General features: G+C 60.8%; 55 protein-coding genes and 1 riboswitch (1 of these 56 only partly in view). Of the genes, 22 read left to right on the forward strand and 33 right to left on the reverse strand.

What is annotated here, in order from left to right:
• Positions 1 to 188 precede the first annotated feature (188 nt).
• The 6 genes from E4631_RS20355 to E4631_RS20380 all read right to left on the reverse strand — a co-directional run bounded on the left by E4631_RS20355 (position 189) and on the right by E4631_RS20380 (position 7,618).
• Positions 189 to 611: a hypothetical protein gene (locus E4631_RS20355; RefSeq protein ID WP_133655846.1), complete on the reverse strand. Its 423-nt coding sequence runs from the start codon at positions 609 to 611 to the stop codon at positions 189 to 191.
• Between the two features lie 72 nt (positions 612 to 683).
• Positions 684 to 1,136, reverse strand: a complete 453-nt coding sequence (locus E4631_RS20360) for a 3-oxoacyl-ACP synthase (protein WP_133655845.1) — start codon at positions 1,134 to 1,136, stop codon at positions 684 to 686.
• A gap of 14 nt (positions 1,137 to 1,150) precedes the next feature.
• Positions 1,151 to 2,215: a serine hydrolase gene (locus E4631_RS20365; protein WP_166647941.1), complete on the reverse strand. Its 1,065-nt coding sequence runs from the start codon at positions 2,213 to 2,215 to the stop codon at positions 1,151 to 1,153.
• A gap of 72 nt (positions 2,216 to 2,287) precedes the next feature.
• On the reverse strand, positions 2,288 to 5,194 hold the full coding sequence (polA, locus tag E4631_RS20370; protein WP_133655843.1) for a DNA polymerase I: 2,907 nt from the start codon (positions 5,192 to 5,194) through the stop codon (positions 2,288 to 2,290).
• A gap of 116 nt (positions 5,195 to 5,310) precedes the next feature.
• Positions 5,311 to 6,177 carry a TIGR00730 family Rossman fold protein gene (locus E4631_RS20375; RefSeq protein WP_133655842.1) on the reverse strand — a complete coding sequence of 289 codons (867 nt, stop codon included), beginning with the start codon at positions 6,175 to 6,177 and terminating at the stop codon, positions 5,311 to 5,313.
• Between the two features lie 175 nt (positions 6,178 to 6,352).
• Positions 6,353 to 7,618 carry an ABC transporter permease gene (locus tag E4631_RS20380; RefSeq protein WP_133655841.1) on the reverse strand — a complete coding sequence of 422 codons (1,266 nt, stop codon included), beginning with the start codon at positions 7,616 to 7,618 and terminating at the stop codon, positions 6,353 to 6,355.
• 236 nt (positions 7,619 to 7,854) lie between these two features.
• On the opposite strand from E4631_RS20380, the gene queA reads away from it, so the two are divergent.
• Both queA and E4631_RS20390 read left to right on the forward strand, forming a co-directional pair.
• Entirely contained in the window at positions 7,855 to 8,904 is a 1,050-nt protein-coding gene (gene queA / locus E4631_RS20385) for a tRNA preQ1(34) S-adenosylmethionine ribosyltransferase-isomerase QueA (protein ID WP_133655860.1), read from the forward strand.
• Between the two features lie 108 nt (positions 8,905 to 9,012).
• On the forward strand, positions 9,013 to 9,762 hold the full coding sequence (locus E4631_RS20390; protein ID WP_133655840.1) for a 2-C-methyl-D-erythritol 4-phosphate cytidylyltransferase: 750 nt from the start codon (positions 9,013 to 9,015) through the stop codon (positions 9,760 to 9,762).
• A 157-nt stretch (positions 9,763 to 9,919) separates the two neighbouring features.
• On the opposite strand, the gene E4631_RS20395 is transcribed toward E4631_RS20390, so the two are convergent.
• Complete coding sequence (locus tag E4631_RS20395) at positions 9,920 to 10,771, reverse strand: hypothetical protein (protein WP_133655839.1); 852 nt, start codon at positions 10,769 to 10,771, stop codon at positions 9,920 to 9,922.
• Between the two features lie 223 nt (positions 10,772 to 10,994).
• On the opposite strand from E4631_RS20395, the gene E4631_RS20400 reads away from it, so the two are divergent.
• Positions 10,995 to 11,660 carry a DUF4142 domain-containing protein gene (locus tag E4631_RS20400; RefSeq protein ID WP_133655838.1) on the forward strand — a complete coding sequence of 222 codons (666 nt, stop codon included), beginning with the start codon at positions 10,995 to 10,997 and terminating at the stop codon, positions 11,658 to 11,660.
• A gap of 194 nt (positions 11,661 to 11,854) precedes the next feature.
• Here E4631_RS20400 and ytxJ read toward each other — a convergent pair whose 3' ends face one another.
• The 4 genes from ytxJ to E4631_RS20420 form a co-directional block, all read right to left on the reverse strand.
• Positions 11,855 to 12,208 (reverse strand): bacillithiol system redox-active protein YtxJ, encoded by a 354-nt coding sequence (gene ytxJ / locus E4631_RS20405; RefSeq protein ID WP_133655837.1) that lies wholly within the window; start codon positions 12,206 to 12,208, stop codon positions 11,855 to 11,857.
• Positions 12,209 to 12,289: 81 nt separating this feature from the next.
• Positions 12,290 to 12,592, reverse strand: coding sequence for a hypothetical protein (locus E4631_RS20410; RefSeq protein ID WP_133655836.1), 303 nt, complete (start codon positions 12,590 to 12,592; stop codon positions 12,290 to 12,292).
• 26 nt (positions 12,593 to 12,618) lie between these two features.
• Positions 12,619 to 13,269 carry a hypothetical protein gene (locus E4631_RS20415; RefSeq protein WP_133655835.1) on the reverse strand — a complete coding sequence of 217 codons (651 nt, stop codon included), beginning with the start codon at positions 13,267 to 13,269 and terminating at the stop codon, positions 12,619 to 12,621.
• A gap of 53 nt (positions 13,270 to 13,322) precedes the next feature.
• Positions 13,323 to 15,344, reverse strand: a complete 2,022-nt coding sequence (locus tag E4631_RS20420) for a thiamine pyrophosphate-dependent enzyme (RefSeq protein ID WP_133655834.1) — start codon at positions 15,342 to 15,344, stop codon at positions 13,323 to 13,325.
• Between the two features lie 167 nt (positions 15,345 to 15,511).
• On the opposite strand from E4631_RS20420, the gene E4631_RS20425 reads away from it, so the two are divergent.
• Positions 15,512 to 16,750 (forward strand): pitrilysin family protein, encoded by a 1,239-nt coding sequence (locus E4631_RS20425; RefSeq protein WP_133655833.1) that lies wholly within the window; start codon positions 15,512 to 15,514, stop codon positions 16,748 to 16,750.
• Positions 16,751 to 16,918: 168 nt separating this feature from the next.
• Here the strand turns inward: E4631_RS20425 and E4631_RS20430 are convergent, their stop codons facing one another.
• Positions 16,919 to 17,236, reverse strand: coding sequence for a hypothetical protein (locus tag E4631_RS20430; protein ID WP_133655832.1), 318 nt, complete (start codon positions 17,234 to 17,236; stop codon positions 16,919 to 16,921).
• 143 nt (positions 17,237 to 17,379) lie between these two features.
• A complete protein-coding gene (locus E4631_RS20435; RefSeq protein WP_135318632.1) occupies positions 17,380 to 17,802 on the reverse strand; it encodes a hypothetical protein in 423 nt (140 codons plus the stop codon).
• 205 nt (positions 17,803 to 18,007) lie between these two features.
• Between E4631_RS20435 and pheS the strand changes: the two genes are divergently transcribed.
• The 3 genes from pheS to rimO all read left to right on the forward strand — a co-directional run bounded on the left by pheS (position 18,008) and on the right by rimO (position 21,153).
• Positions 18,008 to 19,045 (forward strand): phenylalanine--tRNA ligase subunit alpha, encoded by a 1,038-nt coding sequence (gene pheS, locus E4631_RS20440; protein ID WP_133655830.1) that lies wholly within the window; start codon positions 18,008 to 18,010, stop codon positions 19,043 to 19,045.
• Positions 19,046 to 19,097: 52 nt separating this feature from the next.
• Positions 19,098 to 19,718, forward strand: coding sequence for a Uma2 family endonuclease (locus E4631_RS20445; protein WP_240735106.1), 621 nt, complete (start codon positions 19,098 to 19,100; stop codon positions 19,716 to 19,718).
• A 118-nt stretch (positions 19,719 to 19,836) separates the two neighbouring features.
• On the forward strand, positions 19,837 to 21,153 hold the full coding sequence (rimO, locus tag E4631_RS20450; RefSeq protein WP_133655829.1) for a 30S ribosomal protein S12 methylthiotransferase RimO: 1,317 nt from the start codon (positions 19,837 to 19,839) through the stop codon (positions 21,151 to 21,153).
• A gap of 165 nt (positions 21,154 to 21,318) precedes the next feature.
• Here rimO and E4631_RS20455 read toward each other — a convergent pair whose 3' ends face one another.
• The gene (locus E4631_RS20455) at positions 21,319 to 24,675 is read right to left on the reverse strand and encodes a S41 family peptidase (protein WP_133655828.1); all 3,357 of its coding nucleotides are present in this window, start codon (positions 24,673 to 24,675) and stop codon (positions 21,319 to 21,321) included.
• Positions 24,676 to 24,936: 261 nt separating this feature from the next.
• On the opposite strand from E4631_RS20455, the gene bshC reads away from it, so the two are divergent.
• From bshC to E4631_RS20475, 4 genes are all read left to right on the forward strand, one after another.
• Positions 24,937 to 26,505 carry a bacillithiol biosynthesis cysteine-adding enzyme BshC gene (gene bshC, locus E4631_RS20460; RefSeq protein ID WP_133655827.1) on the forward strand — a complete coding sequence of 523 codons (1,569 nt, stop codon included), beginning with the start codon at positions 24,937 to 24,939 and terminating at the stop codon, positions 26,503 to 26,505.
• A gap of 198 nt (positions 26,506 to 26,703) precedes the next feature.
• On the forward strand, positions 26,704 to 27,477 hold the full coding sequence (locus tag E4631_RS20465; RefSeq protein ID WP_133655826.1) for a hypothetical protein: 774 nt from the start codon (positions 26,704 to 26,706) through the stop codon (positions 27,475 to 27,477).
• Between the two features lie 3 nt (positions 27,478 to 27,480).
• Positions 27,481 to 28,068: a 5-formyltetrahydrofolate cyclo-ligase gene (locus E4631_RS20470; protein ID WP_133655825.1), complete on the forward strand. Its 588-nt coding sequence runs from the start codon at positions 27,481 to 27,483 to the stop codon at positions 28,066 to 28,068.
• 98 nt (positions 28,069 to 28,166) lie between these two features.
• Positions 28,167 to 28,691 (forward strand): biopolymer transporter ExbD, encoded by a 525-nt coding sequence (locus E4631_RS20475; protein ID WP_133655824.1) that lies wholly within the window; start codon positions 28,167 to 28,169, stop codon positions 28,689 to 28,691.
• Between the two features lie 82 nt (positions 28,692 to 28,773).
• On the opposite strand, the gene E4631_RS20480 is transcribed toward E4631_RS20475, so the two are convergent.
• From E4631_RS20480 to mnmD, 4 genes are read right to left on the reverse strand one after another with little or no spacing between them, the layout of a single operon-like run.
• Entirely contained in the window at positions 28,774 to 29,307 is a 534-nt protein-coding gene (locus E4631_RS20480) for a GDYXXLXY domain-containing protein (RefSeq protein ID WP_133655823.1), read from the reverse strand.
• On the reverse strand, positions 29,307 to 30,596 hold the full coding sequence (locus E4631_RS20485; protein WP_133655822.1) for a DUF2157 domain-containing protein: 1,290 nt from the start codon (positions 30,594 to 30,596) through the stop codon (positions 29,307 to 29,309). Before E4631_RS20485 ends, E4631_RS20480 begins: the two co-directional genes overlap by 1 nt.
• Complete coding sequence (locus E4631_RS20490; protein WP_133655821.1) at positions 30,586 to 30,882, reverse strand: hypothetical protein; 297 nt, start codon at positions 30,880 to 30,882, stop codon at positions 30,586 to 30,588. The genes E4631_RS20485 and E4631_RS20490 overlap by 11 nt, the downstream gene beginning before the upstream one ends.
• Positions 30,883 to 30,907: 25 nt before the next feature.
• On the reverse strand, positions 30,908 to 31,621 hold the full coding sequence (gene mnmD / locus E4631_RS20495) for a tRNA (5-methylaminomethyl-2-thiouridine)(34)-methyltransferase MnmD (RefSeq protein ID WP_133655820.1): 714 nt from the start codon (positions 31,619 to 31,621) through the stop codon (positions 30,908 to 30,910).
• Positions 31,622 to 31,642: 21 nt separating this feature from the next.
• On the opposite strand from mnmD, the gene E4631_RS20500 reads away from it, so the two are divergent.
• Entirely contained in the window at positions 31,643 to 32,065 is a 423-nt protein-coding gene (locus E4631_RS20500) for a thioesterase family protein (protein WP_133655819.1), read from the forward strand.
• A gap of 6 nt (positions 32,066 to 32,071) precedes the next feature.
• A complete protein-coding gene (locus tag E4631_RS20505) occupies positions 32,072 to 32,719 on the forward strand; it encodes a thiamine phosphate synthase (protein ID WP_133655818.1) in 648 nt (215 codons plus the stop codon).
• Here E4631_RS20505 and thiH read toward each other — a convergent pair.
• The 7 genes from thiH to E4631_RS20540 all read right to left on the reverse strand — a co-directional run bounded on the left by thiH (position 32,677) and on the right by E4631_RS20540 (position 39,508).
• Complete coding sequence (gene thiH, locus E4631_RS20510) at positions 32,677 to 33,786, reverse strand: 2-iminoacetate synthase ThiH (protein ID WP_133655817.1); 1,110 nt, start codon at positions 33,784 to 33,786, stop codon at positions 32,677 to 32,679. The two genes, E4631_RS20505 and thiH, sit on opposite strands and share 43 nt — an antisense overlap.
• Positions 33,787 to 33,927: 141 nt before the next feature.
• The gene (locus E4631_RS20515; RefSeq protein WP_133655816.1) at positions 33,928 to 34,707 is read right to left on the reverse strand and encodes a thiazole synthase; all 780 of its coding nucleotides are present in this window, start codon (positions 34,705 to 34,707) and stop codon (positions 33,928 to 33,930) included.
• The gene (locus E4631_RS20520; RefSeq protein ID WP_133655815.1) at positions 34,704 to 35,336 is read right to left on the reverse strand and encodes a thiamine phosphate synthase; all 633 of its coding nucleotides are present in this window, start codon (positions 35,334 to 35,336) and stop codon (positions 34,704 to 34,706) included. The genes E4631_RS20515 and E4631_RS20520 overlap by 4 nt, the downstream gene beginning before the upstream one ends.
• Positions 35,323 to 36,099, reverse strand: coding sequence for a hydroxymethylpyrimidine/phosphomethylpyrimidine kinase (locus tag E4631_RS20525; RefSeq protein ID WP_205704280.1), 777 nt, complete (start codon positions 36,097 to 36,099; stop codon positions 35,323 to 35,325). Before E4631_RS20525 ends, E4631_RS20520 begins: the two co-directional genes overlap by 14 nt.
• A gap of 150 nt (positions 36,100 to 36,249) precedes the next feature.
• A complete protein-coding gene (gene thiC / locus E4631_RS20530) occupies positions 36,250 to 38,127 on the reverse strand; it encodes a phosphomethylpyrimidine synthase ThiC (RefSeq protein WP_133655813.1) in 1,878 nt (625 codons plus the stop codon).
• Between the two features lie 113 nt (positions 38,128 to 38,240).
• Entirely contained in the window at positions 38,241 to 38,423 is a 183-nt protein-coding gene (gene thiS, locus E4631_RS20535) for a sulfur carrier protein ThiS (RefSeq protein ID WP_166647940.1), read from the reverse strand.
• 103 nt (positions 38,424 to 38,526) lie between these two features.
• Positions 38,527 to 38,624, reverse strand: a riboswitch (TPP riboswitch).
• A gap of 266 nt (positions 38,625 to 38,890) precedes the next feature.
• Positions 38,891 to 39,508 (reverse strand): exopolysaccharide biosynthesis polyprenyl glycosylphosphotransferase, encoded by a 618-nt coding sequence (locus E4631_RS20540; RefSeq protein ID WP_166647939.1) that lies wholly within the window; start codon positions 39,506 to 39,508, stop codon positions 38,891 to 38,893.
• A gap of 325 nt (positions 39,509 to 39,833) precedes the next feature.
• On the opposite strand from E4631_RS20540, the gene rlmN reads away from it, so the two are divergent.
• On the forward strand, positions 39,834 to 40,907 hold the full coding sequence (rlmN, locus tag E4631_RS20545) for a 23S rRNA (adenine(2503)-C(2))-methyltransferase RlmN (protein WP_133655810.1): 1,074 nt from the start codon (positions 39,834 to 39,836) through the stop codon (positions 40,905 to 40,907).
• Between the two features lie 157 nt (positions 40,908 to 41,064).
• Here rlmN and E4631_RS20550 read toward each other — a convergent pair whose 3' ends face one another.
• The 4 genes from E4631_RS20550 to E4631_RS20565 form a co-directional block, all read right to left on the reverse strand.
• A complete protein-coding gene (locus E4631_RS20550) occupies positions 41,065 to 41,637 on the reverse strand; it encodes a hypothetical protein (RefSeq protein ID WP_133655809.1) in 573 nt (190 codons plus the stop codon).
• A 20-nt stretch (positions 41,638 to 41,657) separates the two neighbouring features.
• Positions 41,658 to 42,647, reverse strand: a complete 990-nt coding sequence (locus E4631_RS20555; protein ID WP_135318634.1) for a hypothetical protein — start codon at positions 42,645 to 42,647, stop codon at positions 41,658 to 41,660.
• Positions 42,648 to 42,872: 225 nt separating this feature from the next.
• Entirely contained in the window at positions 42,873 to 43,841 is a 969-nt protein-coding gene (locus tag E4631_RS20560) for a YihY/virulence factor BrkB family protein (protein ID WP_133655807.1), read from the reverse strand.
• Positions 43,842 to 43,996: 155 nt separating this feature from the next.
• Positions 43,997 to 44,749, reverse strand: a complete 753-nt coding sequence (locus tag E4631_RS20565) for a DUF3891 family protein (RefSeq protein WP_166647938.1) — start codon at positions 44,747 to 44,749, stop codon at positions 43,997 to 43,999.
• Between the two features lie 135 nt (positions 44,750 to 44,884).
• Here E4631_RS20565 and E4631_RS20570 point away from each other — a divergent pair, with 135 nt between their 5' ends.
• The 3 genes from E4631_RS20570 (at position 44,885) to E4631_RS20580 (ending at position 47,505) form a co-directional block, all read left to right on the forward strand.
• Positions 44,885 to 45,652, forward strand: a complete 768-nt coding sequence (locus E4631_RS20570; RefSeq protein WP_133655805.1) for a DUF475 domain-containing protein — start codon at positions 44,885 to 44,887, stop codon at positions 45,650 to 45,652.
• 184 nt (positions 45,653 to 45,836) lie between these two features.
• The gene (locus E4631_RS20575; RefSeq protein WP_205704281.1) at positions 45,837 to 47,069 is read left to right on the forward strand and encodes an MFS transporter; all 1,233 of its coding nucleotides are present in this window, start codon (positions 45,837 to 45,839) and stop codon (positions 47,067 to 47,069) included.
• A gap of 109 nt (positions 47,070 to 47,178) precedes the next feature.
• Positions 47,179 to 47,505 carry a hypothetical protein gene (locus tag E4631_RS20580; protein ID WP_133655803.1) on the forward strand — a complete coding sequence of 109 codons (327 nt, stop codon included), beginning with the start codon at positions 47,179 to 47,181 and terminating at the stop codon, positions 47,503 to 47,505.
• Positions 47,506 to 47,645: 140 nt separating this feature from the next.
• Here E4631_RS20580 and E4631_RS20585 read toward each other — a convergent pair whose 3' ends face one another.
• Genes E4631_RS20585 through E4631_RS20595 form a run of 3 tightly spaced genes read right to left on the reverse strand, consistent with a single transcriptional unit; the run spans position 47,646 to position 50,522 of the window.
• Positions 47,646 to 48,227 (reverse strand): hypothetical protein, encoded by a 582-nt coding sequence (locus E4631_RS20585; protein ID WP_133655802.1) that lies wholly within the window; start codon positions 48,225 to 48,227, stop codon positions 47,646 to 47,648.
• Positions 48,228 to 48,231: 4 nt separating this feature from the next.
• The gene (locus E4631_RS20590; RefSeq protein WP_133655801.1) at positions 48,232 to 49,503 is read right to left on the reverse strand and encodes an AAA family ATPase; all 1,272 of its coding nucleotides are present in this window, start codon (positions 49,501 to 49,503) and stop codon (positions 48,232 to 48,234) included.
• 26 nt (positions 49,504 to 49,529) lie between these two features.
• Positions 49,530 to 50,522 (reverse strand): NAD-dependent epimerase/dehydratase family protein, encoded by a 993-nt coding sequence (locus E4631_RS20595; protein ID WP_133655800.1) that lies wholly within the window; start codon positions 50,520 to 50,522, stop codon positions 49,530 to 49,532.
• Positions 50,523 to 50,643: 121 nt separating this feature from the next.
• Between E4631_RS20595 and E4631_RS20600 the strand changes: the two genes are divergently transcribed.
• From E4631_RS20600 to E4631_RS20615, 4 genes are all read left to right on the forward strand, one after another.
• Positions 50,644 to 51,726 carry a patatin-like phospholipase family protein gene (locus tag E4631_RS20600; protein ID WP_133655799.1) on the forward strand — a complete coding sequence of 361 codons (1,083 nt, stop codon included), beginning with the start codon at positions 50,644 to 50,646 and terminating at the stop codon, positions 51,724 to 51,726.
• 48 nt (positions 51,727 to 51,774) lie between these two features.
• On the forward strand, positions 51,775 to 52,338 hold the full coding sequence (locus tag E4631_RS20605) for a hypothetical protein (RefSeq protein WP_167797041.1): 564 nt from the start codon (positions 51,775 to 51,777) through the stop codon (positions 52,336 to 52,338).
• Positions 52,339 to 52,359: 21 nt separating this feature from the next.
• Positions 52,360 to 53,556, forward strand: coding sequence for a glycine C-acetyltransferase (gene kbl / locus E4631_RS20610; RefSeq protein ID WP_133655797.1), 1,197 nt, complete (start codon positions 52,360 to 52,362; stop codon positions 53,554 to 53,556).
• A 153-nt stretch (positions 53,557 to 53,709) separates the two neighbouring features.
• Complete coding sequence (locus E4631_RS20615; RefSeq protein ID WP_133655796.1) at positions 53,710 to 54,354, forward strand: response regulator transcription factor; 645 nt, start codon at positions 53,710 to 53,712, stop codon at positions 54,352 to 54,354.
• A 99-nt stretch (positions 54,355 to 54,453) separates the two neighbouring features.
• Here E4631_RS20615 and E4631_RS20620 read toward each other — a convergent pair whose 3' ends face one another.
• Positions 54,454 to 54,753 (reverse strand): KGG domain-containing protein, encoded by a 300-nt coding sequence (locus E4631_RS20620; protein ID WP_133655795.1) that lies wholly within the window; start codon positions 54,751 to 54,753, stop codon positions 54,454 to 54,456.
• Between the two features lie 324 nt (positions 54,754 to 55,077).
• On the opposite strand from E4631_RS20620, the gene E4631_RS20625 reads away from it, so the two are divergent.
• A protein-coding gene (locus tag E4631_RS20625) for a hypothetical protein (RefSeq protein ID WP_133655794.1) crosses the window boundary here: on the forward strand, positions 55,078 to 55,380 show its 5' portion. The gene runs 117 nt beyond the window's last position; the window shows 303 of its 420 coding nt (coding positions 1-303); its start codon is at positions 55,078 to 55,080; its stop codon lies beyond the right edge, outside the window.

Below are 55,380 nucleotides of genomic sequence, written 5' to 3' on the forward strand. Positions count from 1 at the left end.
GAAAGCGGCGCGTGATGATGACTATCTCCGACAACTGCTCTGCCAATTAGCTCCTCAGTCCCCAGACGCTAACTAACCTTTTGGTGCTTTTGCCCTGTATAGGTAAGAAAGCAGAGTAGGGACATTGTGGTGAATTCGCGAAGCATACTGCGCTTCTCGCTTTTCCCTGCAAATTCACGGCAATCAGGCTATTTGCCTTTTCGCAGTGCCTTCCAAGCTCCTGTGGACCAAAGCGCTACCCCTATTAATACGGGTTGAAAGAAGAGCCGTGCTAAGCGCTTGGTATCCGTATCGAGGCCAAAGGCTGAACGGTGGTGGCTGTATTGCGACCAGTTGCCGGGAAAAATCAGCGTGTAGAATACGGCAAGCCCTACCCCCATGCGTACTCTGTTCTTTCCTTTCGACATCAGAAGAGCTAGGCCCAGCCCAATCTCCACCACGCCGGAGAGTAATACGACGGTGTCTTTATCCATCGGTACCCAATCGGGCACTTGGGCTTGAAAATCTTTTCGCACGAACGTAAGGTGGCCTGTGCCAGCGCTTACCATGAAAGTACCCAGCAGCCCACGGGCCGCATTCTGCAATGTGGTGGTCTTGATTTTATGTAGCATGGCTTGAAAGCAACGTTTGAGGTTGAGCCTACGCATACGGCCAGCCAGGGGGTAGGGTGCACCTACTAGGCTCTAGCTTACTTCCGCTAGCTTGATTTTCTTGCCGTTGAAAACCACTTCTTCCCCAGCCTTTTTGCCGCTCAATGCTTCTGCCAGGGGCGCGGCGGGCGATACGGCCATAAACTCGTAGCCCTCGGCAGTTGTCAGCTTGCCCGCACCAATACTGATATAAAATAATCCGAGGCTGGTGGTGGCTAAGGCTCCTGGACGCACCACCTTACTGGCCAGCTCGGGGTTTATTTTTTGCAGCATAGTAAGTAGCTGCTGCGCTTCGTGGAGCTGGGCGGCATGGCGGTCGCGCTCTTGCTGAGCCATGGCGCGGCCGGTTTCGTACTTATCGCCGGCGCTGCTCTTGGTTTCGGAATTAGACGACTCCTGGGCGGCGGCCATGCCGGCGCGGGCCGCGTCGAGGCGTAGTTGCACGTAGGCCAGGCAGGCGGCGTGGAGGGCGGGTTTGGGGGACATTACTAATAAATCAACTATTGTTCGGCTAACCATTGGGTAGCCCAGTATTGGCCGGGACCAAAAAACAGCCGCAGCACCTCGTCTACTACTTGCTGACCGTTGGCGCTATTAGTAAACAACAGCAGGCTTTCTTGTTTGCCGGGTAGGACCATGAAGAAGCCCTTGAAATTGCCGTTGTCGCCCCATTGCCATTGGGCGAGGCCTTGGCTGGTAGTAGCCAGACCTACGCCATAGGCCCAGGCAATGTAGGGGTCGGCCTTGGAAGCGGGCTGGCCACAGCGGTCAGCAGCCGTAGCAGGCGTTTGCAACAGGTGGGCCGTGGCGACCTTCAGCCCTTTACCGGTACGGAATGCTTGCAAGAAGCGGTTGTAATCGGCTGCCGTTGAATACAAGCTAAACCCCGCGTTGGGCGCTGCGAAGTGGTCGATGGGCGTGGGCTTACCAGCCGCATCGTGGCCAGCGCTGGCAGTAGCGGCAAAAGCTGGCTGCCACCTGAAGCTGCTGTTTTTCAGCCCTAAGGGAATAAAAACTTCTTCTGTGGCCAGCTTCTCCCACGACTTGCCGGTAAGGTGCTCCAGCGTTTTTTGCAGGAATGTATAGCCTTCGCCAGAGTAGTTCCAGCAGCTATCGGGGGCGTACTTGAGCGTCAGGGCTGCTGTTTTCCAAGCTGGCGTGGTTGGGTTTACGGCCCAGTTGGGAAGCCCTGTGGTATGCGCCAGCGCCATGCGCGCCGTGATGCGGGCCGCGCGTGGCTGCCCACGCAGCCGTGGGTAGTTGTAGTACTCCAGTAGAGGCTTATCCAAGTCGAGCAGGCCTCTGTCGTGCAGGCGCAGGGCCACGTAGGCCAGCATTTCCTTACCCAGCGAAGCCGCCTCAAACGTAGTGGCGGCCGTGACGGGCTGGCGGGTGCCGGCCACACGCACACCCAGGTTGTAGGCCGTTACGAGGCTTCCCTTAGTATATACCAGCTGCATGCCGGGCACGTGGTGGCGCTTGAGCAAGGCCGTAAGCTCGGCCGGCCGCTGAGCCAGCGCAGGTTGACCTAGCAGGGCCAGTACCAAGATTAGTAGTCTTTTCATCATGCTAGCGCAAGGGCCGCTTCCAGCTAGAGGAAGCGGCCCAAAGGTTAGGTGAAATGCTGATTTGCTGGCTTAATGCGCCTTCAGCCAATTGTCCCCTACCCCCACTTCTACCTCCAGCGGCACGCCGCGGGGTAGGAGCAGTGCTGTGGTCATCAGCTCGCGGATTTTGGGCGTGATGTAGTCCACTTCCTCGCGCACGGCGTCGAACACGAGTTCGTCGTGCACTTGCAGTATCATCTTGGTACCGAGGCGCTCCTTTTCCAGCCAGTCGTGGATGTTTATCATTGCCATTTTGATGATGTCGGCGGCAGTACCCTGGATGGGGGCGTTGATGGCGTTGCGCTCGGTGTAGCCGCGCAGCGTGGCGTTGCGCGAGTTGATGTCGCGCAGGTAGCGGCGGCGCTTGAGCAGCGTTTCGGCGTACTCGAGCTCGCGGGCGCGGTTGATGCTGTCGTCCATGAACTGCTTCACCGACGGAAATTCCTGGAAATACGTGTCGATAATGTCCGTGGCCTCCTTGCGGCTGATGCCGATGCGTTGGGCCAGGCCGAATGCGGAAATGCCGTAGATGATGCCAAAGTTGACGGTTTTGGCCTTGCGGCGCATCTCGCCATCGACCTCGCTCAGCGGCACGTGGAAGACCTTGCTGGCGGTGCTGGCGTGTACGTCCTGCCCCAGGCGGAAGGCCTCAATCATGGTTTTATCGCCCGAAAAGTCGGCCATGATGCGCAGCTCTACCTGCGAGTAGTCGGCCGCGAGTAGCACGTGGCCGGCATCGCGCGGCACGAAGGCCTTGCGGATTTCGCGGCCCTTCTCGGTGCGAATCGGAATGTTCTGGAGGTTGGGGTTGGTACTGCTGAGGCGGCCGGTGGCCGTCACGGCCTGGTTGAAGCTGGTGTGCACGCGGCCATCGACGGGGCTCACGAGCTGGGGTAGGGCCTCGACGTAGGTGCTACGCAGCTTGCTGAGCTGGCGGTATTCGAGGATGAGGCCGGCGATGGGGTTATCGGCCGCCAGCTGGCTCAGGATTTCCTCGCCGGTGGCGTACTGGCCGGTCTTGGTTTTCTTGATTTTGCCACGGCCGATGTCCATTTTGTCAAATAGCACCTCGCCCAATTGCTTGGGCGAGCCGATATTGAATTCCTGGCCGGCTTCCGTAAAAATCTGCGTTTCCAGCTCCTGCACGTAGCCTTGCAGCTCGGCCGAGTACTCGCCCATCGCCTCGGAGTCGATGCGCACGCCCGCAAATTCTACGTCGGCCAGCACGGGCACCAGGGGGTTTTCCACGTCGTTGAGCAATCCCAGCAGGCCCAGCTCCTTGAGCATGGGCTCGAAGACGTGGCGTAGCTGCAAAGTCACGTCGGCGTCTTCGCAGGCGTAGTCGCTCACGGCGGCCGGGGCGAGGTCGGCCATCGTTTTCTGGTTTTTACCCTTGGGCCCGATGAGGTCCGTGATGGGCACCGGCGTGTAGTGCAGGTAGGTTTCGGCCAGCACGTCCATGTTGTGGCGCATGTCGGGCTCGATGAGGTAGTGCGCCAGCATGGTATCGAAGAACGGCCCCGCAATGCGCACCTGGTAGTTCTTGAGAATCAGCAGGTCGTACTTGATATTCTGGCCGATTTTCAGGATGGTTTCGCTCTCGAAAAACGGGCAGAACTCCTCCACCAGCGCCTGGGCAGTTTCGTCCTGGGGCACGGGCACGTAGTAGGCCTCGCCCGGCAGCCAGCTGAAGCTCAGGCCCACGAGCCGCGCCGTCTGGGTATTGAGGCCCGTAGTTTCGGTATCGAAGCTTACTTCAGCTTGTTGTAACAAGAAGTCAAGTAGCGACTTGCGCAGCTCCGGCGTATCGACCAAGTGGTAATTATGCGGCACATCGGCCAGCGTTTTTCGGGGCCCGGTGTAGTACTCACCCGCGTCGTCGGGGCCGAACTCGCCGTTTTCGGCCGCATTAATTACGGCTTCACTACCCTCCCCAAACAGCGAGCCCTGGCCCGACGTGGGCGCGGCCACTTTGGGTCGGCGCGCACCGCGGGGGGTAGGGGCCGCCGGGCCACGGCCGGCGCTGGGCGCGGGGCCGCTACCCCCTCCCAACACCCGCGCCGCCAGCTGCCGAAACTCCAGCTCGTCGAAAAGCTGCCGCAGCTGACCCTCGTCGGGGGCGTCCAGGGTCAGGCTTTCGGGCTCAAAGTCGATGGGCACGTTCACATGAATGGTGGCCAGTTCCTTACTCAGCAGGCCCTGCTCGGCGAAGTTGCGCACGTTTTCCTGCTGCTTGCCCTTGAGCTCGTCCACGCTGGCAATCAGGTTTTCGACCGAGCCGTATTTCTGAATCAGCGTTTTGGCCGTCTTCTCACCGATGCCGGGGATGCCGGGGATGTTATCGCTTGCATCGCCCTGGAGGCCCAAAATATCAATCACTTGCTCCACGCGCTCAATCTCGAAGCGCTGCAGCACGTGCGCCACGTCGAGTACCTCGGCCGCGTTGCCCATGAAAGCCGGCTTATAGATTTTGATGCGCTCGGTTACGAGCTGGCAGTAGTCCTTGTCGGGCGTCATCATAAACACGTCGAAGCCGTGGGCCTCGGCCCGCTGCGCAATGGTGCCAATGACATCGTCAGCCTCAAACCCCTCCATTAACAAGATGGGAATGTGAAAGGCCTTGATAATCTGCTTAATATACGGGATGGCCGTGCCAATATCCTCTGGCATAGCCTGGCGCTGCGCCTTGTAGGCCGGAAACTGCTCGTGCCGAAACGTCTTGCCCGCATCAAAGCACACCCCGATGTGGGTCGGCTTCTCCTTTTGCAGCACCTCCACCAGCGTATTAGTAAAGCCCAGGATGGCGCCCGTATTCAGACCCTTCGAGTTGATGCGCGGGTTTTTGGAGAACGCGAAGTGCGAACGATAGATGAGGGCAAACGCGTCGAGCAGGAACAGCTTGGGAGTAGGCGCGGGGGTAGGGGCAGTATCAGACATAGGTCGGGCAAAGGTCGGGCTGGGAATAACTACGGAAATAGCCAGCAGTTGGCCAGCCAACAAAAAAGCCGGACGTTTCCGTCCGGCCCTTCCGTGCGCTGAGGGGGGGGTAGGGCCTAGAAGTTAGGCGACAGCGAATACTTGTGGTAGAAGTCGTCGATGATTTTGACGGCCTCGCTGGCGTCGTCCACAATCTGCACGAGGTGCATGTCCTCGGGCGAAATGTTGTGCTCCTCATTGAGCATCACGTTGTTAATCCACTCAAACAAGCCGCCCCAATAGGCCGAGCCCACCAGCACGATGGGGAAGCGGCCAATTTTTTTGGTCTGAATGAGCGTGAGGGCTTCAAACAGCTCGTCGATGGTGCCGAAGCCGCCGGGCATGCCCACGAAGGCCTGCGCGTACTTCACGAACATCACCTTGCGCACGAAAAAGTAGTCGAAGTCGATGCACTTATCCTGGTCGATGTAGATGTTGTGTGTTTGCTCGAAGGGCAGCTCAATGTTGAGGCCCACCGATTTGCCGCCCTCGGCGCGGGCGCCCTTGTTGCCGGCTTCCATGATGCCGGGGCCGCCGCCCGTGATGACGCCGTAGCCGTGGCGCACGAGCTTAGAGGCGATTTCCTCAGCCAGCTGGTAGTATTGGTTGTCGGGCTTGGTGCGGGCCGAGCCGAAGATGCTCACGCAGGGGCCGATTTTGGACATCTTCTCGAAACCTTCCACAAACTCGGCCATCACCTTGAAAATCTGCCAGCTATCGGCGATTTTAATCTCGTTCCAGTCCTTATCAACAAAGGCTTTGCGGATGCGCTGCTCGTCGGGGTCCTGGCCGGTTTTGGCCACGCCGCCGGTTTGCTGGCGCAGCTCCGTGATGCTGGTCAGCTTATTATCGTTCACATTGGGCTGCTCGATGGTCTTGCCGGAACCTGCGTTCAGGCTATCGTCGGAAGACTTGGTCTTGCTGGTTTTTTTGAGTTTGGACATATCTAGCCAGGGTGGGGGGAAAACGAAACCGCCCCGGCTCCGAAAAGCGGGGCGGCCAAAAGTAGGGGGGCGAAGATAGCACGTAGAGCAAACTTTAGCTTGCTAGCGAGCAAGCGGCACCGTGCGGCGCGAATAACGATGCTCGCTGGCGCTCACTCGCAAGCTAAAGCTTACGCTACTTGGCTCTTATCGCAATAACGGGGTCCAGATTGGCGGCCAGCACCGCCGGAATAATGCCGGCCAGAATGCCGATGCCCACCGACACCAGCAGGCCCAGCGAGATGTTGCCCGCGCTTAGCGTCAGGGTTAGCGCCTCTTGCGGAAAAAGGGTGATGAGCCAGACCAGAAAAATGCCCGCCGCGCCGCCCAGCAGACACAAAAACACGGCCTCGAACAGAAATTGGAACAGAATAAAGTAGTTTTTGGCGCCCAGCGACTTCTGAATCCCGATGATGTTGGTGCGCTCGCGCACCGACACAAACATGATGTTGGCGATGCCGAAGCCGCCCACCAGCATGGCAAAGGAGCCGATGATACCGCCGGCTATCCCAATGACACTAAACAACTTGCCAATCATATCGGCTAGCATTTCGGGGCGGTTGAGGGCGAAGTTGTCTTCCTCGCGGGGCTTGAGGCCGCGGATGATGCGCATGTCGCCGCGCATCTCGGCTTCGAGGTTGAGCAGGCCGGGGTCGTCATCGCGGCCCTTCACGCCGAGCTGCGGCGATGGGCCGCCCATGCCGGTGCTGCTCATGGCAAAGATACTGGCAAATGAACCGTAGGGAATCAGGCAGTTAGCGTCGTTGCTGGGCGTGCCGAGCAGGTTTTTGCCTTCTTTCTTCATCACGCCAATGACCGTGAAGTAGCGGCCCTTGGTTTTAAACTGGCGGCCCACTGGCTCACCCTGCGGGTAGAGGTTTTCGGCGATGGTGGCCCCGATGATGGCCACCGGCCTACCCCCGTCCATTTCCTGCACCGTGAAGTAGCGGCCCTGCTCGATGGGCACGCTGGAAATATCGCGGTACTCGTAGCTGACGCCCTGCAAGGCGCAGTCGCTCACCGAGTTGATGCCCGCCTTGAGCGTATTGCCGCCCTTGGGCACGAAGATGGCGATACCCTTTTGGCTATTGGCCGGCAGCATGCGCTGCAGCTGCCGAAACTCGCGCAGCGTGGGCACGGGGCGGTTGAAGTACTTCCACCAGGGGCGGTCGGGGTCGAAGACCCAGGGCCACTTGCCCACGTACACCACCTTGTCGCCCAGGAAGTTCATGCTGCTGCGCACGTTGGTTTCGAGCGAATCGACCACCATAAAAACGGCGATAATCGAAAAGATGCCCACCGTGACGCCCAGCAGCGACAGGATGGTGCGCAGCAGGTTGGCCCGCAATGCCTGCCAGGCAAAGGCAAAGCTTTCGAGTACCAGGCGAATTGTAAGAAACATGATAAGTTAGCTTCAGCTTGCCAAAAAGTGTAGGGTAGGCTTTAGCCTGCCGCCGAAAGAATACAACAAGCAAAAGCCGCCACTGCGCTATTACTACTGCGAAGGTGGTGGAAAATTACCAGTCCTTCATCCGGCAGGCTAAAGCTTACCCTACAAAAAGCTTACCCTCAAAAAAAACTCGTACCTTTGCCCCCCGAATTTTCGGTAACTTCCCCCTAGTACTGCCCATCATGGCGATGAAACTGCATGAGTTCAAGTTCGAACTCCCCGAAGAGCTGATTGCCAGTCACCCTGCCCGCCACCGCGACGAATCGCGCCTAATGGTGGTGAACCGCGCCACCGGCACGTTTGAGCACCGGATGTTCAAGGATATCCTGGATTATTTTGTGGAGGGTGACGTCTTCGTTTTCAACGACACCAAGGTATTTCCGGCCCGTATGTACGGCCAAAAAGAGCGCACCGGCGCCCAGATTGAGGTTTTTCTGCTGCGCGAGCTGAACAAGGAAGGCCGCCTGTGGGACGTACTCGTGGACCCGGCCCGCAAAATCCGGGTGGGCAACAAGCTCTACTTTGGCGAGTCGGATATCGTGGCCGAGGTCATTGATAACACCACTTCGCGCGGCCGCACCATCAAATTTTTGTTTGATGGCACCGATGAAGAATTCCGCAAGGCGCTACACGAGCTGGGCGAAACGCCGGTGCCCAAAGAAGTGCTGAAGCGCGAAACCGAGCCCGCCGACAAAGAGCGCTACCAGACCATTTTTGCCGAGAACATTGGGGCTGTGGCCGCGCCGAGCGCGGGCCTGCACTTCTCGCGTGAGGTGATGAAGCGAATGGAAATCAAGGGGGTAGAGAAAGCCTACATCACGCTGCACGTGGGCCTGGGCACCTACCGCAACGTGGACGTGGAGGACCTTACCAAGCACAAGATGGACTCGGAGCAGTTCTTCGTGAACGCCGAAGCCGTGCAGGTCGTCAACAAGGCCATGGACACCAAAAAGCAGATTTGCGCCATTGGCACCACCACCATGCGGGCGCTCGACGCCTCGGTGTCGGCCAACAGCCGCATTAAGGTGACCTCGGGCTGGAACGACAAGTTTATCTATCCGCCCTACGACTTTAAAATTGCTAACTCGTTGCTAACCAACTTCCACCTGCCCGAAAGTACGCTGGTGATGATGGCCTCGGCCTTCGCCGGCTACAAGCTGCTGATGGAAGCCTACCAGGAAGCCATTAAGGAAAAGTACCGCTTCTTCGCCTTCGGCGACGCGATGCTGATTCTGTAAATGAGTAGTTGAGTAAGTGAGTAAATGGCTCGGCTTCCTTAAGGAGCCGAGCCATTTTTGCGCTTGGTAGGTTTGCTACCTTCGCTTGCCTTTCGCTACTTCCACACCATGCTCACCACCCTCCCACCGCCTAATAACTTACTCACTTACTCACCTACTCATTTACCGCCCCGCTACGCCGTCATCGTGGCCGGGGGTAGCGGGCTGCGCATGGGTGCCGACCGGCCCAAGCAGTTTCTGCTGCTGCGGGGCGAGCCGGTGCTACTGCACACGCTGCGGCGCTTTGCCGAGCCGGCGCTGGGCGTGGCGCAACTGGTAGTAGTGCTGCCGTTTGACCAGCTCGATTATTGGCGACAACTAGCTGCCGAATACAGAGTTAACATTCCTCACCAGCTGGTGGCGGGCGGGGCTACGCGCTGGGCTTCGGTGAAAGCTGGGCTGGCCGCCCTACCCCCCGATGCGCCGGCGGGCGCGCTGGTGGCCGTGCACGATGGCGTGCGGCCACTCATTACGCCGGCCGTGATTGAGGCCGCCTACCAGGCCGCCGCCGCCCACGGCGCGGCGGCGGTGGCGGTGCCGCCCAAAGACTCGGTGCGGCTGCTGGGCGCGGCTGGCTCGTCGCCGCTCGACCGGCGCCGCCTGCGCCTGATGCAGACGCCCCAAACCTTCGACCTGGCGCTGCTGCGCCGCGCCTACCGCCTGCCCGAGCTGCCTACCTTCACCGACGATGCCAGCGTGGTGGACGACCTGCACCCCGTGCAGCTGGTGGAGGGCGACTACCGCAATTTAAAAATCACCACGCCGGAGGATTTGCTACTGGCCGAGGCTCTCCTAAATCACGGATTACACGGATTTTAGCGGATTTCACGGATTTTGTGGACGATTCGCAAATCAGAATTTATTGCACAAGAAAGGCCACCTACTTAGGTGGCCTTTCTGCTTTATCGAACTTACCAGCTTTGTCAGCGCCGTCCACAAAATCCGTGAAATCCGCTAAAATCCGCGTAATCCGTGGTCAGCGGAGCGTGATGGTGCGGGTATGGCCGTTGACGGTGACGGTGGCGATGTTGTCGCAAGCTTGGGTGCCGGTGGGGTCGTAGTCGAGCAGCATTGCCTTTTGTTTGGAATTGGTAATCGCTACCGTGCCGGCCACGAAATGCCGGGCGCAGCCGATAGCAAATTTCTTGATAAGAGGCTGTTGAATAGTGGCTTCGAAGGCAGTATTGCGCCGGTTGGTACCTGTGAGCGAGCCCGTAATGCTGTAGGCATCGTCCAGGATAGTGCGGGTGCCGAAGCCCGCGGTGCGGGTGTAGCGGCGCTGCGACGTCCAAGAGGCGGTGCCCCCGTTATTAGCAAAGATGATGCTGGCGTTTTGCACGCTCAAATCGAACGAGCCGCTGCCGAGGCTGGTGAACACGCGCGTGCCCAGGTGCTGGTTATCATTCACGAAGTAGCTGAGCAGGTTGACGGTCGTGATGGCGCCGGCTTGGCGGTAGGGACCGCTGAACACGGCCACGATTTTGCCCCGGCGGTAGCGGCCGTCGCGGCACAGGCAGTTGGTGGGTCCAAAGTCGAGGGTGAGTGTGCGGGTGGCGGCGTCGTAGGTGCGGGTAGCGCAGCCCGAGAGCAAGGCGGGCAGTTCGGTGGCATCGGCCACGGTAGGGCTGGCCGAGTCGGTAGCATCCTGCGGGGAAGCGGCCTCGACGAGGTCGGCGGTGGTAGCGTTTTCCTCGTTGCCCTGGCCCATATCCTCGGCCGAGGTAACGTCGTCGGCCACTATGTCGGCGCGGCGGCAGCTGGCAGTGAGAAGCAGGCCGCTGGCCAGCGCGGCATAAGCCAAGGAACGGAAGGTAGGGAAGCGGTGCATACGGGGCAGCAGAGTGATGGTGAAATAGGATTTTGTTGTAGCTGAGAGCCGCGCGGCGGGCTGAAGTTTAACGGGCAGCCAAAGGAAATGCCACGCTGCCTGAACCGCGCAACCACGAAGTAGCGCTGGCTATCAAGCAGTTATTAAATCAACAAAAACCTTTGGCTAATTCACTCGTAATCAGACACCTTATCACCCCAATCTTTTCTTTTTCCCTTTTCCCATGAACCGTTTTCTTTTGCCTCTGCTGGGCGCCGCCCTTTTCGCCCTACCCGCCTGTAATTCTGAAAGCGATACCAAAGGCCAGGGTTTCTCCGAAACCACGAAGCCGGGTACCGCTACCGAAACGCCCGCCGCGACGATGCCTGAAGGCGCTGGAAAACCCGCCGACATGCCCGCCGCCACCGGCTCGGCCCCAACCAAAGGCCAGCCTGACCCCTATGGCCCCACGGCCCCGCACGCCACCGACGCCGAGTTTATGCAGTCGGCCGCGCATTCTGACCAGAATGAGATTCAGCTTAGCAAAATGGCCTTGGCCAAGGGCGTGACGGGCGATACCAAAAGTTTCGCCGAGAAAATGCTGGCTGACCACGCCAAGAGCACGGCTGCCCTCAAGCCCATTGCCGCCAAAGCCGGCGTGACACTGCCCACTGACATGGATGCCGACCACCAGAAAATGGCGCCGGTAATGCAAGGCCTGTCGGGCAAAGCTTTTGAGGACCGCTACCTGCAGCAAATGCAGGCCGACCACCAAAAAACGGCCAATACGCTGGCCGCGCATCAGCAAATGACCAAAAACCCGGCCCTGATGGGCTGGATTACCGCAACGCTACCCGTGGTGACCGAGCACCTGGGCATGGCTACCAGCGATGCCCGCATGAAGATGTAGGTAGCTGTGCAACACGAACGGTTCCCCTAAGCTGCTGCTGCGCAAAAGGCTGTGCCCATGCGGCAAACGCACCTAAGCACAGTTGAAAAGCTTCGGAACAGCTTGAACACGAACTAATAACGTTGTCCTCCTACCCCATAAGAAAGCCTCCGCGTTAACGAACGCGGAGGCTTTCTTATGGGGTAGGGCGGGGGCTACTTAGCCGCTACGGCCGCACCGGCTTCGCTGAGGCGAATGCCCATGTGCGAGGCATGGTAGCGCACCTCACCACCCTGAATCATAAGCATTTGCGGCGATTGGTGCTCGACGCCAAACTCGCTGGCAATCTGGCCCGAGATGGGGCGGTAGCGCAGCAAATCGAGGTAGTAAATAGTGGCATCGGCGGGCAGCGAGGCATCGGGCCACTGGCGCTCGACCTTAGACTTGGCCGCCGCGCTGATAGAGCAGGTAGTACTATGCTTGAAAATAAGTACCGGATGCTCGTGCGACTCTTGCACGATGGATTGTAGCTGAGCAGCGTCGGTGAGCGGAAGCCAGGGGGTAGCCATAGAGAGTAGAAGCTAAAATTCAGGTTTATATGTCGCTAGTGGGGGTAGCAGCCCCGCACAGTAGGTCCTTTAACTACGCAGCTAGGGCTTGGGTTCGTTTTTGACCCGGCGCCGCAGACCCAGAAACCCGGCTTCGCTGCCGCGGGGGCGGCCGTGGCGGTCGAAGCGCGGCTCGCCGGCCACGCGGGGGCCGGGCGCGGTGCCGCCGCGCTGCAACTGCTGGCGCGTCACGTCGAGGTGGCTGTCCTGGTAAGGCAGGTCGGTGCTACGGGCTTCGCGCAGGGCACGGCGGTTGTCGGCACGCTGGCGGGCCGGGCTGGTGGGCGCAATCTGCGCCTGGGCGGCAGTAGCCAGCAGCAGGCTACCGAGCAAGAGACGAAGCATGGGCGGCAGGATAGGGGGTAGGAAGGCTATTGGTGGCTACCGTCGGGGGCAGGCTGCGTGGGGTCGGGCTTCGGAAGGGGTGCTTTTTTATCCTTGGCCTTCTTCTCTGGTGCTTTGGGCGCCGGGGCGGGGGTAGGCTCGGCGGGCTGCGTGGGGTCGGGCGCGGGCGCGGCGGGCAAGTCCTTGGTGCGAGCTGGGGCCGGGTCCTTGGCGTCTTTCCCGTGGTTTTGGTGGCCTTTTTTGCGCAGCTTACGGTTTTCGCGGCTAGCCTCGCGCGGGGTCAGGGGGCGGGTATCGTAGTGGTGCAGCTGGCGGCGGTTGTCCTCCAAGCGGTTCAGGGTGCTCTTTTTCACGAGGCCCTGCTTGTCGTATTTGAGCTTGGTACCCTCTGGCAAGTCGCTGTACGACATCGTTTTCTTCTTCTCATCGGCCGCGCCCGCGTCGGCCCCCGCGCCATCGGTAGCCGTGGCTGAGGTCGCCTCCATGGCCTTGAGCGAGGTGCCCTTGTGGCGCGCTTTTTCGGCAGCTTTCGCCTTGGCCTTAGCAGTGGCGCTGAGGGGGGGGGTAGGCAGCCGATGCGGGTGAAAAACCCGGTCGTATACCGCGCAGCTGCCCAGCAGCCCCAGCAGCACGGGCAGCAGCAGCACCCGCAACCACGGCGTTGATAAAGCCTTCACAACGAGTAATAATAGGACGTTAAATAACTAAGATAAGGCCAGTTCGGGCCACGCTAATAGTCGCGCAGCGCCCGCAGCTGCTCGCGCAGCCGCTGCTGCGGCAAAAACCCTGCCTCAAGCTGCGGCGCAAAAGGCACGGCTGTGTCGAGCGAGGCCACGCGGCGCACCGGCGCGTCGAGGTTACTGAAGCAATTTTCGGCTATCCAGGCCGCGATTTCACCGCCCAGGCCGCCAGTCAGCGTGTCTTCGTGCAGGATGAGCACGCGGCCGGTTTTGCGCACCGAGCGGCCCACAGCCTCGGTATCCCAGGGCAGCAGCGTGCGCAGGTCGAGGATATCAGCCTGAATTTCCAGCTCCTTGCACGCCGCCAACGCCCAGTGCACGCCCATCCCGTAAGTAATGATGCTCAATTCCTTACCCTCCTGCGCCAGCGCGGCCTGGCCGATGGGGGTAGTGTAATACGCCTCGGGCACCGGCCCGCTCAGCGAGCGGTAGAGCAGCTTATGCTCGAAGTACATGACCGGGTTGGGGTCTTCGAAGGCAGCGCAGAGCAGGCCCTTGGCGTCGTGCGGGTTGCTGGGATACACCACTTTCAGGCCCGGCACGTGCGTAAACCACGCCTCGTTGCTTTGGCTGTGGAAGGGCCCGGCGGCCGTGCCCGCGCCGGTGGGCATGCGCACCACCACGTCGGCGTTCTGCCCCCAGCGGTAGTAGCTTTTGGCTAAGTTATTGACAATTTGGTTAAAACCGCAGGTCACGAAGTCGGCAAACTGCATCTCCACCATCGCCTTCTTGCCCCGGATGCTCAGGCCCAGCCCCGCGCCCACAATGGCCGACTCGCAGAGCGGCGTGTTGCGCACCCTACCCTTCCCAAACTCGGCCACGAAGCCCTCGGTAATCTTAAACACGCCGCCATACTCGGCAATGTCCTGGCCCATGAGCACCAGCTCGGGAAAGCGCGTCATGCTCTGCCGCAGCCCCTGCTGAATGGCGTCGATGAAGCGAATATCTTTAGTTATGAGTTCTGAGTCAGCAGTTGTGAGTTGTGTATCAGCCTGACTCACAACTTCTAACTCAGAACTCATAACTCCCCGCAGGGGCGCATACATATCGGCCAGCTCGGCTTGGTCGTCGGCGAGGGGGGTAGGGGCCGCTTCCGATTCCTGCCAGCCCCGCTCAATTTCCTGCTTAATGCCCTCGCGCACCTGCACGCGGGCCGTTTCGCTGAGAATACCTTCGCCCAGCAGCCACTTTTCGTAGTTTTCGACCGGGTCTTTCTGGGCCCACTCCTGCAGCAGTTCGGCGGGCACGTACTTGGTGCCGCTGGCCTCCTCGTGGCCGCGCATCCGGAACGTGAGGGCCTCGACCAGCACCGGGCGCGGGTTTTGGCGCAGGTCTTCGGCCAGCGTTTTTATTTTTTCATAGACTTCGAGCACGTTGTTGCCGTCAATCTGCACCGCTTCCATGCCATAGGCGGGCCCTTTATCCACAAACGACCCGAACCGAAACTGCTCATTGCTGGGCGTGCTGAGGCCGTAGCCGTTGTTTTCGACGAGGAAAATAACCGGCAGCTGCCATACCGCCGCCACGTTGAGGGCCTCGTGAAAATCGCCCTCGCTGGCCCCGCCGTCGCCCGAGTAGGTGAGCGTTACGCGGGGCTTTTTGTCCAATAAATCGGCCAGCGCGATGCCGTCGGCCACGGCCAATTGCGGGCCGAGGTGCGAAATCATGCCCACAATGTGGTGCTCGTTGGTGCCGAAGTGGAAGCTGCGGTCGCGGCCCTTGGTGTAGCCTGTGGCCTTGCCCTGCCACTGCGCAAACAGCCGCCCCAGCGGCACGCCCCGCGTCGTGAACACGCCCAGGTTGCGGTGCAGCGGCAAAATATACTCATCGGCGTGGAGCGCCAACGTGCTGCCCACCGAAATAGCTTCCTGCCCGATGCCCGAAAACCACTTGCTCACCTTGCCCTGCCGCAGCAGAATCAGCATTTTTTCCTCAATCAGGCGCGGCTTTAGCAGCTCGCGGTAGAGGCGCAGAAGTAAGTCGTTGGGGTAGGCGCGGCGGTCAAAGGTCATGGGGCAGGGTAGGGCAGGTTGGGGCGGACAAAGGTAGCGGCCACTGTTGGGGCGCACTGCTAATGCTGGCTACAGCGGGTTATATAGTCGGCACGCACACTATTTTCAGCCATTGCACTGTTAAATTTGCTTTAGCATCCAGCTAATTTTTGCCCTCCTCACTTGCTATGATTCACTTTCAGGAATTTACCCTGGCCAACGGGCTGCGCTGCCTAGTACACGAAGATTTTACTACCCCCCTCGCCGTACTCAACATCCTGTACGATGTGGGCTCGCGCGATGAGAACCCCGACCGCACCGGCTTTGCCCATTTATTTGAGCACCTGATGTTTAGCGGCTCCGTGAACGTGCCCAACTACGACGAGCCGCTGCAAAAAGTGGGGGGCGAAAACAACGCCTTTACCTCGCAGGACATCACCAACTACTACCTCTCGCTGCCGGCCACCAACCTCGAAACCGGCTTCTGGCTTGAAAGCGACCGCATGCTGGATTTGGCTTTTTCCGACACTGGCCTCGACGTGCAGCGCAAGGTGGTGGTGGAGGAATTCAAGCAGAACTACCTCAACCAGCCCTATGGCGACGTGTGGCTGAAGCTCAAGCCCTTAGCCTACACTACCCACCCCTACCAGTGGAACACCATCGGCAAAGAAATCCGGCACATTGAGGAAGCCGACATGGCCGACGTGCGGGCGTTTTTCCGGCAGCACTACGCGCCCCAAAACGCCATTCTGGTAGTGGCCGGCGCCGCCTCGCTGGCCGAAGTGCAGCGTATGGCCGAAAAGTGGTTTGGGCCCATCCCCGGCGGGGTGCGCCAGCCGCGCCAGCTACCCCAGGAGCCGGTGCAAACCGAGGCCCGCCGCGCCACCGCCACCGCCCCGGTACCGCTAAGCGCCCTCTACAAAGCCTACCATATGCCCGCCCGCCTCGACCCGCGCTACCACGCCGTGGACCTGCTCGGCGACCTGCTGGGCCGGGGCAAGTCGAGTCGCCTGCATCAGCGCTTAGTGAAAGACCTTCAGCTGTTTAATAATATCTCGGCATCGGTAACGGGTGCGCTCGACCCTGGCCTTTTCGTGGTCAGCGGCAAGCTCAATGCCGGCGTAGCCCTCAAAGAAGCCGACCGCGCCGTCGAAACCGTAGTGGCCGAGCTACTACGCGACGAAGTACCCGCCGATGAGCTACAAAAAGTAAAAAACCAAGCCGAAGCGGGCCTGGTTTTTGGCGAAATCGAGTTGCTGAACCGGGCGCTGGCCCTGGCCATCGGCAAGCTGCTGGGTAATGCCAACCTCGTAAACGAAGAGCCCGCCCAGCTGCAAGCCGTAACGCCCGCCGACCTACGCGCTGCCGCCGAGCTGGTGCTGCGCCCCGAAAATTGCAGCACGCTCTATTATCAAGCAGCAGAATAAGCTACGAATAACTACTATCGTCTGTCAGGCTCATCTGGCGTCCGCTTGTCGAGGCATCTTGGCCGCTTCCATCCAACGATACAGCCAAGATGCCTCGACAAGCGAACGCCAGATGAGCCTGACAGACGTTTTTTTGTGCGATTTTTAATTCAGTAACGAGCCTATTAATTACTTAGGGGTAGCAAGGCTGGTTTTGGTGCGGCCCGTGCCGGCGTTGTGGCCGGCGGCGGGGCCGTCGTAGGGCGGCGTATTTTTACCGTTGTCCTTCACAATTACCGGCTCACCGGGGGCAGCGTACACGTTGTTGCTGGCACCGTTATTATTGGTACCCCGCAGAGGGTCAGCGGCGCGGGCGGCGGGCGAAGTGCTGGGTACCATGCGCGGCGCGGGCTTGCGGCTTTTCTGGGGAGTTGTTTGGGCAGTGGCCGGCTGGGCGAGCAGCGCCACCCCCAGCAGGGGTAGGGCGAGAATGCGAAGGAGCGTCATAATGATTGATTTATAGCAAGTTGCCGGCAGCCATTAATTAGTTTGGCCAGCCGGCCGGGTAGGGCTTTTACGCAGAACGGCCACGAAAGGCTAGCTTCCGTGGCCGCAACCATAGTGGCAGAAAAAAGGGAGAAAAGCAGGGCCTAGCGGCCGGGGGCCAGCGTGGTGCTGGCCGTGGTGGTGCGGTAGATGGGGCGGCCGTTGTAGTCAGTGCTCACGCCGTGGCCCACTTGGTTAATGGGCATACCGGGTGCCACCGATACGTTGGTGGTGGGGCGGTGCTGGCCGTTGCCAACTTCAATAACCTGGGGGGCCGGCTCGTTGCTCCAGCCGCTCCAAGTGCTGGCCGAGGCCGTAGCGTTGGGGATGGGGGTAGCAGCGGCAGTCGCTTTGGCAGCGGCCTCGGCAGCGCGCTTCTCACGGGCAGTGAGGGTGCGGCCGGTGCGGGCCGTGGCGCGGGTGTACGCGCCGGGCTTGGCCGTAGCTACCGTGGTAGTTTGAGCCGAAGCAGCTTCGGTAGCGAAGAGGGCAAGGCCCAAGAGCGGGAGTAGAAAACGGCGTACCATGGTGAAGTAGGAAAAGGAGTGAGAGTATTCCAAGGTTGAAAAGGCTTTTGCAAAGGCAATGCCAACTTTTACGGAACTTATCCGCTCGCGGCTACCTCTGCCATCGGCCTAAGAAGGGCAACGTCGCTTTCCGCCACTTAGTATTTGCTACCCCCTGCCAGTGGCGCCGGGGTGGGGCCGGGGCCGCCGTACCTTTGTGGGTATCATGCAGGAATCTATTTCGGGCCTGGCCGCTGAGGTGGCCGCCGCCGACGTCAGCACCGCCGCCGCCCTCGACCAGTTTCGCCTTCTCTACCTCGGCCGCAAGGGCCGCCTGGCCGACCTTTTCGACCAGCTCAAAACCGTGCCCGCCGACGAGCGCCGCGCCATTGGCCAGCAGCTCAACGGCCTCAAGCAGCAGGCCCAGGCCCGCTTCGACGAGGCCCAGGCCACGCTGGAAGAAACCAGCGCCAACCAGCCCGCCGACGCCACATTCGACTACACCCTACCCCCTGTGCCGCACGCGCTGGGCACGCGCCACCCGCTGAACCTAGTGCGCGAGCAAATGCTGCGCATCTTTTCGCGCATCGGCTTTGCGGTGGCCGAAGGGCCCGAGATTGAGGACGACTGGCACAACTTCACGGCCCTCAACTTCCCCGAAAACCACCCGGCGCGCGATATGCAGGACACGTTTTTCGTGCCCGCTGTGGAAGGCGATGAGCAGCCTAGCCTGCTGCGCACGCACACCAGCACGGTACAGGTGCGCGTGATGGAAAACGAGCCGCTGCCCATCCGCCGCGTGATGCCGGGCCGGGTGTATCGCAACGAGGCCATTTCGGCGCGGGCGCACATGCTCTTTCACCAGGTAGAGGGCTTGTACATTGATGAGAATGTGAGCTTCGCCGACCTCAAGCAGACCATCTACTACTTTGTGCGCGAGCTGTTTGGCGAGGATATCAACATCCGGTTCCGGCCCAGCTACTTTCCCTTCACCGAGCCCAGCGCCGAGATTGACATCACCTGCCTCATCTGCAAGGGCGCGGGCTGCAATATCTGCAAAGGCACTGGCTGGGTCGAAATCGGCGGCAGCGGCATGGTAGACCCCGCCGTGCTCGAAAACTGCGGCATCGACTCGGAGAAATACTCGGGCTACGCCTGGGGCATGGGCATCGAGCGCATCACCATGCTCAAATATCAGGTGAAGGATTTGCGCTTATTTACCGAGAACGACGTACGGTTTTTGCGCCAGTTTGAGGCGTTGTAGGGGGGTAGGGCTTGAATTATTCAGGTTTTAAACGCTGTTTGATTTTGTTATTATGAATATCATTCTGCCCTTTTCACCCGATCAGGAGCTAGCGCCCGGTGCCCACGTTGGCATGGCCGAGCGGCTGCAACGCATGACGGAAAATGAGTTTTTCGATTTCTGTCAAGCCAATTCACAGCTCAAACTAGAACGCCATGCCGATGGCACTATCGAATTTCAATCTATGACGGGTGGAGAAACTGGCGAGCGCAACAGTGAACTAAATGCTGACTTAACTATCTGGAACAGAGCAACCCAAATAGGTCGGGTTTTTGATTCTTCCACTGGCTTTCAACTGCCAGACCGGGCCGTGCGCTCGCCCGATGCTGCCTGGGTGAGTCAGGCTCGGTGGGAGGCGCTTACCCCCGAACAACGCCGCAAGTTTCCACCGCTCTGTCCCGATTTTGTGGTGGAGCTGCGCTCAGCTTCCGATTCGCTGACCGACCTCACAGCCAAAATGCAGGAGTACATTGAAAACGGCTGCCGCCTAGCCTGGCTCATCGACCCTAAGGGCGAAACTGCCCGCATTTTTCGCGCCGACGGCTCAGTGAGCGTGGTAAAAAGCTTCGACGAAACCCTAAGCGGCGAAGCCGTGTTGCCCGGCTTCAGCTTCGCCCTAAGCCTATTACGCTAAAAAGCCGCATAGCAAACGCCTTCCCAACATATCATTAAATAAAAACGAGAAGCCCGGCCCACCAGCGCCGTCCACAAAATCCGTGGAATCCGCTGAAATCCGTGCTAATCAGTGGTCTATGAAAGTTAGAACCCTTAAACAAAACAAGGTCAACGTTATCACGCTGGGCTGTTCCAAAAACCTCGTCGATAGCGAGGTGCTGATGGGCCAGCTCAAGGCCAACGACTTTGTGGTGACGCACGAGGCCAAGAAGTCGGACGCCAACATCGTCATTATCAACACCTGCGGCTTTATCGACAACGCCAAGCAGGAGAGCATCGACACCATTCTGCGCTACGCCGACGAAAAGGAGGCCGGCAAGCTGGAGAAGCTGTACGTAACAGGCTGCCTCTCACAGCGCTACAAAGACGAGCTGGAGCAGGAAATTCCGCAGGTCGATGCCTATTTCGGCACCCTGGAGCTGCCCCAGATGCTGAAGGTGCTGGAGGCCGACTACAAGAAAGAGCTGGTGGGCGAGCGCCTGCTGACGACGCCCAAGCACTACGCCTACTTCAAAATAGCGGAAGGCTGCAACCGGCCGTGCTCGTTCTGCGCCATCCCGCTGATGCGCGGCAAGCACGTAGACCGGCCCATGGAAGACCTCGTGACCGAGGCCAAGCGCCTGGTGAATATGGGAACTAAAGAGCTGATTCTCATTGCCCAGGACCTGACCTACTACGGCCTGCAAGCCTACGGCGAGCGCAAGCTGCCCGAACTGCTGGAGCGCCTGAGCGACGTGGCCGGCGTGGACTGGATTCGGCTGCAATACGCCTACCCCTCCCAGTTTCCGCTGGCGGCGCTGGATGTGATGCGCGAGCGCGAGAACATCTGCCGCTACCTCGACATGCCGTTGCAGCACATCTCGGATAACATGCTGAAAACCATGCGCCGGGGCATCACGGGGCGCCGCACCAAGGAGCTGGTGCGCGAGATTCGCGACCGCGTGCCGGGCATTGCGCTGCGCACTACGCTCATCGCCGGCCACCCCGGCGAAACGGAGGCCGATTTCGAGGAGCTGTGCGAGTTTGTGCAGGAGTCGAAGTTTGAGCGCCTAGGCATCTTCACCTATTCGCACGAAGAAAACACGCACTCGCACACCCTCGTGGACGACGTGCCGGCCGAGGTGAAGCAGGAGCGCGCCGACCGCATCATGGAAATTCAGCAGCAGATATCGCTGGATTACAACGAGTCGCGCGTGGGCCAGACGTATAAGGTGCTCTTCGACCGGCTTGAAGGCGGCTACTACGTGGGCCGCACCGAGTTCGACTCGCCCGAGGTGGACAATGAGGTGCTGGTACTGGCTACCAACGACTTGCACATCCCGCAGGGCAGCTTCGCCAACGTTCACATTACGGGCGCTTCGGACTTTGATTTATACGGCGAGGTAGTGCGGTAGGGGCTTTTGCACAAAGAGGCCCTGCTAGTAAGAAACACAAAACAGAACGTCATGCAGACCAAAGGGAAGCATCTCGCTCGCGCCGCTAGGGTTAGTAATCCTAACGAGGCGAGCGAGATGCTTCCCTTCGGTCTGCATGACGTTCTGTTTCAAGCCATTAACAGCTTACTCCACGGCCCGCGTGGGGTGCTGCGCCGGGATAGCCAATGGCTGGAACGACTTCTTCTGCAAGTCGCTCAGAATGACTTCCACGGCCTTGGCTAGCTGGGGGTCGGCGCCGTTCTGGGTGTCGGCGGGCAGCACATCTACTTCGATATCGGGCGGCACGCCCTGGTTTTCGATTTCCCACTTGCCATCGGGGCTGTAGATGCCGAAGCTGGGCGAGGTGACGGCGCCGCCGTCCATGAGCACGGGGTAGCCCGAAATGCCGACCAGCCCGCCCCAGGTGCGCTTGCCCACGATGGTGCCCAACTCGCGCCGCCGGAAAAACGCTGGTAGCGCATCACCGCCCGAGCCGGCAAACTCGTTAACCAGCATCACCTTGGGGCCATAGATGGAGGCGCCGGGCGAGGTGAAGGCCCTACCCTCACGCGGGGCCCAGTAGCTGAGCAGCGGCCGGTTGAGCAGGTCGAGGATGTAGTCGGCCACGAAGCCGCCGCCGTTGAAGCGCTCGTCTACAATCACGGCTTCTTTATCTAACTGACTGAAATAGTAGCGGTTGAAGAACTCGTAGCCTTCGGCGCTGGTGTTGGGCAGGTACACGTAGGCTACGCGGCCGTGGGTCAGCTCGTCTACCTTGCGGCGGTTGCCCTCGACCCAGGCGATGCGGCGCAGGGTGGCCTCGCTGGCCACGGGCACCACCCTTACTTCGCGGGCGCCTTGCAGGCTGGGCTTGTCGTTGACGGTGAGGGTAAGCTGCTTGCCCACCGTATTTTCGAAGAAGCTGTACACGTTGTCGGCGCCGGTGAGGGGGCGGTTGTTCACGGCCAGCAGGTAGTCACCGGGCTGCACGTTCACGCCGGGGCCGGTGAGCGGAGCGCGCAGGCTAGGGTTAAAGTTCTCGCCGTTGAAGACGCGCTTGAAGCGGTAGTGGTCGTTTACAACCTCATAATCAGCGCCTAGCAGGCCCACGGGGCTAGCCGTGAGGGCGGGCATGTCGCCGCCGCTCACGTAATTGTGGCCCACCACCATCTCGCCCATCATCTCCGAAAACAGGTAATTGAGGTCGGCGCGGTTGGCCACGTGGGGTAGGAAAGCGGCGTATTTCTTCTTGGTGGCGGCCCAGTCGAGGCCGTGCATGTTGGCGTCGTAGAAGTAGTCGCGCTCCAGGCGCCACACCTCGTTGAACATCTGCTCCCACTCGTGGCGCGGGTCGATGTAGGCATCGAGGGCCGTTAGGGTGAGCTTGCCGTCGCCGGCCGCCGGTTTGCCGGCCGTTTCCACGATGCCGTAGCTGTCATGTGGGGCGGTGTAGAGCAGCTTCTTGCCATCGGCACTCAGCGAGTAATCGTCTATTTCCGAGAGGAATACCTCGTCTTTACGGGCCTGCATATCGAAGCGGTGCAGGCGCTGGGTGGGGCCGGTCGGCGAAGCGGGGGTAGGGCCGGCGGCGGTGCTGGCCGGCAGTTGCTCCAGGTAAAAAAGCTTGTCGCCCTCGGCGGCCTGCACGGCGCTGAGGCTGCCCACCGCCGAGCCGGGCACCACCAGGATGCGCTGGCCCAGCCCGGCCGTATCAATCACCACTTTGAGGGGGGTAGGCGGCTTAGCCTTGGAGTCTTTCACGGCCACTTTCAGGTCTTTCACGGCCATTTTGGGGGTGCGGTTGCCCACGGCTTTGCCCACCACTACCGAGTCGGGCCGGGTGGCGGCGCCTTTTTCCTCGTCGCTTTGCGGGGCGAAGGGCGAGGCGTCCTGCTTGTTGAGCACGGCCACGTAGAGCGTGCGCTTGCTCACGCGGTCGTAGGCGGTCATGTCGAGCCAGGTGGTGCGCAGGCCCACGTCGGTGCTGGCCGTGAAAAACAGGTACTTGCCGTTGCGGCTGAAGGCCGGCGCGTCGGCATCGCTGCGGCCATCGCTCACGGCGAAGCGCTTGCCGCTGGGCAGGTGGTACACAAACAGCGTGCGCAAGTGGTTGGGCATCTGCTGCGAGTAGGCCAGCCACCGCGCATCGGGCGACCAGGCCGGGGCCATTGCGTCGTCGCCACGCAGCGGGCCATAGGTGTCGGCCCCCACGCGCACCGGCTTTTTGCTGGCCAGGTCGAGATACCAGAGGTTCAGCTTTTTATCGGTATAGGCGATTTTCTTGCTATCGGGCGACCACTGCGGGTGGAAATAAAACGACGGCGGCCCCAGCGAATACGCCTGCGCGGGCTTGGTGCCGCGCTGGTCCTGCACCATAAGCTGGTACTCGCCGCTGACATCGGAGACGTAGGCGATGCGGGTGCCGTCGGGCGACCAGGCGGGGTAACGCTCGTGCGCACCGTCGGAGTGCGTCAGGTTGCGGCTCTCGCCCTTCTTGGCGGGCACCGTGAAAATATCGCCCCGCGCCTCCACCACGGCGCGCATACCGGTGGGCGAAATGGCGGTGTTGCGCACCATCGAAGCCACATCGCGGTACTGCGGGCGTAGGGCCAGCAGTTCGGGCGAAATGCTGATTTTCAAATCACTAGCCTTGCCCGTAGCCGTATTAAAAAGGTGCAGCCGCCCGGCCTGCTCGTACACCAGCTCGGTGCCGAAGCCGCTGAGCGCCTTCACGTCGTAGTCGGTGTGGCGGGTCAGTTGCTCGACTTTCTTGGTGGCCACGTCGTAGGCAAACACGTTGTTGGTACGCTGCCGGTCGCTGAGGAAATAGACCTTGCCGCCCAGCCACAGCGGGCTGGTGTCGGTGGCGTTTTCGTGCGGCACTTCCTCGGTGGCCAGCGTTTGCATATCGGTCAGCCAGATGGGGCCGGTCTGGCCACCTCGGTAGTGCTTCCAGGTAGCAGTGGCGTTGGTGATGTGCGTGTGCGCCAGGCGCTTGCCATCGGGCGAGTAGCTGCCGCGCTCGCCCATGAGCAGGGGTAGGCGCGCGGGCAGGCCGCCCGCCAGCGGCACCGTGAAGAGCTGCAACGAGCGCGCATACGCCTCCTGCGAGCTGCTGAACAAAATGCTTTTGCCATCGGGCGACCAGTCACGCACCACGTCGGCCGAGGGGTGCCAGGTGAGGCGCCGGGGCTGGCCGCCACTCACGGCCACCACGTACACGTCGGTATTACGGTCATAATCACCGGAGTAGGCTAGCCACTGGCCATCGGGCGAGAAGTGCGGGTTGGTTTCCACGCCCGGCCCCACCGTGAGGCGCTGCGGATTGGAGCCGTCGCGGCCCGCCAGCCAGATGTCGCCGGCGTAGCTGAAGGCTAGCTTATCGCGGCTCAGCGCAGGCTCGCGCAACAGGAGCGTTTCGGAGGGGGTAGGGGCCTGCGCGTGCAGGTGCTGGCTGGCCAGCAACAGCCCGAGGGCTGGCAGAAAGTAGCGTTTGGGCATAGCTTGAAAAGAAGGAAAAAGAAGAAACCTTGTTTTGGGTCGAATACCACTTTTGAGCAGACGTTACCAGACCCAAAGTAAGTACATCTGGGACTTGGATTTATACCACAAAGTGGGGTTACAACAACTAAAGCACCTAAGAATCAGGGCGAGCGCGGGCAGCCCCACCCCCGACCCGGTGGCGAGAACAACTCCAGTTTTCAACCTTTCGGCCTACTTCGGGTTTTGCCTTGAATTCCGCGCTCACTTTTCCCCGCGCTCATGGCTGCCGACTGTACCACCTTGCCCTACGCCGCCACCGGCGCGTTTTCGGGCCTCCTTACCGATTATATCGCCGGCGCGCCGGCCCTGGCGCCCTTCTACCACCGCCGGCCCGAGCTGGCCGCGATTCCGGCCCAGATTGCCGAAAAGCAAGCCGCCTACCCCCCCGAAATGCGCCAGCGGCTGGTAGCCGACCTGCGCGCCCAGTATGCCGAGCTGGGCGGCACGATGCCGCCCGCCGTGGCTGCCAACCTCGACTTGCTGGCCCGCGACACCACGTTTACCATCACCACCGGTCACCAGCTTAACTTACTTACGGGGCCGCTGTACTTTGTGTATAAGATAGTTACGGCTATTAAGCTGAGCCAGGATTTAAAGGCCGCCTACCCCCAGCACGACTTCGTGCCGGTGTACTGGCTGGCTACGGAGGACCACGATTTTGCCGAAATCAACAGCTTCCCGCTCTTCGGCAAAACGTATAGCTGGGCGGGCCCTGGCGGCGCGGCCGGCCTGGGCGGGCCGGTAGGCCGGCTGGCCCTGCAAGGACTGGACGAGGAGCTGCTGAGCCAGCTGCCGCCCGAGGTGCCTGCCGCCTTCCGCGAGGCTTATACCGGCAGCCAGAACCTGAGCGAGGCCACGCGCCGGCTGGCTACCAGCCTCTTTGGCGAGTACGGCCTGGTGTGCCTCGATGCCGACCGGCCCGCGCTGAAGCAGGCCCTCAAGCCACTGCTGACGAAGGAGTTGACCGAGCAGTTTTCCAACCAGGCGGTGCAGGCCACCAACGGCCGCCTCACGGCAGCCGGCTACAAGCCCCAGGTATTCTCGCGGCCGCTCAACCTGTTTTTGCTCACCGCCGAGGGCAAGCGCGAGCGCCTGGAGCTGGAGGCCCACGCGCCGGCCGAGCTGCTGGCCCTGGCCGAAGCCGAGCCCGAGCGCTTCAGCCCCAACGTGGTGCTGCGCCCGGTGTATCAGGAAATCATCATGCCCAACCTGGCCTACATCGGTGGCGGGGCTGAAGTAGCCTATTGGTTTCAGCTGAAGGACGTGTTTGCGGCGCTGGGCGTGCCCTACCCCCTGGTGCTGCCCCGCAACTCGGCCATGTACCTGAGCCGCGCCAACGCCGGCAAACTGGCCAAGCTGGGCCTCTCGGCCACCGACATTTTTAAGCCGCTGGCCGAGCTCAAAAAGCAGGTGGGCGCGCAGCTGGGGCAGGAGGAAATCAGCCTGGCCGCGCAGCAGCAGGCGCTGGCCGCCGCTTTTGAGCAGGTGCAGGAGCTGGCCCAGCGCCTCGACCCCACGCTGGTGAAGTCGGTAGCCGCCGAGGCCCAGAAGGCCGCCGGCAGCCTCGCCGGCCTCGAAAAGCGCCTCAGCAAAGCCGCCGAAGCCAAGCACGAAACGGCCTACGCCCAGCTCACGACGCTCAAAGACAAGCTCTTCCCCGACGGCGGCCTGCAGGAGCGGACGGACAACGTGCTCAGCATTTTGCTTAATAACCCTGGCTTTATCGGGCAGCTGCTGGCGTGTTTTGAGCCGCTGAAGCTGGAGTTTGCGGTGGTGCAGGAGGGGTAGGCGTATTTTTGGTGCTCTATTAGCCAGCTTCTTATCGTGAGGTTTCTTCAGCAGTTTCGCCAGTTATTTACCAAGCCGGCAAGCACCGCGCCCGATAGGTCTTTTGGCCTGATTGAGCAGTTGGGAATTGAGGAGATGCTGGCTCAGCGGCAATGGACACAACTGGAAACTACCGCCGCCCAACTACCTACTGACGACTTGACACGCCTGCTGGATGGCTTGTGCCTGACTGATACCTACGCCGATGGGCTGGCTGCTTACCAGCGAGCGGGTCAATCGGACCTGCGCCGACTGGTAGCAGGCGTGCATGCTACTCATGTGGCCTGGCAGATACGCGGTGGGGCTTACGCCAAGTATGTAGGAAAGGCACAGGCTGAAGGTTTTCACAAACACTTGGAGGATGCATTTGACTGGCTTAATGAGCCTTTTGCTACCCCATCCTATGAAGCCGAACGGGCGGCCCGCATCGTACGGGTGGCGATGGGGATGAGTGAGCCAAACCTTGCCCAGGAGGCATTTGAGCACGCTATTCAACTCGTACCCGACCATCTACAGGCTCACCTATTTTATTTCAACGTACTCACTCCGAAGTGGTTTGGTGACGAAGAAAAGCTAGAGCAGTTCGTGGATGTAGCGGCTGCCTCAGCCTTACAGCCGCTATTGCAAACAATGTATGCAGTAGAGTTGCTAAACAATGCCGATGACGGTACGGAAATAGTGAAGCAGCAAGTTCGCAACGAGCTAGCTCCCCGCCTGAAGACACTAGCCCGCTATACCCCGCTGCCCAACGATACCTTATATGCAGTGTATTTTAATAACTACCTGGCTGGGCTGTGCCACGCACTGGGCCAGTTACCAACCCGAAATACCTACCTAGAAGTGCTGAGCAACCGCATTACTTATTATCCGTGGGCGTATTACGGCCTGCTAGATGCGTCGGCCGTGCAGCGCCTTGCTCAACCCACTAGTTAGTCCGTGTCCACAAAGTCAGCCCTGCGTCGCGCCGCCCTACCCCGCCGCCGGGCCCTGACGCCGGCCGCAGTGGCCCAACGCAGCGCGCAGCTGAGTGAGCAGCTGTTCGCGCATTTTCCGGTAGCAGCGTGGCATTGGCTACACGTTTTTTTGCCGCTGGCCCGCCAGCAGGAGCCCGATACCTGGCTGATAATCCGGCGCATCTGGGCCGAGGCGCTGCCGGTGCAGCTGGCCGCGCCCGTAGTGCAGGCCGATGGCATTTCATTGAAACATTACGAGTTAACCTCGAATACGCCGCTGGTCGCCAACCGCTGGGGCATTCCGGAGCCGGGGGCCGACCCAGCCACGGAGGTAGCCCCGGCGCAGCCCGATGCGGTGCTGGTGCCGCTGCTGGCCTGCGACCGGCAGGGCCAGCGCGTGGGCTACGGCGGCGGGTTCTACGACCGGTTTCTGGCGCAGTGCCGGCCCGACGCGGTGTTTATTGGACTGAATATTCTGGATGATAAGCCCGTGCCCGCCCTCGCCGACGTGCTGCCCACCGACGTGCCGCTGCACGCCTGCCTCACGCCGGGCGGGGTGTGGAAATTTTAGCGGGCCGGCATCAGCTGGGTAGCTGCTGCCTTCGGTAGCGCCCGGCCGGGAGGTGGGGCGCGGGCGGCGGACCTTCCCTACCCCCTCTTTTTTCTCTCATGGCTGCCATTGACCAACCCGCCCCCAAAGCCGGCAAAAAACCGCGTGCCCGCAAACACAGCTTCCGCCTCGACATGACGCCGATGGTGGACCTGGCCTTCCTGCTGCTCACGTTTTTCATGCTCACCACCACTTTCGCCAAGCCCCGCGTGATGCAGCTGACCATGCCGGTGAAAGACCACGACAACACGACGGATGTAAACCGCTCGCAGGCTATGACCATCATGTTGGGCGCGGGGCACCGGGTATTCTACTACTTCGGCCTGAATGCGCCGCACGACCCCAGCGTGCCGGTGCCCACGCTGCACCCCACCGATTTTAGCCCCAAAGGCATCCGGCAGGTGCTGCTGGCGCGGGGCCGGCAGCAGCCCGCGCCCGTGGTGCTCATCGCCACCGGCCCCCGCGCCAAATACAGCGACATGGTGGACGTGCTGGATGAGATGAATATCACTAACCAGCGGAAATACGCCATCGTGCCCCTCTCGGCAGCCGACCGCCAGCTGTTACCAGTGGGCGAGCGGTAGCCCTGGGAGCCCCCCTCTCCTTCTCCAAAAAAGAGGGGGGTAGGGGGTGAGGTGCGCCGGGGAGTACTTTCTGAGGTACCACCTACTTCTTCAGCAGCTCCACGCGCTCGATGCGGGCCTGGCCCCAGGGCGCAACGCTGACGCGCACGCGCACGGCGGGGCTGGTTTTACCGAGGCGCAGGGGGCTGTCGCCGGGCACGTAGTAGCGCTCCAGGTTGTAGCGCAGGCTCAGGCTGCGGTTGTAGACCTCCGTGACCCAGCCGCGTAGCACGGCCTGGCCGGCGGCGGGCTTCAGTTCGTGGTCGTAGACGCCGGTGGCGGTGGCGAGGCTATCGGGGCCGGGCGCGGTAGTCAGCAGCACGTACACAGCCTGGCGGCGCTGCGGGGGGGTAGGGCCGCGCCAGGCCGTGAGGGGCACCTCGGCGGCGGTGTAGCGCAGGCGCACAAAGCTTTCGTATTGAAGGCCGTGCAAATCGACGGGCTGGGTGGCTAGCCAGATGTGCTGGCCGTAGGCCGTGGTAGCGTAGCCCGCGCCGGCCACGCCCAGCACGTAGAGCACCTGCGCCGCCACGAGCAGCCGCAGCAAGAGGCGGTGAGAGGGGGTAGGGCGGCGCATCAGGAGTTGGCGGCTGGGGGCCGGGAATTGGGTTCGGGCGCTACAGCGCCACCAGTTACGGTCGCCACGCCGGCAGCCAGGCGCTGGGCATTGCGACGGCGCAGATACCAGCTCAGGCTCAGCAGCAGCACGCCGCCAATCAGGAAGAACAGCGACTTATCAAGGAAAGCCCAGGTGAGCTTGAAGTAGGCCACCATCGTGGCCACCACGAAGAGCACGGTGCCCAGCGTAAGCTGCTCGGCCTCGCCTGCGCGGTGGGCGCGGGTCAGCACCGAGCCGGCGTGGGCGTACAGCACCACCAGCGTGGCCACGGCCAGCGGCAGCCCGCCCGGCAGGTAAAAGCCCGGCAGCAGCAGCAGCCAGTCGGGCAGGCTGGCCAGCGTGCCCCGCGCCCGCTTGCCGGCCACCGACAGGGCCAGCACGGCCGCCAGCGCGCCCAGGTAGGCCAGCACCGGCGGGCGCAGCAGCCCGGCGTACTGGTCGGTTTCGCCAAACAGGGCCAGGCCGAGGGCAAACAGGTAAGCTGCTACCAGCGGCGGGCCTTGCAGGGCCCGGCCGGCGGCGCGGTTGGGGTGCCAGTCGCCGGCCGCGTACACGAGCATGGCCGGAATAAAAAACCAGGTGATTTTGGCGTGGCTGAGCGCGACCCACAGCGCCGCCTGCCACAATAGGCTCAGGGCCAGCAGGCTGGCTACTAGCGTATCGGGCTCGCGGCCGGCGGCGGGCCGCCACCAGCGCCAGCCGCTGCCCAGCGCCACCAGCCCCAGCGTGGCGTAGCTAAACACGCCCAGCGCCTGCGTACAATACGTTTGCACGGCCACGCCGATGATAATCGGCAGCAGCGTGAGCGCCTGGCTGTCATACAAATAACTCAGCAGCACACCCACCACCACCCAGGCCAGCAGGCCGCTCACGTCGTAGCCCACCAACTGGTAAAGCTGACTGGTGAGGATGATGCTGGCTCCAAAAATCACCAGCCCCAGCCCCAGCAAGCCGTGGCCCACCCGGCGGTTGCCACGGTGCAAAAAGTACTCGCCGCCCGCGTAGGCCGCCAGCAGGCTGCCCAGCAGCAGCCCCAGCCGCACCGGGGTGGGTAGGCTCTGCCAGTTGGCGGCCACCACGCTCAGGGCGCTCAAGCCCACCAGAATGCTGCCCAGCAGCGGCAGCAGGCCCACGGCCTGCACGGCCTCAGAGGGGTAGCGGGCCAGCAGGCGCTCGCGCTGCGCCTCCGTGATGAGGCCCTCGGCCACCCAGGCGGGCGTTTCGGTTTCTAAGAAGTTACGACTCATTCGGGGTGCAACCTACGGCGGCCGGCACGGTCAGCGCCGCCTCCACCAGCTCTTCCACCAGCGCATCGAGGCCGTGGTACCAGTCGATGTGGGGCGAGGTAACACCGCAGCCGCCCGGCCGGGTCGGGCACGTGGTCACGGCCCAGCGGTAGTGGCACTGCGGGCAGGTGCCGCCGGTTTCGAACGTGTCCCAGACGTGGCCGCAGCGGCACTGCCAGTGCGGGCCGCCATCGGGCTCCCAGTGGCAGGCAGGGCAATAAATGTCTATTTGTGCGTCGGTTGCCATAGCAAAAAACAAGAGAGTGAAGAGATTAGGTAGGTTTGCGGGCCCGTGTCATTTCGCGCTTGCCGGGCGGGCCAGGTAGCTTCTCGGTGAGCCAGCCGGCGGCCCGTAGGTTGCGCCTGAACTGGCCCTGCGCGCAGTAGCTCACCAGCACCGCGCCGGCCGCGGCAGCCGCGTAGAGCGTTGCAAATACGTCCGCCGTCCACAGCTCGGGTTGCTTTTCGGGGGCAAAGGCGTCGAAATAGAGGAGGTCATACGCAGCATTTGGTAAGTCAGCTACCTCAACTTGCGCTTGTATCTTGGTCAGTATAAAGCCCGGTGCCAGCACGGTGGCGTCGCCCCAGGGCGCGGCGTGCAACTGGGCAAAAGCTTGGCTAATAGCAGGCTCCGTGGCCCACTGCGGCGCCAGGGCCGCCACGGCGGCGGGGGGTAGGGGGTAGGTTTCGTAGCCATCGTAGCGAATGGCAGCCGGGGTAGCTTCAACCGCTGCCAGCGTCAGCAGGGCGTTGAGGCCGGTGCCGAGGCCCACTTCCAGCACGCGCAGCGGCCGGCCATCTTGCCCCCGCCCCGCCGCCAGCAGCGGCCGCAAGCCCGCCTCAATAAACACGTGGCGCGACTCCTGCGCCGCGCCGTGGTGCGAGTGGTAGTGCTCATCCAGCGCGGGCACGTAGAGCGTGGGCGAGCCGTCGGCGGTGGTGCGCACCTCTACTTTTGACGCATAATCGAATTGCTCACTGCTCATTGTTCCCTGCTACCTGATAGAATGGCCCGCGTAAAAGTAAGTTTGCCCGAAAGCTTTGGCTTTGCGGTAGCAATTCCCGTTCGCATCACCGACCTCAATTACGGCGCGCACCTCGGCAACGATGCCCTGCTGAGCCTGCTGCACGAGGCGCGGGTGCAGTTTCTGGCCCACCTCGGCGTGGCCGAGTTTGACCCCGCCACCCAGCTGGGCTTCATCCTGGTTGATGTGGCCATTGAGTACAAGGCTGAGGCGTTTTATGGCGATGTGCTGACGATGGAACTGGCCGCCAACGACCCGAATAAGTACGGCTTCGATATCGTGTATCACGTTAAAAACCAACTAGGCAAAGAAATCGCCCGCGCCAAAACCGGGATGCTCTGCTTCGACTATACCACCCGCAAGCTGCGCTCCCTACCCCCCGAGCTGGCCGCCAAGGTCGGCTAAGCGCCCATGTTTCGCCTCGTCCTCCTCACCGCCCCCACCTCCCTGCCCCACGAGCCCCGCCTGCTCACCGAGCTGCTGACACTGGGCCTGCCCCGCCTGCACCTGCGCAAGCCCAACTGGCCAGCTGCGCAACTGGAGGCGCTGATTCGGGCGCTGCCTCCGCAGTTTCACGAGCGGCTGGTGCTGCACGCCTACCCCCACCTGGTGCGCCACTACCGGCTGGGCGGCCTGCACCTCACGGCCAGCCAGCGCGCCGCCGCCACCCGCCGCCCGGCGCTACTGCCTGGCCAAACGCTCTCCACCTCGTTTCACTCGCTGGCCGAAGTTACCGGGCACCGGCGGCGCTACGACTACGTGTTTCTCAGCCCTATTTTCGACAGCATCAGCAAGGAGGGCTACGCGAGCGGCTTCGACCTGGCGGCGGTAGCGGCGTTTCTGCACAAGCTGGGCGCCCGGCCTGGCTACCAGCCGCCGGTGCTGGCGCTGGGCGGGGTTGATTCTCAGAATATTGCGTTGGTGCAGCAGGCTGGCTTTGCGGGCGCGGCCGTGCTGGGAGCCGTATGGGGCAGTACCGAGCCGGCAGCGGCTTTTCAACAACTGGCGCGGCAAGTTTACGCCAGCGCCGCGTCCCAGTCCTTCCACACGGGCTCGTAGCCCTGGCGGCGCAGCATGGCGGCCACTTCGGCCGGGCTGCGCTCGTCGCTGATTTCGAACTGCTCCAGCGACTCGGGCGCCACGGCGTAGCCGCCGGGATTGGTCTTTGAGCCGGCGCTGATACTGGTGATTCCCAGCTTAATAACCTGGTCGCGGAAGGCCGGCTCCTCGCGGGTCGAGAGCGATAATTCCACTTCCTCATTCAGCAAGCGGTAGGCACAGATGAGCTGCACCAGCTCGCGGTTGCTCATCTCCACCTTGGGTTGAAGCAGGCCCTCGGCCGGCCGCAGGCGCGGGAAGGACAGGCTGTACCGGGTCTGCCAATAGGTGCGCTCCAGGTAATCGAGGTGCAGGGCAGTGTAAAAGCAGTCGGTGCGCCAGTCCTCCAGCCCGATGAGCACGCCCAGGCCCATCTTGTGGATGCCGGCCCGGCCCAGGCGGTCGGGCGTGTCGAGGCGGTAGTGGAAGTTCGACTTCTTGCCCTTGGGGTGATGCTTTTTGTAGTCCTCCTGGTGGTAAGTTTCCTGGTACACCAGCACCGTATTCAGCCCTTCAGGAATGAGGCGCACGTAGTCCGCTTCATCCAGCGGCTGTACTTCCATCGAGAGGTGCGCGAAGTGCGGGCGCAGCGTTTTCAACGCTTTTTCGAGGTAATCGACGCCTACCGTCTGGTTGGCCTCGCCGGTCACCAGCAGCACGTGGTCGTAGCCCCAACCCTTGAGCACGGCCGCTTCGGCCAGCATTTCCACGCTGCTGAGGGTGCGGCGCTTGAGCTTATTATCGAGGCTGAAGCCGCAATAGGTGCAGATATTCTGGCACTCATTGCTAAGGTACAGGGGCACATACAGCTGCATGGTATTGCCAAACCGCTTCTGCGTGAGCCGGTGGCTGAGCTGGGCCATCTGCTCCAGGTAGGGCGCGGCAGCGGGCGAAATCAGGGCCTTGAAGTCGTCCAGGGTGCGGCGCGGGGCAGCGAGCGCCCGCTCCACGTCGGCCGAAGTTTTGGCGTAGATGCTGGCCTTGATATCGTCCCACGGATGGGCCTCGAAAATGGGGCGGAAACTCATATCCTTTTACTAATTTTGAAAACGGTCGTCATGCAGAGCGCAGCGAAGCATCTCGCCCGCTTCGTTGGTTTAGTAACCCCAGCGTCAGCACGCGAGATGCTTCGCTGCGCTCTGCATGACGACCGTTTTCACAGGTTTTTCTTAATCCAAAAATGCCGTGAGCGGGCTACTAGCCACGGCCTCGGCGTGCGCCGTTGGCGCGGCCAGCCGCGCCTCGTAGGCCACGCGCCCGGCCTCCACGGCCAGCCGGAAGGCGTGCGCCATCGCCACTGGCTGCCCGGCCACGGCAATGGCCGTGTTCACGAGCACCGCATCGGCGCCCATTTCCAGGGCTGCGGCTGCGTGCGAGGGCGCCCCAATGCCGGCATCAACCACCACCGGCACCCGGCTTTGGCCGATAATTATTTCCAGAAACTCTCTGGTCAGTAAGCCTTTATTGGAGCCGATGGGCGAGCCCAACGGCATTACGGCGGCCACGCCTACCCCCTCCAATCGCTTGCAAAGCACCGGGTCGGCGTGGATGTAGGGCAGCACCACGAAGCCCAGCTTCACCAGCTCCTCAGCGGCTTTGAGGGTTTCGATGGGGTCAGGCAACAGGTACTTGGGGTCGGGGTGAATTTCGAGCTTGAGCCAGTTGGTTTCCAGTGCCTCGCGGGCCAGCTGGGCGGCAAAAACGGCCTCCTTAGCGGTGCGCACGCCCGAGGTATTGGGCAGCAGGCTGAACTGCGGGTGGCTGAGGTGGCGCAGAATATCGTCGTCGGCATTGGCCACGTCCACACGCTTAAGGGCCACCGTCACTAGCTCAGAGCCGGAGGCCAGCAGCGCCTCTTCCATGAGCGCCGACGAGCTAAACTTGCCCGTGCCCGTGAAGAGCCGCGAGGTAAACGTGCGGCCGGCAATTACCAGGGGTTGCGTTTTCATATCGTTTCTACCACTTGATTAGCAATTAACTCGCCCACAAAAAGCCTGGCCGCCGCACGCGGGTCGGCCGCGCCACCAATGGCGCCCGACACCGCCACGCCGTGCAGCCCGGTGGCCCGTAGCGCCGGCACGTCGGCCAGCCCTACCCCCCCAATGCCGATGATAGGTACCGTGAAGCCCGCCGCCCGGCACTGCCCCAGAATTTCAGTGTAGCTGGCCAGCCCCAGAATCGGGCTCAGCTTTTCCTTGGTGGTGGTGAAGCGAAACGGCCCCAGCCCCACGTAATCGACGCCGGCTGCCACCAGCCCTTCGATATCGGCAAAGGTGTTGGCGGTGCCGCCGATGAGGAAACCCGGCCCCAGCAGCGCACGCGCCTCGGCGGGCGGCATGTCCTGCTTACCCAAGTGTACGCCGTCGGCCCCAATTTCCCGCGCCAGCGCCGGGTTATCGTTGAGGATGAGCGTGGCACCGTGGTGGCGGCACACGGCCTGCGCATCCAGAGCGCGCTGCCGCCACTCGGCCGCTGGCAGGTTTTTGACCCGCAGCTGCACCCAGCGCACACCGCCCCGGCAGGCCAGCTCGGCGGCCGCGGCGGTGGTAGTGATATAGTGCAGATTACTGATTTTCATGGTGGTTATTTTCGTAATGATATCCTAGCAGCGTATCGTTGCTGCCCAGAAAGGCAGCGGTATAAACCTTGCCAGACCGGCAGGCAGCGAGCAGGTCATCACCGAGCGCCAGCCGGGCCAGCACCGCCGCCGACAGCACGCAGCCGCTGCCGTGCTTTTCGCCGTGCGGCAGGCGCGGGGTAGCCAGCGTGTGGCGCTCCTCGGGCAGCAGCAGCACATCGGTGGCAAAGTCGCCGGTGGCGTGGCCGCCTTTCAGCAGCACCGGGCACCAGGCAGCCAGTGCTTCGGCGGCGGCTTCGGGGGTAGGGACCGCAATGAGCCGCAACGCCTCGGGCTGGTTGGGGGTAATGAGCGCCAGCTCGCGGCAGATGGCTTGTAGCAGCCCCGCCTCGGGCCGGGCATGGAACTCGTAACCCGCCGTGGCCTTCAACACCGGGTCCCAGACGATTTGCACCGCGGGCTTCTGCGCTTTCAGCCAGCTGATTAACTCTAGCAAGAGGGGTAGACTTTCGATGAGGCCGATTTTGATGAAGCCGATATCGAACCGCGCCAACAGCAGCCGGATTTGGTCCTGAATTTCAGGTATCCCGACCCAGCTCACGCGCTCAAACGTCACGTCGTTCTGCACCGTGAGGGCGGTGCAGGCGGCCAGGCCATATACGCCGCTGGCTTCCAGCGTTTTCACGTCGGCCAGCACGCCGGCCCCGGCACTGGGGTCGAAGCCGGCAATGGTGAGGGCGTAGGGGCGGGGCAGAGCAGCCACTGAGGGTTTGATTTTTATCGTTTGTCATTGCAAGCGCAACGAAGTGGAGCGCGGCAATCGCCCCAGAACAAGTCGTTCAAGTTTCATTCTGGGGCAATTGCTTCGTCGTTCCTTCTCGCAATGACAGTCGATTAGCCTGACAGATAAGCGTTACAGATAAATCTCACTGCCCTTCTGCACGAACTCGCGCGACTTCTCGCGCAACCCCTCGGTCAACACCTGCGCTGCCGTAAGGTCCTGCTTGGCTGCGTAGTCGCGCACTTCCTGCGTTATTTTCATGGAGCAGAAATGCGGGCCGCACATCGAGCAGAAATGCGCCACTTTGGCGCCCTCGGCGGGCAGGGTTTCGTCGTGGTATTCGCGGGCCGTGTCGGGGTCGAGGCTGAGGTTGAACTGGTCTTCCCAGCGGAACTCGAAGCGGGCCTTGCTCAGGGCGTTGTCGCGGTACTGCGCGCCGGGGTGGCCCTTGGCGAGGTCGGCGGCGTGGGCCGCGATTTTGTAGGCGATTACGCCGTCCTTCACGTCTTGCTTGTTGGGCAGGCCGAGGTGCTCCTTGGGCGTTACGTAGCAGAGCATGGCCGTGCCAAACCAGCCAATCATGGCCGCGCCGATGGCCGACGTAATGTGGTCATAGCCAGGGGCAATATCCGTAGTCAGCGGCCCCAGCGTGTAGAAGGGCGCCTCGTGGCACTCCTTCAGTTGCTTGTCCATATTCTCCTTGATGAGGTGCATGGGCACGTGGCCGGGGCCCTCAATCATCACCTGCACGTCGTGGGCCCAGGCTATTTTGGTGAGCTCGCCCAGGGTTTCCAGCTCGGCAAACTGCGCCTCATCGTTGGCATCGGCGATGGAACCGGGGCGCAGGCCGTCGCCCAGCGAGAAGGCCACGTCATAGGCCTTCATAATCTCGCAGATTTCCTCGAAATGCGTGTAGAGGAAGCTTTCCTTGTGGTGCGCCAGGCACCACTTGGCCATAATGGAACCGCCGCGCGACACGATGCCGGTCACGCGCTTGGCGGTCATCGGCACGTAGCGCAACAGCACGCCGGCGTGGATGGTGAAGTAGTCTACGCCCTGCTCGGCCTGCTCAATGAGCGTGTCGCGGAACAGCTCCCAAGTCAGGTCCTCGGCCTTGCCGTTCACCTTTTCCAGCGCCTGATAAATAGGCACCGTACCCACCGGCACCGGGCAGTTGCGGATAATCCACTCGCGGGTTTCGTGGATATTCTTGCCGGTGCTCAAATCCATCAGCGTGTCGCCGCCCCAGCGGCAGCTCCACACGGCCTTATCTACCTCTTCCTCAATGGATGAGGTCACGGCCGAGTTGCCGATATTGGTATTAATCTTCACCAGAAAGTTACGCCCGATAATCATCGGCTCGCTCTCCGGGTGGTTGATATTGCTGGGAATAACGGCCCGCCCGGCCGCCACTTCTTGGCGTACAAACTCGGCCGTGATATGGCCCTCGGGCGTGTTGGCCCCGAAGCTGTGGCCGCGGTGCTGCGTGCGCAGCGGGTCGTCCTGGGGCAGCTCGTCGAAGCGCTGGTTTTCCCGAATGGCGATATACTCCATCTCGGGCGTGATGCGGCCCTGCTTGGCGTAGTGCATCTGGCTCACGTTGGCGCCCGGCTTGGCGCGCAACGGGGCCGCGATGTGCTCAAAGCGTAGGTGGTCCAGGCTGTTATCGGCGGCGCGCTGCTTGCCATAGTCGGAGGTAGTGCCGGGCAGTTGCTCCACGTCGCCGCGCTCCAGAATCCAGCTTTCGCGCAAGCGGGGCAAGCCTTTTTTCAGGTCGATTTCGATATTCGGGTCCGTGTAGGGGCCGCTGGTGTCGTACACCGTCACGGGCGGGTTCGTCTCCGACGGAAAGCCGAAATCGAACTTGCGCTCGGTATCGGCCAGCGCGATTTCGCGCATCGCCACCCGAATATTCGGGTGCAGCTTGCCCGGCACGTAAATCTTGCGCGAGCCGGTGAGCGGCTGGCGCTCCACCAGCGTCTGCTGGGGGGCGTGGTCTTTTTGCTTCATCTGAAAAAATGATTGGTTGATTACCCGTCAGCCCGAAACAATCATCTGTTAATCAATTATTTGAGTAAACTACCCATCTGATAATTGATAATTGTTTCCTTATAATTGATTCCCTACCCCCCCTGCGTGGCCCTTATGAGGGTGAGGCGGTCGTGGGGCTGCACGGCATGGGTAGGCCACTCGGTGCGGGGTACTACCACATCGTTAATGGCCACGGCGAGGCCGCGCGTCTGGGTCTGGCCCAAGGCAGTCAGCAGCTCGGTGAGGGGCTGGTTTTCAGCGGCTTCGTGAGCCAAATTGTTTACGTAGCAAACCATGCAACTAGCGTTAGTTGGGACAAGGGAAAGCCATAAACAATAGGCGGTGCCAGCCACGGCCTACCCCCATGGGTAGCCGCCAGGCAGAACCAGTACTTTTCCCTTCGCCAGCATTACCTGGTTCAGGTTCGGAGGGTATTGTCTCAGCCTTGCTTGCGCAAAGCACCCCTAAAGTTTATGGTGGCGAAGGTAGGCGGCGCAAGCTCAATGTCGGCTGAATTGGGCCGCTTTTGCCGGAATTCTATTTGTTGCGGTGGCAGATAGCTGTCTACCGCTAAACGGCGCCCATGAATTGGGCGTGATAACGCAGCAAATTCCTTTCAAGGACAGGTACTAAATCAGGCCATGTTGAATCGCAGGTGCGATTCAACATGGCCTGATTTAGTACCTGTCCTGTAATGCTTCGTGCTACGATATAACGCTAAACCACTGCAGCAACTACGTAGTTAAAATGCGTTCTCATCGCTTTTAAATGTCTGACTAACAGTTAGTAGCACAATCTTCACATCCAGCAGGAATGACCAATTGTACACATACTTGATATCGGCATCTACTCGCTTCGCCATAGATTCAACCTCTTTGGTTTCGCCTCGGTAGCCCGAAACCTGGGCTAAGCCCGTGATACCCGGCATAATAATATGCCGCTCCATAAAATTATCGATGGCTTTCGAATAATATTCGGTGTGGCTTAGCATGTGGGGTCGCGGCCCTACTACTGACATTTCGCCTTTCAGCACATTGAAGAACTGAGGCAGTTCATCCATACTACTCTTTCGCAGGAAAGCGCCAACCTTCGTAATGCGGCTATCACCCTTGCTGGCCTGCTTTAAATCAGCGTCTGCGCTGATGCGCATACTTCTGAATTTGAGGCAATAGAAGGGCAGACCATTTTTGCCGGTACGCAGCTGTTTAAAAAAGACCGGGCCCTTTGATTCTAGCTTGATGAGGAGTGCAATAATTAGCACTAGCCAACTCAGCAGAAAAATGATAACAAGCGACGCAAACAAGAAGTCAAAGACTCTCTTTCGGATGAAAGAACCCATAACCACTCGGGTCTTGGGCATGTGAAAAGTGCTTAGTAAGGGTGTGGCGCGTCTCGAAAAGAAGTGAGTAGAAGTTGGCAGCATAGCACTGACGGGAAGGAGGTTAGGAGAGCAGAGTTCAAATAGCGCATAATATTACTCACCAAATTTGGTTTTTAGGTACTTTTCTAATAAAAAATTTATTAAAAAAATCAACACCTTCGGTTATTATCAGAATAGTACCACAACTAAGTGTGTATTCTGTCGTAGCAGTGCCAACTCTATTTAATGGGCTATTAGCCGAAAAGGCAGTGAAAGAGGAGGCACCTATGGAACCCAAACCCCTGACTTGTTGTATTTTTGCACTATGTTACTGGAACTCGAACTCGCCCCCGCTAAACGCGACATCCGCAAAACCTCGCCCGACGACCTGAAGGCGTTTATGGTGGCGAATGGCGAAAAGCCCTTCCGCGCCAAGCAGGTGACGGAGTGGCTGTGGAAAAACACGGCCGGCTCGTTTGAGGAAATGAACAACATCTCGCTGGCTACCCGTGAGTTGCTGGCCGCCCACTTCGTGATAAACGGCGTGGCCGTGCAAAACCAGCAGCTGAGCAACGACGGCACCATTAAATCGGCCTTTCGGCTGCACGACGGCAACATTGTGGAGGGCGTGCTCATTCCGCACGACACACGCATGACGGCCTGCATCAGCAGCCAAGTGGGCTGCTCGCTCACGTGTAAGTTTTGCGCCACCGGCTACATGGACCGCAAGCGCAACCTCGACGCGGCCGAGATTTATGACCAGGTGGTGCGCATTCGCGAACAGTGTGAAGCGCAGTACGGTACGCCGCTCACCAACATCGTGTACATGGGCATGGGCGAGCCGCTGCTCAACTACACCAACGTGGTGGAAAGCGTGCGCCGCATCACCGCGCCCGACGGCCTCAACATGGCCCCGCGCCGCATCACCATCAGCACGGCCGGCATTGCCAAGATGATAAAGAAGCTGGCCGATGATGACGTGAAAGCCAACCTCGCCCTAAGCCTGCACGCGCCCAACGACACGAAGCGCAACGAGATTATGCCCATCAACGAGGCCAACTCGCTGGCTGCTCTCAAGGAGGCGCTGCAGTACTACCACGAGAAAACAGGCCGCAGAGTCACCTACGAGTACATTGTGTTCGATGGCTTCAACGACACGCTGCAGGATGCCGCCGAGCTCTACATTATCAGCAAGTGGCTGCCCTGCAAGATTAACCTCATCGAGTACAACCCCATCGAGAACGCCAGCTACCAGAACGCAGAGGCCGATAAAATCACGGCTTTCCACAAGTACCTGGCCGACCGCGGCGTGCAAACCAACATCCGCCGAAGCCGGGGCAAGGACATTGACGCCGCCTGCGGGCAACTCGCTAACAAAGAGAAGGCAGAGGCAGCGTAGCTACTCGTCGACAAGACTACCCCAGAACACCCCCGCCTGCTAGTACAGGCGGGGGTTTTTAACGCAGCTACTTACTGTCCTTCAATAACATAAGCGTCGGCAGGCACTGTTGTTGCATGTATTCTGTGACGCGGCCAGCTAGCCGCTGCACTACTGGCTAGCTATTGCCCGCCGGCCCATATAGCTGCATGATTTGGGGACCGCGCCGGGTGAGGGAAGCGTTGAATTCCTGGTGAAAAAGCTCCACGCGCTCGGCGGGCGACTTTCCTTTCAAAAATCCGGTTGCCTGCAAAGTCGCCAGCCGCTGACAGAGCTCCTCGCCCCACGCCTGAATAAAAGCATCTTCGGCGGCAGCCGAATTACTAAACTGGCTGTAGAGTTGGGTAGCCGTTGGGCAAGTCCTGATGAGATGCACTGCCATGGCAGTAGGCAGGTTGGCGCGCAGCTTTTCGTAGGCGCCCGCCGTGTTGGCCTGCGTAGCCACCTGCCTAATGGCAGCTACCCGCATTTCGATAGTTTTGGAAAGCGCTTGCTCAAAAGCTTCCTGCGCTTGCACTGGACTCAGCCTGGTGGCTGGCTGGCCTGCCAAGTGCTGGCAAGCCTCGGCGGCCAGGCTCCGAACAAGCTGGGTTTGGCCAGCTATAGTGTCGGCCGGTGCTGGTGGCGCGGCCCAAACCAACTGGTTGCCAGCGAGTAGCCACAGGCTACCCCACAAGAGAAGGTGCTTCATGCCACTAAGCTAGTTCCAGCCTATCGCAGCTTGGTTTTGCCGAAGCGATAGGCCACGTCCAGATATGCCGGGTACACGCCGCTGTTATCGCGCGAGGTATAGTACAGCGCCCCCAGGCTGGCACTAAAGCGGGGCGAGGCATAGCGGAGGCCGGCTAGGCCGCCAAAGGCCCCATTTGTATCAAAATTTGCGATGTATGTCTCGTTGACCAGCGAAAACAGGCGTGACAACCGCACATTGGCCCCGATAACTGCCACCGGCGAGCTGCCAACGTCGCCGCCGCTAAAGCCGTAGCCCAGGCCCAGGGTCACGTTGGTATCGGCGGTGCCATAGGTGGCCAGGCCGTAGCCCACGCCGGCACTGCCGCTGCCCCCCAAAACGCCCGTGGCAAAGCCGTACAGTACCCCTACCCCCAGGTGCAGCTTGTCATTCACGGGCACGCTCAGCTTGGGAGCTATGGCTATGGCCGGCACCCCTATGAAAGGGATAACGGGCACCAGCAGGCCCACCGAGATATTGTCGGTCAGGCCGTAATTGACGCCCAGCAGGAATACGTTGATGGCCTGCACGTAGCCTTCGCCCTGGTAGAGGTTACGAGCCGTGGGGGCAATGAACATGCGCGTGCCGTTGCCCACGTAGTCGAAGCCGCGCCGGGCCTGCTCGGGCGTTTGCGACATGAGCTGCCGCACGTTGGCCCGCTGCACCGTTACCAGGCCCAGCTCTTTGGTTTCGAAGGTCAGCGTCAGGTCGGTGGTGGCGCGCAGGGTGCCGCTAAACTGCGTGCCCCCGATAGTTTCTACGCTGTATACCTGCCCGATAACTTCGGAATAGCCAATGACTTCGGCCGCCGGCAGCGCGGTGGAGCGCATGGCAGGCACAGGCTGGCCGGCGGGGGTAGACGGCACAATGGGTTGGGTTGGCTGCGGAGCACCCGGCAACACCGGTTGCTGAGCCAGCGCCGGCCCAGCCAGCAGGCTTACTAAACCCAGTTGTAGTAGGGGTAGGCGCATGAGCGAGGGCAGCAAGGAAAGTGACTTACTGCCGCCACAAAGATGCACGCTCGCTACCAAGTAGTTGCAAGCCTAATTATATGATTAACAGACGTTAGGCCAACTATTTTCTCTTTCATCGCTCGCCTAATAATTTCTTATCAAGTAATTGATGAAGAATTAATTAAGCACTAATATGGCCTCTTAAAAGCAGGAAAAATCCGGCTTTTAAGAGGCCATTGCTTCCTACCCCCGCCAGCTGCCGGTGCTCGGTGGGCGGCCGCTGGCTTTCTCATTCTCCGATTCGCCCGGTGGGATTTCCTTGGTTTCGACGCGCACAGCGTGGGCCTTGGGCTGAATGCGCTGCCCAAAGGAGTCGGCAAACTCCTGGGTAAACTCGGCCCCGAAGAAGATGATGAGCGACGAGTAGTTAATCCAGACTAGCAGCACAATGGCCGAGCCCGCCGCCCCAAATGCCGAGCCTGGGTTTGCCTTCGATATATAAAAAGAAATCAGGTACTTACCAATAATAAAGAGCGAGGCCGTGATGAAGGCCCCAATACCCACGTCGCGCCAGCGGATGATGGCATCGGGCAGGAACCGGTATATCAGCCCAAACAGCAGTGTGGTAACGCCCAACGACAGCACAATGTCCACGACCTTAATGGCAATGAGGCCGATTTCGGGCAGCAGCCGCTGCAAATAGCCGGTAAAAACACTAAGCAACGCACTGACTACAAATGAAATAAGCAACAGCAGCGCTACGCTCAAAATAAGCCCAAACGAAAGCAAGCGCTGCCGCACAAACTCCCAAATCCCGATTCCTTCGGTCTTGACTTTCAGGTTCCAGATATCGTTGATGCTCTCTTGCAGCGTAACGAAAAACGTGGTGGCTGCAAACACCAGCGTGCCCAGGCCGATGACGGTAGCCAGGCCCGACTTTTTCTCCAGCGTAAACTGCGCAATGCTGTTTTGCAGGAACTGGGCCGAGTCGGCGCCTACCAGGCCGCGCAGCTGCCCGTAAATCTGGCCGGTCAGGGCCTCGCCGCCATACACCGAGCTGGCCAGCGTGATGACGATGAGCAGCAGCGGCGGTAGCGAAAAAATGGTGTAGTACGACAGCGCCGCCGCGTGCCGGAACGAGTTATTGTTGGTAAACTCGGTGGCCGAAGCTTTGAAAATCGCGACGATGTCGGAGAATTTATAGTGCGTCATAGAGTAAAGCCGGGAAAAAGGCAGCGCTGCGAATTAAGCCAATGCCTCATTTTCAGGGGGTAGCAGCGGGCATGCGCGTGGTCACTCACAGCCAGCCGTTAGCTTACAATACGGCCGCCACGAATTTTTGCCCGAAAACTGCCCGAAAAAACAACCTACCCCGCCCGCAGCGTCCAGCGCAGCGTGGCAATAGGCGCCTGGCGCAGCGCCGTGGCCAGGTCGGCATCGTCCCGAAATTGCAGCCGGGGCAGCTCCTGCGTTTCGACACTCACCTCCAGCTCTTTAGCTGCGAAGGGCCAGGGCCGCACCACCACCGGCGTGCCCGGCCCGGCGGGCTGGCTCACGTAGCTGGCGTGCAACTGGTGGCCGGGGGGTAGGGCGCTGATTTCGACCTCACGTCCCATTTCGGGCAGCTCTTGCCGGCACAAAATGAGCGAGAGGCGGTCGGCCCAGTGCAGCAGGTCGTAGGCCTGGCGGGCCTGGGTTTTGGTGAGATGCAGCTCCTTGGTCCAGCGCGCCTGGCCGGCCCGCAGCTCCTCCAAAAACGCGTCGATGTGCGCCGGTCCGCCGCGCATAGGCTCATACAACGTGCTCAGGTGCAAGCTAGTAAGCAGGCTACGCCAGCGCCCCTGGAAGCGCGCCGCGTGCAGCACCCCCAGCGCCTGCTCGTGCGAAAAGGCCACCTGCGTAAAGTTGGCCGGGGCGCCGGCGGGCGTGAGGCCGTGGTGGCCGCCGCGCCCGTGCCAGGGCGCCTGCTCGTCGTCGTGCTGCGCAATGGCGGCCAGCAAGCCCACCCAGCGGTCGGGGGGTAGGAAGGGCGACCAGGCCCAGGCCAGCTGGGCGGCGAGCAGCGCATGGGCCTGCTGGTAGATTATCTGCCAGCCAGTGGGGGTAGGATTCACAATCATGGGCAGATGCCGGGATTTTCTTGCAGTTTTGGGGTTTATACGGTGAAAAGGAGTGAACAACGAATAGGAAGCCGCGGCCCGAGAGGCTTCGCGCATGCCTGCTACCTGTTGACTGCTCACCGCTTACCGCCTCCCATGTTCGCCCAACTGCAAGATATTCTGGACCACCCACTGCCCTCGCTGGCGGTGGTCGGCAACCTCATTATTATCGAAAGCCTGCTTTCCGTAGATAATGCCGCCGTGCTGGCGACCCTCGTGAGCGACCTGCCCCGCGAGCGCCGCACCCAGGCCCTGCGCTACGGCATTTTTGGGGCTTACCTGTTTCGGGGGCTGTGCCTGGTGTTTGCGTCGTACCTGGTGGGCTTCTGGTTTTTGAAGCCGCTGGGCGGGCTTTATCTGTTATACTTGACTTTCAGCTATTTCCGCAGCTCAAAGGCAGAGGAGGAAGGTGCGCCCGACAAGCAGAAAAGCTGGCTCTACCGCCGCACGCTGGGCCTGCTGGGCCCGTTCTGGGCCACCGTGGCCGTGATTGAGCTCATGGACGTGGCCTTCTCCATCGACAACGTGTTTGCGGTGGTAGCGTTCAGCAACAACCTGATTCTCATTTGCGTGGGCGTGTTTATTGGTATCTTGGCTATGCGGCTGGTGGCGCAGGCCTTCGTGGGCCTGATGGGCAAATACCCGTTTCTCGAAACGGCGGCCTTCGTGGTCATCGGCATTCTGGGGTTGAAGCTCATGTTCTCGCTGCTGGAACACTTTGCGCCCGGCCACCCCGTCAGCACCTTCCTCGACAGTGAGGCCGCCGACGTGGGCCTCACTGTCATCACCATCGCCACGTTTGGGGTACCGCTGCTCACCTCGCGCTTTTTAGGTTGGCCCAGGAGGCTGGGCAGTGAGCGGTGAAGTAGTGAGCAGTTAGTAGTGAGCAATGAACAGTGAGCAGAAGAACGTCATTCCGAGCTTGCCGAGGAATCTCGCTTGCGGTCGTTTGGGTGTCGTTCAACGATGCGAGCAAGATTCTTCGGCAAGCTCGGAATGACGTTCTTCTGCTCACTGTTCATTGCTCACTACTAACTGCTCACTGCCATTGCTTGCCGCCTTTCGCTCCCTGGAGCACCGCAATTTTCGCCTCTATTTTGCCGGGCAGTCGGTATCGCTGATTGGCACCTGGATGCAGCGGCTGGCCGTGAGTTGGCTGGTGTACTCGGCCACGCATTCGAGCCTGCTACTGGGGGTAGTGCTGTTTGCGGGCCAGATTCCGATGCTGCTGCTGGCGCCCTACGGCGGCACTGTGGCCGACCGCTACAGCCGCTACCGCATCCTGCTTATTACGCAGGTGGCCGCGCTGGGGCAGGCCATCGTGCTGGCCGGGCTGGTGCTGAGCGGCTACTACAACACCTGGGTGGTGGCCGGCCTGAGCCTGCTGCTGGGCACCATCAACGCCTTCGATATTCCGGCCCGGCAGTCGCTGCTCGTAGAGTTGGTCGATGACCCTACCCACCTGCCCAATGCCATTGCCCTGAACTCGACGATGGTGAACCTGGCCCGGCTGCTGGGGCCAGCCGTGGCGGGCGCACTACTCACGCTGCTGGGCGCAGGGCCCTGCTTCGCGGTGAACGCCCTGAGCTTCGGGGCCGTAATCGGGTCGCTACTACTGCTGCGTCTGGTGCCACGCCCGCCCCGGCCGCGTCGCCCCGGTGCCTGGGAGGGCCTGCGCGAGGGCTGGGCCTACCTGCGCCAGGCGCCCGCCCTGCGCCGCCAGCTTCTGCTGATGGCGGGCCTGAGCTTCTGCGCCCTGCCCTACGGCACGCTGCTGCCGGTGTTTGCCCAAGACGTGTTTCACGGCGCGGCGGGCACCTTTGGGCTGCTCAACAGCGTGGCCGGGGCGGGCGCGCTGGCAGGGGCGCTGTACCTGGCGTCGCGGCCGGCGGGCGGTAGTCAGCGCCGGCTCATCAGCTGGGCGGGGCTGGGGTTTTGCGTCAGCCTGCTGGGCCTGGCCCTGAGCCCGCGGCTGGGGGTAGGGCTGGCGTTTGTCGGGCTGGGCGGGGTGGGCATGATGCTGTTTATCGCGGGCACCAACACCTTCGTGCAAACCCACGTGCCCGACCACCTGCGCGGCCGGGTACTGAGCTACTACGTGATGGCTTTTCAGGGCATGCAGCCGCTGGGCAGCCTGCTGGTGGGCTGGCTGGCCCGGCACCTGGGTGCGCCGCACACGGTGCTGCTGCAAGGCGCGGCTGGCCTGCTGGTAGTGCTGGTTTTAGGGCGCGGCGCGCGGCGGGCGCTGGTGGCCCCGGCCGTCGTGGCTGAGCCAGCATAGGAGGGTAAGGCCCGCTTATAAAAGCCTTGATGCCAGGGCTCGAAATAACTTCGCCCGCCAGCAGCCGTTAGGAGAGTATCTACCTACTTCCTCTCGAATTTCTACCCCTATGGCTGCCCCTACCCCCCTCGAACAACTCGATACCACCCTGGATTCTTTGCAGGGCGGCTTGATTAAAATAACCGATGCGGCCCACGAGGACTTGGCCGGCTGGATTAAAACCCTGCACGGCAATAAGGACCTCGCGCCCATTGCCACCGAGCTACAGGTGCTGCAAGACGCCATCACGGCCAACCACCGCGGCGGCATTGCCGACAGCCTGAGCAAGCTCAGCGAGCAAACCAAGGGCGCGGCTATCACGGCTACCCCCGACGCCCAGAGCAAGCTGTTTCAGCTCAGCGATGGGCTCAAGCTGGCGGCCGGCCAGGTAGGCTAGCTGCCCCGTTGCGCTTGGTATCAGCCTTGGCTACTCCCCGTGGCCAGGGGTTTTTATGCGCCCTACGCGGGCTCCAACTCGCGCAGGTGCGCCATATTTCCCATTCGAGTGGCCAGCCCACATTCTTAAGCAGAGATACGCTACCTGAATTGAGCATCAAAAGCTGCGAAGTAGCGGCAGTTAGCCAAAAGCTTTTCGTAGTTGGCATCGGCAAGTAGCCCTGCGCAGTGGCCTTCATCGTAGCGCGTCCGACAGCCAGCCGTAGCATCCTTCAAAAACTGAGCAGGATTAGGAATAGTGGTCGGGTCGGCGGGCACTTGGCAGATACAGCCATATTTTTTGTTAAACGGCCCTGCGTCGGCCGCAATCAGAGCTTCCATCGCCTCCACGTTGAGTAAGAAAACACTTTTCTGCTCAAACCCCCGGTTAATTTTACGAAAGAAAAGCAACCGCTCTAGCCGCTTTGGTCGGTTGCTCGCGGGCGCATCCAGGTCGCGAGTCACTACCACCAAATCGGGTTTCTGAAAGCGGTAATTGGCTCGCACAATGTGCTGAAATTTGGGGCTGTCTAACTGAGTGCCCGTAATCTCAGGGCTGATAATGACGAAGCGCACCCACTCACCATAGCGCCGCCCCAGCAACGCCCGTAGTGACTCCGTATCGTTGGGTGACTCACCTAACAGCCCTACTACAAGACTGCTTTTTGCTTCCGCTTGTGCCATTGAACTAAGCCGTTTCGACTTCTTCCAAATACGAGTAGCGCCAGTAGTCGCTTAGGAAGCCCACTTCTTTCATATATACACGGGCTTGGTCCTGCTTTTCCTCGGTTAGCTTATGAAACTGCGTACCCTTTTTGGGGTCGAGTGAGCAGATGCTGATACGGTCTAGTTCATCGGCCCCCAGCATATCCAATACTTGGGGCGCGTGGGTCGTCATTATTACCTGGCTCGTGCGCGACACTTCGCGAATGAGTTGAAGCAAGCTGTGAAGTTGAGAGTGGTGGATACCCAATTCGGGTTCTTCAAGCAGGATGGTGCGGGGAGAAGTATGTAGCTTAAAATTCGGCGATGCTGACTGCTGTTGCTCGAAACGAGCAACTGGCATCTGCAATTGCGTAATAAGATAGAGTATGCGTTTGGTGCCATCTGATAAGGCAGAGAAGGGAAGCCAACTGCCTGCTATCGAGTACTCCAAGACCAAGCCTTTAACCAGTATTTCCTGCTGGGCAGCATTGTCATAAATTTGAAAGGTATTGCTGAGGCGAATCTGCCCGATAGGCGAATACTGCGCTAAGTAGGGATTAAGAAAATCCAGGTAGCTAGTAAATACCTGCGTTATCTCCGTGCGAGCCTCCTCGACTGAGAACAAGGCAGCAGGGGAATTCACTTTATTGTACCGACGTCTGCGGCTAAAAGAAAAACGAAGTGTATTAAATAAATACTTGATTAATAATGACTGATTCAGTAAATAAGAGGTATCATCTAACGAGTCCGTTTGCACTCTGAATGACTGACCATATACTAAGCCAACTGGGATATCTGCTAGTGGCATTCTGTGCAACGGCGTACCATGCTGCGCCAAAATGGTTTCAGGTAACTTGTCTTCTAAGTCAATGGACATCAACGCCTCATACATATCCTCTCCCGTACTCTTTTTAGTGCCGTAGATAGTATGAACCGTCAAAAGGGAAGCGTTATCCTTGCGAAAACTCGGCGCTAATTCTTCAGATATTGTTGGTTGCTGAAAAGTAATTAAAAGGTCTTCATCATACCTTAAAACCACTTCGCAGCCTACCCCTACAGTATGAATCGCAAACGGGTCCATAAGCTGGCTAGTCAGACTTAGAAACCGTGTCTTTCCTACTCCGTTCGGCCCAATTATAATATTCAGTCCCGGCTTAAAATCTGCTTTTGCATCGCGCAAGGGCGCATAATCACGAATCCGTACCTGCTTGAGGTAGGGCACACTGGCAGCCGCAGAATTAGGTTTTTCAGGCATAGGAGTAACAAAAATAGCTAAGCGCCCTACGCCGGCTCCAGCTCGCGCAGGTGGGCCAGCATGTCGTGGGTCATTTTTGCCAGGTCATACTCCGGTGCCCAGCCCCAGTCCCGGCGGGCGGCGCTGTCGTCGATACTGGCGGGCCACGAGTCGGCGATGGCCTGGCGGCCGTCGGGCTGGTAGCTGACGTGGAAATCCGGGATTTTCTGCTGAATGGCGGCCGTGATTTCTTGGGGCGAGAAGCTCATGGCGCCCAGGTTGTAGCTGGTGCGCACCTTGATGCGGTCGGCCGGGGCGTGCATGAGGTCGAGCGTGGCCTGGAGGGCATCGGGCATGTACATCATGGGCAGATACGTGTCTTCTTTAAGGAAGCACTCGAAATCTTCGCCGGCCACGGCCTTGTGGAAGATGTCCACGGCGTAGTCGGTGGTGCCGCCGCCGGGCAGGCTCTTGTAGCCGATGAGGCCGGGGTAGCGCAGGCTGCGCACGTCGAGGCCGTGGTGGCGGTGGTACCACTCGCACCACTGCTCGCCGGCCAGCTTGCTGATGCCGTACACCGTGTTGGGGTTCATGATGGTGGTTTGGGGCGTGTGCTCGCGGGGCGTGTCGGGCCCAAACACGGCGATGGAGCTAGGCCAGTACACTTGCGGCACCTGGTACTGCACGGCCAGGTTCAGCACGTTCAGCAGGCCATCCATATTCAGCTTCCAGGCAAATAGCGGGTCCTTTTCGGCGGTGGCCGAGAGCAGGGCGGCGAGGTGGTATATCTGCACCGGGCGGTACTGCGCTATTAGTGCTTCGAGGCGCGGCTTATCGAGCACGTCGAGCAGCTCGAAGGGGCCGCCGGCCAGGGCGTCGGGATTTTTGGGGGCGCGCACGTCGGCGGCGATTACGGCCTCGGGGGCGTAGCGCTGGCGCAGGGCGGCCGTGAGCTCCAGCCCAAGCTGGCCGCAGGCGCCAATGACGAGCACGGTGCCGGGTGTTCGGGGGGTAGCGGGTTCGCGGGGTGAGGTAGTCATGAGGAGCAAAGCGGGGGTGAGAGGGGGTAGGAAGAGCGTGCTGCAAAGATACGGCCAGGGGTAGGGGCAGGATTAGCGGCCGCCGGCCCCGCCGGCCCGGCCCGGCAATATCTTGCGGCTGATGATGACCCGTTTCCGGTTTTTAGTGGGGCTGCTGCTGCTGGCCCTGGCGGCCCGCGCCCAGGCCCCTACCCCCCTGCCCTACCGCAACCTGGTGCTGGAGGGCGGCGGCATCCGGGGCATTGCCTACGGCGGGGCCTTGCAGGAGCTGGAAAGCCGGGGCGTGCTGGCGAGCATCGGGCGGGTGGGCGGCACCTCGGCGGGGGCCATTCAGGCGGCGCTGCTGGCGGTGGGCTACTCGGCCCAGGAAATTATCGACGTGGTAAACGCTACCCCCGTGCAGCAGCTCAACGATGGCCGCTTCATCTTTTTTGGCGGCACGCACCGGCTGGTGAAGCAGTACGGCTGGTACCGCGGCGACGAGTTCAGTCGCTACCTCAGCGAGCTGGTGGCCCGCAAAACCCAGCGCCCCAACCTTACCCTGGGCGAGCTGCACGCGCTGGCCCAGGCGCAGCCCGGCCGCTTCCGCGACCTCTACACCACGGGCACCAACCTCACCACCCAGCGCACGCAGGTATTCAGCCACGAAACCACGCCCACCATGCGCGTGGCCGACGCCGTGCGCATCAGCATGAGCATTCCGCTGTATTTCCGGGCCGTGCTACTCGATGCGGAGAACCACGTCATCACCGGCCCGCCTACCCCCGGCCAGCCCGTGCAAGTGCTCGTGGATGGCGGCCTGCTGGCCAATTACCCCATCGACCTCTTCGACAAGCCGCGCTACCTGCCCGCCGGCCCGGCCCCTACCCCCGATGCGCGCGGCAACGTGTACAACCCCGAAACGCTGGGCCTGCGCCTTGACCGCGCCGAACAGATTGCCTACGACACCACCGCCACCGGCCGCCAGCAGCTGGCGCCCTACGCCGTGCACGACTTCAGCACCTACGTGGGCGCCCTCTACACCGTGGCCCTCGAAAACCTCAACCCCATGCAGCCCGCCGACTGGCAGCGCACCATCAGCATCAACTTCCTGGGGTTCAGCCCAAAGATTAAACGGATTTCCAGCGCCCAGAAGCAGCAGCTCATGGCCAGCGGCCGGGCTGGCGTGCAGGCGTTTTTTGCCGGGCGCAACAAGCTCAAATAGCTTTGGAATATGGTTCTGTTACTCGCGCTTTCGTTCTGCTTGCTTATCATGGGACTGCCCTACGCCCTGTACCGCGATAGCCAGCAGCTAGGGCAGCTCGTGGTGCGCTTTGAAGCGCGGGCCTGGCGAACGGCGCCGCTGCTGGTGCCGTTGCTCGTTTTCCTAGGCATGCTGCTGGTGCTGGCGGGCGTGATAGTTACCCGGCCAGCCATCAGCTTACTTGCCGGGTTGAGTGCCTTCGCCCTGACGCTCGTTAGCCTGGGCTTATGCTTTGTTTTTCTGCGGCTGCAACTCACCTATTGGCGCCACGACCGGCACGCCACGCTGACCGTTTACCGCCAGGAGCAGCGGGCCGAATACCGGAATGAGGACGTGCTGGTAAGCTTTGCCCTGGCCGACGTGGTGCGCATCACGCGCTATGACTCCGGCAGCTGGGGCATCTACTCCTACCAAGTTTTTACGTTGCGCAATGGCACCGAACTGCTGCTGACTTGTTTGATGTATTCGATGCTTGGGCCCGAGGAGCTGCTGCCGGATGTTCCGCGCCAAACGGTGCGCAAATCTGGTGCCTGCCTGCCCGGCGACGAATTAAATTTCCCAACTTTGTTTTAACGTTATCCCTACCCCCACCCCATGTACGGTACCCTCCAAGCTGACCTCCAGCAGACGCTGCAAGAAATAAAAGACGCCGGCCTTTACAAGAAAGAGCGCGTGATTACCTCGCCCCAGGGCGCCGAAATAGACACCCAGGAGGCGGGCGACGTGCTCAACTTCTGCGCCAACAACTACCTGGGTCTCAGCTCGCATCCCGAGGTGATAGCGGCCGCGAAGGCCACCATCGACTCGCACGGCTACGGCATGAGCTCGGTGCGCTTCATCTGCGGCACCCAGGATATTCACAAGGCGCTGGAAGCCAAGCTGGCCGAGTTTCTGGGCACCGAGGACACGATTCTCTACGCGGCGGCTTTCGATGCCAACGGTGGCGTGTTCGAGCCGCTGTTTAATGAGCAGGACGCTATTATCTCGGATGCGCTCAACCACGCCAGCATCATCGACGGCGTGCGCCTGTGCAAGGCCCAGCGCTACCGCTATGCCCACAACGACATGGCCGACCTCGAAAAGCAGCTGCAAGACGCCGTGGCCAAGGGCACGCGCCACCGCATCATCGTCACCGACGGCTCGTTTTCGATGGATGGCACTATCGCTCAACTAGATAAAATATGCGACCTCGCCGATAAATACGAGGCCCTGGTGATGGTGGACGAGTGCCACTCGACGGGCTTTTTGGGCAAAACCGGGCGCGGCACCCACGAGCATCGCCATGTGATGGGCCGCGTCGACATCATCACGGGCACGCTGGGTAAGGCGCTGGGCGGCGCTATGGGCGGCTTCACCAGCGGCCGCAAGGAGATAATCGAGCTGCTGCGCCAGCGCTCGCGGCCGTATCTATTCTCCAACACCTTGGCCCCGGCCATTGTGGGCGCCTCGCTGCGCGTGCTCGAACTGCTGACCGAAAGCACCGAGCTGCGCGACCAGCTGGAGGAAAACACCAACTACTTCCGCGAGCAGATGACGGCGGCCGGCTTCGACATCACGCCCGGTGAGCACCCCATTGTGCCCGTGATGCTCTACGATGCCAAGCTGGCCCAGGAATTTGCGGCCCGGATGCTCGGCGAGGGCATCTACGTGGTGGGCTTTTACTACCCCGTGGTGCCGCAGGGCAAGGCCCGCATTCGGGTGCAGCTGAGCGCCGCCCACACCCGCATGCAACTAAATAAAGCTATTGCCGCCTTTACGAAAGTCGGCCAGGAGCTGGGGGTGTTGAAGTAGAGGAAGTTGCTGCCCTGGCCCCCATGCGGCCCGCCCGGCTTACCTTGGCGCGGCGGGGTAGGCGCAGCCTCATTGCGCGGCGATTACCTAGTCCATACGGCTATTTTTTTCGTATAAACCAGCTCGTTAGCCGCACTCCCTCTATTTTTACCCATGAGCCGGATATTTTTAGTCGACGACCACACCATCGTACGCGATGGCATTCGGGCTATGCTAGCGGCCGAGCCCACCATCGAGATAGTGGGCGAAGCCAGCAATGGCCAGGAGCTGCTCGACAGCCTGCCCACGACGCCCACCGACGTGGTGCTGCTCGATGCCAACATGCCCGTGCTCGATGGCCTGGCCACTACCCTGCGCCTGCGCGCCGAGTATCCCGAGGTGCGCATTCTGGTGCTGAGCATGCTGGCCCACGAGCGCTACATCGGCCAGCTCTTCGACGCCGGGGCTTCTGGCTACGTGCTGAAAAGCGCCGAGAAAGCCGAAATACTGGTGGCCATCCAAACGGTTATTGCGGGCCGGCAGTTTTTGTGCAGCGAGCTGGGCCTGAGCATACTCCGCAAAATACTCGTTAAGGAAGAGGGGGAGGAAGAGGTTACGAAGGCCCACAAGTTGTCGCGCCGCGAAACCGAGGTACTCCAGCTGCTGGCCGGGGGCCTCACCACCAACGAGATTGCCGAAAAGCTCTTCACCAGCAAGCGCACCGTCGAAACCCACCGCCAGAATATCCTGGAAAAGACCCAGACTAAAAACACGGCCGCCCTCATTCACCTGGCCGTGACGCAGGGCCTGCTCGACTAGCGCCCTACCCCCCGCCCAACGCATAAAGCCCGGCTGCCGCAACGAGCGGAGGCCGGGCTTTTCTCACTAAAGACTAGTGCCTATGACGCTACAGGGGCGCTACTTGGTAACTGCGCTGGGCGTGGTAGTGGAGCGGCTGGGGCCGCGGCGGCTGGTGAGGCCACCCTTGCGGCCAGCGGCGCGGGCTTCGTCGGCCGTCCACTTGTGGCCCTGGCCACTGGCGTGCGAGGCTTTGCCGCCTTCGCTGGCAATGCGGCGCTGCTCGGTGGGGTCCATGCTGGCAAAGCCGCGCCGGCTGGTGCGGCTGCCATCGCCGATGCGGGCGGCGGGGCGGGTTTTGAACGTATTGACTACGGTAGCGCTTGTGGAAAGGGGGGTAGGGGCGAGGGCTTGCTTCATGGTAAGTGAGAATAAAATGATGGTTGACTAATGGGGGATACTTTCGGTGTTGCAACAGCTAAGTAGCACCCATCGGTTGCCTTTATTTGCATAAACCCTTTATTCACAGCATAATTACCAATTAATACGGAGGACCTCTGCGGGTTTTTACGGGTAGTTGCGGAAAACACGTAGCTGAACCGTATGGCCATACTATTTCACGCACGTGAGCCGTTATCTACTACCTGAAAACAGGTATAAATACCTACTAAAACCAGCCCTTTATTTATCCGACATATCCTTCCCGAGTTTTACCTTTGCCGCCGTGGCTTCCCGCTCCCACTCATGAGTAACGCTTTCTTCCTGCTGATTCTGCCGATGGGCGCGCTCACCATTCACTTGGGCAGCTATCAGCGCAACGTAGGCATGAGCGTGCGAGGCAGCTGCACCACCCCCGCCGATGCCGTGCACCTGCTGCAAGCCGTGCAGCAAATGCTCGAAAACCGCCCTGTACAAGCCTGGGTAGACTGCCAGCAGCTGCAGGCACTCACGCACCTGGGGCAGCAAACGCTGCTGCGGGCCACTGCCTATGCCCGGCGCCTGGGCTCTACGCTGTATTGGTGCGGCATGCTGCCCGAGCTGGCCCAG

It is taken from the genome of Hymenobacter sp. UV11 (assembly GCF_004684095.1).
Taxonomy (GTDB): Bacteria; Bacteroidota; Bacteroidia; order Cytophagales; family Hymenobacteraceae; genus Hymenobacter.

Coding starts and splice junctions, on each gene's coding strand:
- E4631_RS20355 (WP_133655846.1), bottom strand. CDS start 611: ATGCTACATAAAATCAAGACCACCACATTGCAGAATGCGGCCCGTGGG.
- E4631_RS20360 (WP_133655845.1), bottom strand. CDS start 1,136: ATGTCCCCCAAACCCGCCCTCCACGCCGCCTGCCTGGCCTACGTGCAA.
- E4631_RS20365 (WP_166647941.1), bottom strand. CDS start 2,215: ATGAAAAGACTACTAATCTTGGTACTGGCCCTGCTAGGTCAACCTGCG.
- polA (WP_133655843.1), bottom strand. CDS start 5,194: ATGTCTGATACTGCCCCTACCCCCGCGCCTACTCCCAAGCTGTTCCTG.
- E4631_RS20375 (WP_133655842.1), bottom strand. CDS start 6,177: ATGTCCAAACTCAAAAAAACCAGCAAGACCAAGTCTTCCGACGATAGC.
- E4631_RS20380 (WP_133655841.1), bottom strand. CDS start 7,618: ATGTTTCTTACAATTCGCCTGGTACTCGAAAGCTTTGCCTTTGCCTGG.
- queA (WP_133655860.1), top strand. CDS start 7,855: ATGAAACTGCATGAGTTCAAGTTCGAACTCCCCGAAGAGCTGATTGCC.
- E4631_RS20390 (WP_133655840.1), top strand. CDS start 9,013: ATGCTCACCACCCTCCCACCGCCTAATAACTTACTCACTTACTCACCT.
- E4631_RS20395 (WP_133655839.1), bottom strand. CDS start 10,771: ATGCACCGCTTCCCTACCTTCCGTTCCTTGGCTTATGCCGCGCTGGCC.
- E4631_RS20400 (WP_133655838.1), top strand. CDS start 10,995: ATGAACCGTTTTCTTTTGCCTCTGCTGGGCGCCGCCCTTTTCGCCCTA.
- ytxJ (WP_133655837.1), bottom strand. CDS start 12,208: ATGGCTACCCCCTGGCTTCCGCTCACCGACGCTGCTCAGCTACAATCC.
- E4631_RS20410 (WP_133655836.1), bottom strand. CDS start 12,592: ATGCTTCGTCTCTTGCTCGGTAGCCTGCTGCTGGCTACTGCCGCCCAG.
- E4631_RS20420 (WP_133655834.1), bottom strand. CDS start 15,344: ATGACCTTTGACCGCCGCGCCTACCCCAACGACTTACTTCTGCGCCTC.
- E4631_RS20425 (WP_133655833.1), top strand. CDS start 15,512: ATGATTCACTTTCAGGAATTTACCCTGGCCAACGGGCTGCGCTGCCTA.
- E4631_RS20430 (WP_133655832.1), bottom strand. CDS start 17,236: ATGACGCTCCTTCGCATTCTCGCCCTACCCCTGCTGGGGGTGGCGCTG.
- E4631_RS20435 (WP_135318632.1), bottom strand. CDS start 17,802: ATGGTACGCCGTTTTCTACTCCCGCTCTTGGGCCTTGCCCTCTTCGCT.
- pheS (WP_133655830.1), top strand. CDS start 18,008: ATGCAGGAATCTATTTCGGGCCTGGCCGCTGAGGTGGCCGCCGCCGAC.
- E4631_RS20445 (WP_240735106.1), top strand. CDS start 19,098: ATGAATATCATTCTGCCCTTTTCACCCGATCAGGAGCTAGCGCCCGGT.
- rimO (WP_133655829.1), top strand. CDS start 19,837: ATGAAAGTTAGAACCCTTAAACAAAACAAGGTCAACGTTATCACGCTG.
- E4631_RS20455 (WP_133655828.1), bottom strand. CDS start 24,675: ATGCCCAAACGCTACTTTCTGCCAGCCCTCGGGCTGTTGCTGGCCAGC.
- bshC (WP_133655827.1), top strand. CDS start 24,937: ATGGCTGCCGACTGTACCACCTTGCCCTACGCCGCCACCGGCGCGTTT.
- E4631_RS20475 (WP_133655824.1), top strand. CDS start 28,167: ATGGCTGCCATTGACCAACCCGCCCCCAAAGCCGGCAAAAAACCGCGT.
- E4631_RS20480 (WP_133655823.1), bottom strand. CDS start 29,307: ATGCGCCGCCCTACCCCCTCTCACCGCCTCTTGCTGCGGCTGCTCGTG.
- E4631_RS20485 (WP_133655822.1), bottom strand. CDS start 30,596: ATGAGTCGTAACTTCTTAGAAACCGAAACGCCCGCCTGGGTGGCCGAG.
- E4631_RS20490 (WP_133655821.1), bottom strand. CDS start 30,882: ATGGCAACCGACGCACAAATAGACATTTATTGCCCTGCCTGCCACTGG.
- mnmD (WP_133655820.1), bottom strand. CDS start 31,621: ATGAGCAGTGAGCAATTCGATTATGCGTCAAAAGTAGAGGTGCGCACC.
- E4631_RS20500 (WP_133655819.1), top strand. CDS start 31,643: ATGGCCCGCGTAAAAGTAAGTTTGCCCGAAAGCTTTGGCTTTGCGGTA.
- E4631_RS20505 (WP_133655818.1), top strand. CDS start 32,072: ATGTTTCGCCTCGTCCTCCTCACCGCCCCCACCTCCCTGCCCCACGAG.
- thiH (WP_133655817.1), bottom strand. CDS start 33,786: ATGAGTTTCCGCCCCATTTTCGAGGCCCATCCGTGGGACGATATCAAG.
- E4631_RS20515 (WP_133655816.1), bottom strand. CDS start 34,707: ATGAAAACGCAACCCCTGGTAATTGCCGGCCGCACGTTTACCTCGCGG.
- E4631_RS20520 (WP_133655815.1), bottom strand. CDS start 35,336: ATGAAAATCAGTAATCTGCACTATATCACTACCACCGCCGCGGCCGCC.
- thiC (WP_133655813.1), bottom strand. CDS start 38,127: ATGAAGCAAAAAGACCACGCCCCCCAGCAGACGCTGGTGGAGCGCCAG.
- E4631_RS20540 (WP_166647939.1), bottom strand. CDS start 39,508: ATGCCCAAGACCCGAGTGGTTATGGGTTCTTTCATCCGAAAGAGAGTC.
- rlmN (WP_133655810.1), top strand. CDS start 39,834: ATGTTACTGGAACTCGAACTCGCCCCCGCTAAACGCGACATCCGCAAA.
- E4631_RS20550 (WP_133655809.1), bottom strand. CDS start 41,637: ATGAAGCACCTTCTCTTGTGGGGTAGCCTGTGGCTACTCGCTGGCAAC.
- E4631_RS20555 (WP_135318634.1), bottom strand. CDS start 42,647: ATGCGCCTACCCCTACTACAACTGGGTTTAGTAAGCCTGCTGGCTGGG.
- E4631_RS20560 (WP_133655807.1), bottom strand. CDS start 43,841: ATGACGCACTATAAATTCTCCGACATCGTCGCGATTTTCAAAGCTTCG.
- E4631_RS20565 (WP_166647938.1), bottom strand. CDS start 44,749: ATGATTGTGAATCCTACCCCCACTGGCTGGCAGATAATCTACCAGCAG.
- E4631_RS20570 (WP_133655805.1), top strand. CDS start 44,885: ATGTTCGCCCAACTGCAAGATATTCTGGACCACCCACTGCCCTCGCTG.
- E4631_RS20580 (WP_133655803.1), top strand. CDS start 47,179: ATGGCTGCCCCTACCCCCCTCGAACAACTCGATACCACCCTGGATTCT.
- E4631_RS20585 (WP_133655802.1), bottom strand. CDS start 48,227: ATGGCACAAGCGGAAGCAAAAAGCAGTCTTGTAGTAGGGCTGTTAGGT.
- E4631_RS20590 (WP_133655801.1), bottom strand. CDS start 49,503: ATGCCTGAAAAACCTAATTCTGCGGCTGCCAGTGTGCCCTACCTCAAG.
- E4631_RS20595 (WP_133655800.1), bottom strand. CDS start 50,522: ATGACTACCTCACCCCGCGAACCCGCTACCCCCCGAACACCCGGCACC.
- E4631_RS20600 (WP_133655799.1), top strand. CDS start 50,644: ATGATGACCCGTTTCCGGTTTTTAGTGGGGCTGCTGCTGCTGGCCCTG.
- E4631_RS20605 (WP_167797041.1), top strand. CDS start 51,775: ATGGGACTGCCCTACGCCCTGTACCGCGATAGCCAGCAGCTAGGGCAG.
- kbl (WP_133655797.1), top strand. CDS start 52,360: ATGTACGGTACCCTCCAAGCTGACCTCCAGCAGACGCTGCAAGAAATA.
- E4631_RS20615 (WP_133655796.1), top strand. CDS start 53,710: ATGAGCCGGATATTTTTAGTCGACGACCACACCATCGTACGCGATGGC.
- E4631_RS20620 (WP_133655795.1), bottom strand. CDS start 54,753: ATGAAGCAAGCCCTCGCCCCTACCCCCCTTTCCACAAGCGCTACCGTA.